The organism is Streptomyces sp. PA03-3a (assembly GCF_033792735.1).
Taxonomy (GTDB): domain Bacteria; phylum Actinomycetota; class Actinomycetes; order Streptomycetales; family Streptomycetaceae; genus Actinacidiphila.
The window spans coordinates 1-55,823 of sequence record NZ_JARAVM010000016.1 but is presented as its reverse complement, the minus strand read 5'-3'; the positions used below and the strand labels follow the sequence as shown (position 1 = coordinate 55,823).

Here is a 55,823-nt window from a genome sequence, read left to right as displayed (position 1 = left end):
CCTGCTGCCGATCGTCTCCGCGCAGGCCGGGCGCTGCATGGACTGCGGCATACCGTTCTGCCACGAGGCCTGCCCGCTGGGGAACATGATCCCCGACTGGAACGACCTGGTGTACCGCGAGGACTGGGCCGCGGCCGCGGAGCGGCTGCACGCCACCAACAACTTCCCAGAGTTCACCGGCCGGCTGTGCCCGGCGCCCTGCGAGAGCGCCTGCGTCCTGACCATCAACGCCGACCCCGTCACGATCAAGAACGTCGAGGTCGCCATCGCCGACCGCGCGTGGGAGGACGGCCTCGCCCGCCCCCGTCCCCCCGAGCGGCACTCCGGCCGCAGGATCGCCGTGGTCGGCTCCGGACCCGCCGGACTCGCCGCCGCCCAGCAGCTCACCCGGGTCGGCCACACGGTGACGGTCTACGAGCGGGCGGACCGGCTCGGCGGGCTCCTGCGCTACGGCATACCGGAGTTCAAGATGGAGAAGCACCATCTGGACCGGCGGCTGGGGCAGATGCGGTCCGAGGGCACGCTTTTCCGCACCGGGGTCGAGGTGGGCGCGGACCTCGACGCGCGGCGGGTCGTCGCCGAGCACGACGCGGTGCTCCTGGCCGTGGGCGCCACGGCCTGGCGCGAGTTGCGGGTGCCCGGACGGGAACTGGCGGGCATCCACCAGGCGATGGAGTACCTGCCGCTGGCGAACCGGGTGCAGGAGGGCGACCTGACGGAGTCCCCGGTCAGCGCCGAGGGCAAGGACGTCGTCATCGTCGGCGGCGGCGACACCGGCGCCGACTGCCTGGGCACCGTGCTGCGGCAGCACGCGGCCTCCGTCGTACAGCTCGACATCAACCCGCTGCCGGGCGAGTGCCGCCCCGAGCACCAGCCGTGGCCGGTGTACCCGCACGTCTACCGGGTCTCCCCCGCCCACGAGGAGGCCCGTGAGCTGGCCCGGCGCGGCGTCTGGGACCCGGCGGAGCACGGCGGCGTGCCGCTGCCGGGCCCGGAGGGCGACATCCGCGTGTTCTCCGCGTCGACCTTCCGCTTCGAGGGCGACGACGAGGGGCACGTACGGTCGCTGCACCTGGTCGGGGTCGAGCCGCGGCACCGGCGCGCGCAGCAGGGCACCGAGCGCGTCATCCCCGCCCAGCTGGTGCTGCTGGCACTGGGGTTCTCGGGGGCCGAGCGCGACTGCGGGCTGGTGACCCAGCTCGGTCTGGAACTCGACCGGCGCGGCCACGTCGTCCGTGACGCCCGCTTCGCCACCGGGGTGGAGAAGGTGTTCGTCGCGGGCGACGCGGGCCGCGGTCAGTCGCTGATCGTCTGGGCGATCGCCGAGGGCCGGTCGGCCGCGGCGGCGGTCGACCGGTGGCTCACCGGCAGTACGTGCCTGCCGGCGCCGATCACGCCGACGGCCCGGCCGCTGGTGGCGTGACGGCGGCGGACCGCGGGCGCGGCTCGAAGCCCGCGGCGCGGTAGCAGGCGTCGATCATGCGCATCGACTCGACGGCGTCGTCGGCGTCCGTGGGCAGCGGGGCGCCGTCGCGCAGGGCCGCCGCGAACGCCTCCAGCTGGTAGGTGTACGACGTCCGCCTGCCGAGCTCCTCGACCCGCTCGCCGTCCGGCGTGCGGACGACGACCCGGTCGTCCGTGTGCGGCAGCACGAAGCAGGGCGCGGTGGCCTCGCCCCGGCTGCCGACGATGCGCCAGCTCATCTCGAGGGCCTCGGAGTCCATGTGGCAGCGGGCCGAGGCGGTGGCGCCGCCGGGGTACTCCAGGTCCGCGTCCAGCCACTCGTCGACGCCGGGCGCCTGGGCGCGCTCGCCGCCGCGCGCGGCCACCAGGCGCGGAGCACCGCCGGCCCACGGGGCCAGGGACGCCGCCGCGTGGAGGGAGTAGCAGCCGAGGTCCATCACGGCGCCGCCGGCCAGCGGCAGCGACCAGCGGGGGTCCTCGTCCGCGGGGGCGGGGATGTTGACCACGGTCTCCACGTGCCGCAGTTCGCCGAGCTCGCCGGACTCCAGCAGCTCGTGCAGGCGGCGGGTCACCGGGTGGTAGAGGTAGTGGAAGGCCTCCATGACGACCACGCCCGCCTTGGCGGCCGCGTCGCGGACCTCGACGGCCTCCTCGAGGTTGCTGGCGGAGGGCTTCTCGCTGAGCACGTGCTTGCCCGCGGCGATGGCGGCCAGGTTCCAGGGGCCGTGCAGGCCGTTGGCGAGCGGGTTGTACACGGCCTCGACCTCGGGGTCGGCGAGGACGTCGGCGTACGTGTCCAGCACGCGCTCGACGCCGTGCTCGGCCGCGAAGGCCGTCGCGCGGGAGCGGTCGCGGGCGGCCACGGCGACGAGCCGGTGGCCGGTCGTGCGGGCGGGGGCGGCGATGGCGGCCCCCGCGATGCGGGCGGCGCCGAGCACGCCGATGCGCAACGGTTCGGTGGTCATGCGGTGCGTACCTCTTCCATACGTACGGGTCGGTGGTCCCCGACGACGTGCAGGCCTCGGCGATCCGTCCGGCCTCGTTCCCGTCGGCGACGGTACACGGCGGAGACGAACGGCCCGTGACGGCCCCGGGGAGGATGGCGGGCCCGGGGAGGGCGGTGCGGCGGCCCGGACGCCGCCCGCGCTTGTGCGCCGTCCCGAATCCGGGATACCGTCCCGGATATGAGAGACCCCGATCTCGCGTCCGTCGACGCCCGCCTGGCGACGCGCCTCGCCGAACTGCGCGACGAACGCGGCTGGTCCCTCGACGAGCTCGCCACGCGCACGGGCGTCAGCCGCTCGACGCTCTCCCGTCTCGAACGCGCCGAGATCAGCCCCACCGCCGCCCTGCTCGGGCGCCTGTGCACCGCGTACGAGCGCACCATGTCCCGGCTGCTGGCCGAGATCGAGAGCGGCGGCGAGCCCGCGCAGCTCGTGCGCGCCGCCGAGCAGGGCGTCTGGACCGACACCGCCTCCGGCTTCGAACGGCGCTCCGTCTCGCCCCCGCACCCCGGGCTGCGCGCCGAGATCGTCGAGGGCGTGCTGCGCCCCGGCGCGGACATCGCGTACGAAGAACCGCCCGTCGCCGGTCTCGAGCACCACGTGTGGCTGCGCGAGGGCGCGCTCGAGGTCACCGTCCAGGGCCGCGCCCACCGCCTCGCCCCCGGCGACTGCCTGCGGTACCGGCTGTGGGGCACCTCCCGCTTCCACTGCCCTGGCCCTGAGGCCGCCCGCTACGCCGTCGTGGTCGTACTGCCGTGAAGGACGCCTCCGCCCCCGTGCACACCATCGCCCCGCTCTCCGCCGAAGCCCTCCTGGACACCGCCGACGACCTCGCCGCCCTCCTCGTGGACGCCGTCGAAGGCGGCGCCTCCCTCGGCTTCGTGGCCCCCTTCGCCCACCCCGAGGCCGCCGCCTGGTGGCGCACCCGCGCCCGCGCAGTCGCGTCCGGCGAACTCACGGTCTGGGCCGCCCGCGACGCCGCCGGCGTCACCGGCACGGTCAGCCTCGCCCACGAGGCCAAGCCCAACGGCCGGCATCGCGCCGAGGTCCTCAAGCTCATGGTCCACCGCCGCGCCCGGGGCCACGGCCTCGGCCGCACCCTGCTCGCCGTAGCCGAACACGCCGCGGCGGCCGCGGGCGCGTCCTTGCTGCTGCTCGACACGGAGACCGACAGCCCCGCCGAACACCTCTACCGTACGGCGGGCTGGACCCCCTACGGCACCGTCCCCGCCCACGCCGCGAACCCGGCGGGCGTGCTCCGGCCGACGACCTTCTACTTCAAGGCACCGGCGTCTGCTTGACTCGTGGCATCGGCCGTCAGGGACGGGCGGCGGACCGTCAGCGTCAGTGCCGTGGTCATGATCCGCTCGGCTTTCCCTGGGCGAGGCGCGCGACGTGGTCCCACTGCTCCAGCCCCGCGAGGCGGCCGGCGTACTCGGTGCGCAGGGCCTCCGGGCGCCGGTGCCGAACAGGACCCGCAAGGGCGGCTCGGGCGCGTCCACGATCGCGAGGAGGGCCTCGGCCGTCGCCGCGGGATCGCCCGGTGTGAAGCCGCCGGCTTCCGCGCCCGCGTACAGCGCCTGCCGGGCGTGGGCGTACGCCGGGTCCTGCGGGACCTGCGGGGACGCCGCCGCCCGACCGGTGGGGTACATGAGCGGCTCGATCAAGGTGACGTGGATGCCGACTGGCCGGCCACCGGCCGCCGGACCGCACACGGTCCGACGAACATGTCGCGCCCGGCCTGCTCGGTGTGCTGGACCGCCTCTCCGACGTCCCGGCCCAGGTGATGACCGACCTCGGTGCCACCCTGGTCCAGAACGACCTGGCACGGTCCGTCTTCGGGGATCTCGTCCGGCTGCCCGGTGCCACGGGCACGATGGTGTACCGCTGGTTCACCGATCCCCGCGTCCGGGCCGGGTATCCGGTCCAGGACCACGCGACGGAGTCCCGGGCGCTCGTCGCCGACCTGCGGGCCGCAGCCGTCCGCCGTGGCGACGCGCAGGCGAAGGACCTGGTCGAACGACTGCTACGGGAGAGTTCCGAGTTCGCGGCCCTGTGGCGTCTGCACTCGGTGGCAGTGATGCGCAGCAGACGCAAGCGAATCCGGCACCCCGAGGTGGGCCTGCTGGAGTTCGACTGCCAGATGCTCGTCGACGAGGAGCGCACACAGATCCTCGCCCTGTTCTCTCCGGTACCGGGCACACCGACGGCGGGGCGTCTCGCACTTCTCGCGTCCCTGGGACCCCTCGCCGCCCAGCACTCGTCCCCGGAGTAGTAGGCGCACCTCGCGGCCCCGGCCGCCGGTGCCGCTCCACCGGCTCACCTGGCGGCCCGGGTCACGCGGGCAGGCAGTCGTGGCGAAACCGAGGTTCCTCCATGGCTGCCGTTCCGGCATGTCTCGCTCTCCGGCTGCGCCGGCATGGTGTCACACGTGTCACACGCCGGGCCTCCCGCTCCGCGAACGCGAAAGCCCTTCCTCGCAGGCCGGGACCCCCCATTATGCTGGCCTGCATGAGCGAGGGACTGCTGGAACGGCGTGAGGGCCCGGCGGGCGACGGGGCTGCCTCCGAGGCGATGGTCGTGGTCGAGGACCTGGTACGCACCTTCGGCACCGGGGACACCGCGGTGCACGCCCTGGGCGGAGTGTCCTTCTCCGTGGCCCGCGGGGAACTGGTGGCCCTCAAGGGCCGCTCCGGCTCGGGCAAGACGACCCTGCTGAACATCATCGGCGGCCTGGACCGCGCCGACGCCGGCACCGTCACCGTCGACGGCACCACACTCAACGACCTCGCCGAACGCGAACTGCTCGCCCTGCGCCGCGACCGCATGGGCTTCGTCTTCCAGTCCTTCGGCCTGCTGCCCATCCTCACCGCCGCCGAGAACGTCGGCGTCCCCCTGCGCCTGCGCAACACCCCCCGCCACGAACGCGAGGAACGCGTCAACCTCCTGCTCTCCCTCGTCGGCCTGCAAGGCCACGCCGGCCAGCGCCCCGGCGAGATGTCCGGCGGCCAGCAGCAACGCGTGGCCATCGCCCGCGCCCTGGCCAACCGGCCCGCCCTGATCATCGCCGACGAACCCACCGGCCAACTCGACGCCGACACCGGCCGCGCCATCATGGAACTCCTGCGCGCCGTCGTCCACAGCGAAGGCGTCACCGCCCTCGTCGCCACCCACGACCCCCAACTCCTGGCCCTGGCCGACCGCGTCCTGGAACTGCGCGACGGCCACATCCTCACCACCGACTGACACCCGGTTTCCTCCGGAGAGTGGGGACATTCCGCCTTTCGGCGCGTAAATTGGGTTGTGAACGGTGCCGATCCGTGTGACCACGGAAGGCGCGGAAGTGAGGGATCGCATGGCTTCGGTGCCCCGGAAGGCGCGGAGCGTCGAGCACACCGCGGAGAGCCTGCAGGACGACCTGGTCCGCCTGGAGGCCCAGCGGCAGGCCCTGGAGCGGGAGCTCGCCGCGGTCATGGCGCACCTCGGCTCGGTGCAGCGGGCCCTCGGCGCGCTCCAGGCCGTCATCCGCCCTCCCGCGTCCGCCGTCCCCGCGGACGTCACAGCGGCCCCCGCGGACACCGGGAGTCCGTACGGGAGACTCACCGAGCAGATCATGGACTTCTTCGAGCGGTCCGGTGACACCGAGGTACGAGCCCGCGACGTCGCCGCGGCCCTCGGCCGTGACGGCGACAGCGGCAGCATCAACGCCGTCCGGAGCACACTGGACCGCCTCGTGGGGACGTCGCGCGTCGACCGCGCGGGCCGCGGACTCTACCGGGCGCGCCGGTCCTGAGACCGCGCCGTCCCGGGCGCCGTCCCGGCCGGCGTGACGGTTCCGCCCTCCCGGTGATCAGCGGTCGCGACGATCCGGGGTTCCACATTGTTCGAACATTCGGGTTATCGTGACCGTATGGCCGACCAGCATTCCCACGAGGCGCGCGAGATGAGCCTGCCCCGCGTCCTCGCCGCGTTGAGCGATCCGACGCGGATCGGGATCGTGCGTGTCCTGGCCGACGGCAGGGAACGCGGGTGGGGCCAGCTGCGGGCGCCGGTCGCGAAGTCCACGTTGAGCCACCATCTGAAGATCCTGCGCGAGGCCGGCATCACCCGGACCCGCCAGGAGGGGACGCGTTGCTACGTCACGCTGCGCCGTGCCGAGCTGGACGAGCGGTTCCCCGACCTGACGCGCGCCCTGCTCGCGGCGGCCGACGCCGAGGACGTCGGCGAGGTCACCGCGGACGAGTCGTAAGCCGGGCACCGCCGTCGGTGTTCAGTGTGGTCACCCCGTGTGTTCGCCGTACTAATCTGTGTGCGCGGACGTTGGCCCCCAGGGGCCGGGAATGAGAGGACACATGGTCTCAGCAGCGCACACGACCGAGGATCTCCAGGTCACGGCCGGAGCCCTGCAGGGAGAACTGCAGCGCCTCGAGTCGCAGAAGCAGGCACTCGAACGGGAGTTGGCGGCGGTCGTCGCCCATCTGGGATCGGTGCGCAGGGCGCTCGGCGCCCTCAGTCACCTTGCGCTCACGGGTCCCGCCGTCGCTGCCGCGGGCATCGACGGCGAGGACGTCCGGACCGAGGAGCGGCAGTCTCCCGTCGTGGAGGACGGCGCGGCCGACGACACCGGACACCCGGACGAGGACGGCGGCGAAGAAGCTATCGGGGCGCAGGCCGCCGCTTCCGCGATGGGCGGCTACGGCAGGCTCACCGAGCAGATCCTGGAGTACCTGGCCACCACGGGCGGATCGGAGGTCCGGGCGCGCGAGGTCGCGGCCGCCCTCGGCCGCGACGAGAACGCCGGCAGCATCAACGCGGTGCGCAGCACACTCGACCGTCTGGTGGGCGCGTCCAGGGTGCAACGGGCCGGTCGGGGCCTGTACCGGGCCGCCGTCTGACGGCCGGGGGGCGCAAGGCCCCCGCGCGTCGTTGTCACGTTCCGGACGGCTGGCCTGTCGAGAGTGTGCTTGACCGGCGCTCCGCGCCGGGAGAGCGGCCGGAGGAATGGGGTTCCCCTGCCCCCGCCTCCGGCCGCTCTCCTCTCGACCGGCCGATCCGCCTGGAGGACGACGATGCTCCCGAACACCGATGACGCCCCCGACGTGCGGGCGATCGTCATGTCACTGGCCTCAGAGGCCGCCTCCCTGGATGCGCACGTGCGCCGGCTGCGCGAGGAGATCTCCGGCGTGGACGCGCGGCTGGACGCCGTGCACGAGTCCCTGCGCGGCCTGCCCGGCCTCGCGCTCCCGGACCCGGGCCCGGGAGCGATCGACGGTGTGAAGGGCGCGGCCTCTCCCTCGATAGACTGACACCGTGACACAGCATGTGGAAAGTGTGAATTCATCCGCCGTGCCCGCCGTCCTCCCCCGCGCCGCCGACAGCGCCGCCGGGCCGCTCGCCCCGGGTACGCACACGATCACCGTCGACCACAGGGGCACCGCCGTCGCGCAGCGGTACCACGTCGCCGGCGCCGGGGGCCCGGTGTGCGTCGCCCTCTCCGGCGGGCCGGGCATCGGCTGGGAGTACCTGCGTATGCCGCTCCTGGAGCGTGCGTTCACGATGGTGTACGTCGAGCCCGTCGGCACCGGCGAGTCCGGGCGCCTGCCCGACCCGCGCGAGTACACCCTGCCGACGTACACGCACCTCCTGAACGGTGTGATCGAGCACCTCGCGCAGCCGCCGGTGACGCTGCTCGGCCATTCGTACGGCGGTTTCGTCGCCCAGCAGTACGCGCTGGAGCACCCGGAGCACCTCGCCTCGCTCGTCCTCTACGACACGTCCCCGGTGACCGGCGAGGAGTTCTGGGCCGACGCCGTGGCCAACATGGAGCGGTTCGCCCGCCGCCATGTCGCGGACCACCCCGAGGTGGCCCGCTACGTGGAGGCCCTGACGGCCCCGCTCGGCCGGCTCGACGACGACGGCGCCACCGAGTGCCTCCGCACGATCATGCCGGCGTACGTCGTCGACTACTGGGGGCGCGAGGACGAGTTCGGGCCCGCGCGCGGCTCCCTGCGCATGTACGCGGAACCCTCGCTCGGCGAGGGGCCTGCCTTCGACGTCCGGGAGCGGCTGTCCGGCGTCACGGCGCCCACGCTGGTGCTGGTCGGCGCCGAGGACTTCATCTGCGGGCCGCGGTGGGCACGGATGCTCCACGAGCGGATCCCCGGCGCGCGGCTCGCCGTCCTCGACGGGACGGGCCACCTGGCGCACGTCGAGCGCCCCGCGGAGTTCACGGAGACGGTGGCCGGCTTCTTGCGGGAACACACCGTTCCGCGCGGACCGGGACACTGACCGGGGGCGCGGAGGGCGCCGACGTCCTCCGCGCCCGGTTCAGCGCCGGGGCAGGTGGTACGGCTCGTGCGACACCCGGGTAACGGGGAGGACCAGGCCCTCCAGGTACTGCCGGACGAGGCGCGGGCACCTCTCGTCGGTGGCCCGCCAGGTGGCTCCGGGGAGCGGGCGGCCCAGCTGCGACACGACGGCGAGGAGGTCCTCGGCGGTCGCGTCCTCGCGCACCCGCCCCGCCCGCTGGGCGCGCGACAGCAGCCGCCACGCCGCGGCGGCCACACGGGCCCGGGGCCCGGAGCCCGCCGCCGGCCCGTCGCCGCCCCCTTCGGGCAGGCAGTACAGCGCGGCCGGCCGCGCGGTCGCCAGGGACTCCAGGAAGCCCCTCAGCGCGACCAGGGGGTCGCACGTGGACAGCCGGGCCTCCGCAGCGGCGGCGACGGCCGCGACCTCCTCGGCGACGTCGGTCAGCAGTTCCTCACGGCTTCCGTAGTGGCGGTAGAGCGTCGCGTTGCTGACCCCGGCCAGGCGGGCTATCCGGTCCAGGGACACGCCAGCGCCCTGTTCGGCGAGCAGGTCGGCGGCGGCGGTACGGATCCTGCGGCGGTTGCGCACCGCGTCGGCCCGCTGTCCGCCGCAGCGCACACCGCACTCCTGCCGTGTTCCGCCGTCCCGCACGGGAGGGGTCACGCGCCGGTCCGCGGTGGGCGAGGGGCGCGCAGGTGGGCGCGCCGGGCCAGTTCCTCGTCCTCGACGAGGGTGAGCATCGGCTGGCCGGGCGCGCACAGCATGGTCACGACGAACCGCGTCCGCGCGTCCGGCAGGGCGTTGCCGTCCTGGTAGTGGATCACGTCCCCGCCCGGCTCCCAGAACGTCTCACCGGCCCTGACGATGCGCTCCGGCTCGCCCTCGAGCTCGAAGCGGACCGCGCCCTCGAGCACGTACCCGAAGGCCGGCCCCGAGTGGCGGTGCGGCGGGGTACCGGGGTCGCCGGGGGGCCACTCGACCGCGATGGTCATCCCCGAGGCACCCTCGGGGAGAAACGGCGGCTTGACCTCCTGCAGCATCGTCACCGCCGTCTTCCAGACCTCCGACCGGGGCTCTTCGCTGCCGCCGCTGCCCTGTGTCCCGTTGTCCGACATTGTGCTGCACCTCCATGACTATGCCCGAATCGGGAGGAAATGATGATATTCCGGCCTCCCGCAGTCCCGATGTACCGACATCGGCGGGCGGTGGCCGCTCTCGTCCTCTGCGGGCAAACGTCGCCGCTCCCTCATACGACCGGACAGCACGCGCTTGTGTGACGTCCGCCTCGTCCCCGCCTTCCCCACCCCCACCGTCCGCGCCGCCGCGGAACGGCCCCCGGTGCTGTCACAACCACGGCCCCGCCGCGGTCACAGCAGGTGGAGCGGCCGGCTGCGCCGTCACGCGGACACCACAGGGGTCGCCGGCCCCGCGGACGAAAGGGACCCGGATGAGAGTCGTTGTCGCAGGGGCCACCGGTCTGGTCGGCTCCCGGACGGTCGTCAGGCTGCGGGACCACGGGGTGGAGGTCGTCCCCCTGTCCCACCGCGACCACTCCGACGCGGCCGCGGAGCGGGACCTGGCCCGGGCTCTGCGCGGCGCCGACATCCTGGTCGACGTCACCGACGCGCCCTCGCCCGCGGAGCCGCTGAGCCTGCAGTTCTTCCGCACCTCCACGACCGCTCTGCTGGCCGCCGCCGAGAGGGCGGGCGCCGAGCACCACGTCGTCCTCTCCTTCGTGGGGGCCGAGCGGCTGCTGTCGGGCTGGTTCCGCGCGAAGCTGCTGCTGGAGGACCAGGTGCGGCGCTCCCCCGTCCCCCACTCGATCGTCCGTGCCGCCCTGTCCTTCGAGTGCGTCGAGGCCATGGCCCGTCAGAACGCGCACCGGGACGGCGAGGTGCGCGTGGCGCCCGCCCTCGTGCGGCCCGCGGCGGCGGACGACGTCGCCGCGGCGGTCGCGCACGTGGCGGTGGGGGTCCCGCTGTTCGGCACCCTGGAGGTCGCCGGGCCGGAGGAGTTCGGGCTCGACGAGCTGACCGCCGAGCTGCTGGCCGCCAGGGGCGACGCGCGGCAGGTCGTCGCCGACGAGCACGCCTGGTTCTTCGGCGCCGAGCTGCAGCGCCGGTCTTTGCTCCCGGCGGCGCACGCCCATGGCGCCCCCACGACGTTCCGCGAGTGGCTCGCGCGACAGTGACGACCTCGGCACCGCTCGCGCCCGCGGCGCACCGTTGCCCACGCGGCGACCACCGTCCGCGAGTCCCCCTCCGCGGCCGCCGCCCTCCCCGCCCCACACCCCGACAGGAAGGCTCCCATGAGCGATCCGGCGCAGTCCGCGCACTCCCACCCGGCCGGCGGGTTCGACCGGCTGCCCGACCCTGACGCCGAGGAGACCGCGGAGTGGCGGGAGTCGCTCGACGCCGTCATCCGGCACGCCGGGCCCGAGCGCGCCGCGTACCTGCTGCGGCGCGTCCACGAGTACGCCTCGGCATCCGGCGTGCCGCTCCCGGGGCTGCTCTCCACGGAACCCGTCAACACCGTCCCCGCCGCCGCCCAGCCGGACTTCCCCGGCGACCTCGCCATGGAGGCCCGGATCACCGCGCTGAACCGGTGGAACGCGGCGGCGATGGTCACCCGTGGCTCCCACCTGGGCCTCGGGGGACACATAGTGACGTACGCGTCGGCGGCCTGGCTCTACGAGGTCGGCTTCAACCACTTCTTCCAGGGCAAGGAGGGTCCCGGAGGAGGTTCCGGCGACCAGCTGTACGTGCAGGGGCACGCGTCGCCCGGCATCTACGCCCGGGCGTTCCTGGAGGGCCGGCTGCACGAGGGGCAGCTGGACGCCTACCGCCGCGAGGCCGACGGCCGCGGTCTGCCGTCCTATCCGCACCCGCGGCGCCTGCCGTGGCTGTGGGAGTTCCCCACGGTCTCCATGGGGCTGGGTCCTCTCGCGGCCGTCTACCAGGCCAGGTTCAACCGCTACCTCCACGCCCGGGGCATCAAGGACACCTCCGGGTCCCGGGTGTGGGCGTTCCTCGGGGACGGCGAGGTGGACGAGCCCGAGTCGCTGGCCGCGCTGGCGCTCGCCGCGCGTGAGGGCCTCGACAACCTGACCTTCGTCGTCAACTGCAACCTGCAGCGGCTGGACGGACCGGTGCGCTCGAACTCCAGCATCGTGCGGGAACTCGAGGGCCGGTTCCGCGGCGCGGGCTGGAACGTGGTGAAGTCGCTGTGGGGCGAGGCCTGGGACCCCGTGCTGGCGCAGGACTCCGACGGGGCGCTGGCGCGGCGGCTCGGCCAGGTGCCCGACGCCCAGATGCAGACGTACGCGGCGCGGGACGCGGCGTACGTACGCGAGCACTTCTTCACCGGCGACGCGCTGTCCCGCATCGCGGCGGGACTGACCGACAGCCGGATCACCGAGCTGTTCACCGAGTCGCGGGGCGGCCACGAACCCCTGAAGGTGTACGCCGCCTACCACGCCGCCGTGGAGCACCGGGGCGCGCCGACGGTCGTCCTCGCCCAGACCGTCAAGGGGCACACCCTGGGGGCGGACTTCGAGTCGCGCAACGCCAACCACCAGATGAAGAAGCTGACGATGGAGCAGTTCCGCCGGATGCGCGACACCTTGGAGCTGCCCATCCCGGACAGCGCGCTCAGCGGCGACCAGGTGCCGTTCTGGCACCCCGGCGAGGACTCCGAGGAGGTCCGCTACCTGCGCGAGCGGCGGGCCGCGCTCGGTGGCCCCGCTCCGGCGCGGAGGGTGCTCGCCCATCCGCTGAAGCAGCCGCCGCAGGCGCCCTTCGAGTCGCTGCGGAAGGGCTTCGGCAAGCAGGAGGTGGCCACCACCATGGCACTCGTGCGGCTGGTCAAGGACCTGATGCGCGACCCGGACACGGGGCGGCGCTGGGTGCCGATCGTCCCCGACGAGGCGCGCACGTTCGGCATGGAGTCGCTCTTCCCGAGCGCCGGGATCTACTCCCCCGACGGCCAGACCTACGAGCCGGTCGACGCCGGCCAGTTGCTGCACTACCGCGAGGCCGAGAACGGGCAGCTGATCGACGAGGGCATCACCGAGGCCGGGTCGCTGGCGGAGTTCACGGCCGCCGCGACCTCGTACGCCACGCACGGCGAGCCCATGATCCCGTTCTACATCTTCTACGCCATGTTCGGGTTCCAGCGCACGGGCGACCAGTTCTGGGCCCTGGCCGACCAGTTGGGTCGCGGCTTCGTGGTCGGCGCGACCGCGGGCCGTACGACGATGACGGGCGAGGGCCTGCAGCACGCCGACGGCCACTCGCACCTGATCGCGTCCACCAACCCGGCGGCCGTCTGCTACGACCCGGCGTTCGCCTTCGAGATCGCGGTGATCGTCAGGGAAGGGCTGCGCCGCATGTACGGCGACCGGCCCGAGGACGTCTTCTACTACCTGACGGTCTACAACGAGTCGAAGCGGCAGCCGGCCATGCCCGAGGGGCCGTCCGTCGAGGAAGGGATCCTGCGGGGCATCTACCGCTTCCGGCAGGCGGACACCGGCGCCGGGCCGCGGATCCAGCTGCTGGCCTCCGGCACCGCGATCCACTGGGCGCTGGAGGCCCAGGAGCTCCTCGCGTCCGAGTGGGGGGTGCGGGCGGACGTCTGGTCGGTGACCTCCTGGACGGAACTGCGCCGCGACGCGCTCGACGCCGACCGGCAGCGGCTGGACGGCGAGGAGCGCGTCCCGTACGTGACGTCGGCGCTGTCGGGGGCGGCCGGGCCCGTCCTGGCGGTCAGCGACTGGATGCGGCAGGTGCCCGACCAGATCAGCCAGTGGGTCGAGCAGGACTACTCGTCCCTCGGCACGGACGGCTTCGGCCTGTCGGACACCCGGGAGGCCGCGCGCCACTACTTCCGGGTCGACGCCGGGTCGATCGTGGTGGCCGCACTGGACCGGTTGGCGCGCACCGGAGCGGTCACCCCGCAGACGGTGGAGCGGGCCCGCGGCCGATACGGCCGGCAGGCCTGACGCGCCCACCGGGGGCACGGGTGCCTCCGTGCCCCGCGGGCCCTCGGCGTGAGGGTCGCCGAGGGCCCGCCCCTGCGCCGGGTGACGGCCCGGCGCGGGGGTCACTCCCGCAGCCCCGCGAGTGCCGCCGCACCGCCGCGCAGGGCCGACCACGCCGGGACGGCCGACGCGGCGACCCCGAACACCGCGCACGCCGCGGTGGCCGCGCCGGCGGCCGCCCACGGCACTTCGACCGGAACGCTCACCGACAGCAGGGCCAGCGCGCACCCCATTCCGGCGAGGTTGAGCACGGCGACGGCCAGGCCCAGGAAGGCGCCGATCGCGACCACCACCAGGGACTCGGCGGCCACCAGCCGCAGTATCTGGCGCCGCGTGGCCCCGGCCAGCCGCAAAACCGCCAGCTCGCGGGCCCGGTCGGAGGTGGCCATCACCATGGTGTTGACCAGGGAGACGGCCGTGTAGAGCAGGGCGATGCCGAGGACGACCAGGAAGCCCAGCCGGGTCGTGCGGTCGTTCGACGGCCGCAGGGCGGCGAGCCACTCGTCCCGGGTGAGCACACGGCCGCCGTCCGGCTGAACCGCCTCGCGCAGCGCGGCGTTCACCGCGCCGGCGTCGGCGCCGTCCGTCAGGGCGACGTCCACCCGGTCGACGGGGGCGTGCGGGGCGTTGGCGGGCGTGACGTAGACGCCGTTGCCGCCCGTACCGGTGGCCATGACCGCCGCGATGCGCAGGGTCCTGCCGGCACCGTTCCCGAGCCACACCCGGACGCTCTGCCCGACGGAGTGCCGTTCCCATTCCTCGTTGACGACGATCGACCCGTCGTCGAGGTCGGTCACATTCCCCGCGACGAGCGGCAACCGCGTGGTGGCGGCGAGTGCCCCGGGGTCGGCGGCGCGCGACTCGGACCTGATCAGTGCCGGGCCGTCCTCCAGCGCGAACACCTCGCTCGCCGCGGTCGGCGACACCTCGGTCCCGGGGATGCCGCGCAGGCGTTCCAGGGTCCGCGCGCCGAAGCCCGTGCCGCCCGGCGCGGTGACCACGAAGGCGGCGGCGGTGCGCTCGCGGGCCTCCTGGGCCTCGGCCCGGTCGAGGGTGGCGGGGGCACCGAGGAGCGAGCCGGTGAGGGCGACGGTCACCAGCACCGGCGCGGCGACCGCGGCGGTACGGCGCACGCCGGCGGCGGCGTTCTCGCCCACGAGCATGCCGGCCGCGCCCGGCAGCCGGCCGAGGACCCGGGCGAGCAGCCGGGTCGGCGGGCGCAGCAGAACGGGGGTGAGCAGCGCGGTCGCGGTGATCAGCAGCATCGGCCGGCTCACGTACGTCTTGCGGTGCAGCAGGTCGCCGGGGTCGCCGGCGAGCGTGACGCAGAGGGTGACGACGGCGGTCAGCAGCAGCCCGGCGCCGACGAGCCGACGGCCCCAGGTCATCGCCCCCGTGTCCACGGAGGCCTCGCGCAGCGCCTGTGCGGGGCCGGTGCGGCCGGCGCGCCAGGAGGCCGCGGCCGCTCCGGCGAGGGCGACGAGCAGACCCGTCCAGAAGGCCGCGTGGTAGGGCCAGGTGTGGTCGCCGACGGTGAACCAGACGGGTGCGAGCCCGCCGTCGACCACGGTCGCGGCCAGCCACGGCGCGGCGTACCCGCCGAGCGCGCACCCCGCCGCCGAGGCGAGCGCTCCCACCAGGAGGGACTCCGCCAGCACCATCCGGCTGAGCTGGCCCGGGGTGGCTCCCGCGGTGCGCAGCAGCCCGAACTCGCGGCGGCGCTGGGCGACCGCGAAGGCGAACGTGGACGCCACGACGAACACCGACACGAAGGCGGTGACGCCGCCCGCGGTGCCGAACAGGGCGTTCAGGGCGGTCACCGCCTCGTCGTCCCGGCCGGGGTCGGCGTCGGCGTAGCGGCGGTCGTTCCCGGTGAGGACCCGGGCGCCGCTGCCGCCGACGGCGTCCCGCACCGCGGCGGCGTCCGCGTCGACCACCGACTGCACGCTGCGGGGGCACAGCCGGGCGGCGCGGGCGTCGGTGTAGAACACGGCGTGCTCGAACCCGAGGTCGGGCACGGTGCCGACGACGCGGACGGTGCCCCGGTCGGTGCGCACGCGCTGCCCCGGTACGGCCCAGCCGCCGGTCACGACGACCTCGTCGGCGGCGCGGGGCGCGCGTCCGGCGCTGAGCCCGTACGGGGCGAAGGCGGCGGTGGACCAGGGGTGTCCGACGAGGTCGCCGGGGCCGCCCCCGGCCCGTACGGGGAAGGACCGGTCCTCGACGACCGTGCCGAGCCGCCGCAGTGCGCCCAGGGTCGCGGCGGGCACGGCGCGCGGCTGCGCGAGCGGCCGCGTCCGCTCGCCCCTCGGCGTGGGCACCCGCAGGGTGTCCTGGCCGCGGACGACGACGGGCGCGGCGGCGAACCGCTCGGGGCGGCGCTCGGGCGCGTCCTGGGAGGAGGCGAGGACCAGGCCCATCACGGCGAGCAGCGTGACCCCCAGCGTCAGCGCAACGAAACTGCCGACGAAGGTGACCCGGCGGGTGCGCAGGGTGTGCAGGGCGACACTCAGCACGGAACGGCCTCCAGCCCGGTCATGCGCGCGGCGATGGCGTCGGCGCCCGCGGCGACCAACTCGCCGTGGACGCGGCCGTCGACGAGGAACACGACACGGTCGGCGTAGGAGGCGGCCACCGGGTCGTGGGTGACCATCACGACGGTCCGGCCCTCGCCGTCGACCATCCGCCGCAGCAGGGTCAGCACCTCGCGGCCGGCCCGCGAGTCCAGGGCGCCGGTCGGTTCGTCGCCGAACAGCACCTCGGGACGGGTGATCAGGGCGCGGGCCAGGGCGACGCGTTGCTGCTGCCCGCCGGACAGCTCCGACGGCCTGTGCCCGGCGCGGTCGCCGAGGCCGACCTGCTCGAGCACTTCGCGCACCCGGGCCCGCGAGGGCCTGCGGCCGGCCAGCCGCAGGGGCAGCGCGGCGTTCTGCGCGGCGGTCAGCGACGGCAGCAGGTTGAACGCCTGGAAGACGAAGCCGATGCGCTCGCGGCGCAGCAGTGTCAGCCGGGTCTCGCCGAGCGCGGTCAGGTCGGTGTCGCCGAGCAGGGCCGACCCCGAGGTGGGCCGGTCCAGGCCCGCGGCGCACTGCAGGAGGGTGGACTTGCCCGAGCCGGAGGGCCCCATGACTGCGGTGAAGGAGCCCTTGGGGAAGCCGAGGGTGACCTCGTCCAGGGCCGTCACGGCACTGTCGCCGCAGCCGTGCCGCCTGCTGACGGAGCGCAATCGGATGGCGTCGTCGTTCATCGGTCCCCACTGGGTCGGTTGCCGGTTCTCCCCCGCGCCCGGCGGGGCGGGGTGCTCCGGGAGGCGGTGTCTCCCGGACGGCTCCACGAAACCGCCCGGGGAGGCCCCGGCGCAGTGCGGCAGGGGCGAGAACCGGGGTGGGGCCAGCCATACCCCCGGTCCTCCCCCTGGGCGGATGGTCCGGGCCGGCGCCCGGGACCTACGGTGATCCGCATGCATCCCAGGAATGTGTGGCAGGCGATGTCCGGACCGGGCTTCCTGCTGTCCACGTGGCCGTGGCGCTCGCTGGCGTACCTGCTGACCGGGGTGGTCGCGGGCGCCGTCACCCTCGTGGGGATCGTGACCGCGGCGGCCGCCGGGGCCGCCCTCGCCGTCCTCCTGGTGGGGCTGCCGCTGCTCGTCCTCACCGCGCTCGCCGGCCTTCCCGTGGCCGTGCTGGAGCGGGCCCGGTTGCGCCTGGTCGACCGTGATCCCGCGCCGGGGCCCCATGTGCCGCCCGCCGCGGGAGGGTTGTGGCCGTGGCTGACGACCCGGCTGCGGGAGCGGGCGACCTGGCGGGAGCTCGGTCACGCCCTGCTGTTCGCGGGTGTGCTGTGGCCGGTGGACGCCCTCGTCGTCACCGTCGGGCTGGTGGCACCGCTCTCCCTGGTCGCCGCCCCGGTGCTCATGGCCACCGTCGGGCAGGGGCACGAGGCGAAGGTGCTCAAGCAGTGGACGGTCACCACCTGGCCGGCCGCGTGCGGCACTGCCGTCCTGGGGCTGCTGCTGCTCGCAATCGGCGCCTATGCGCTGGGCGTCGCCGCGGGCGCCCGGGCCGGCCTCGCCCGGCTCCTCGTCGCCCCGCGCGACCGCGACCTGGGCGCCCGGATCGTCGAACTGACCCGCTCCCGCGTACGCCTGGTGGACGCCTTCGAGGCGGAGCGGCGCAGGATCGAGCGCGACCTGCACGACGGGGCGCAGCAACGCCTGGTCGCACTGTCGATGGCCCTGGGCCTGGCCCGGCTGGACGCGCCACCCGGTCCGCTGGCCGACCGGCTCGCCGAGGCCCACGAGGAGGCGGGCAGGGCCCTGGAGGAACTGCGCGAGCTCATCAACGGCGTCCACCCCCGGGTCCTGACCGACTTCGGCCTGGGGGCGGCCGTCGCCGACGCCGCCGACCGCTCGGCCGTCCCCGTCGACGTGGACCTGGAACTGCCCGGGCGGCTGCCCCGGGCGGTCGAGGCCGCCGCGTACTTCGTGGTCCGCGAGGCCCTCGCCAACGTCGCCCGGCACAGCGCCGCCGACCGCGCGCGGGTCAGCGGCGGGCACCGGGACGGGCGGCTCGTCCTCCAGGTCCGCGACGACGGCCGCGGCGGCGCCGAACCCGGCGCGGGCAGCGGACTGACCGGGCTCGCCGACCGGGTGTCCGTGCTGGATGGCAGACTCTCCCTGTCCAGTCCCCCGGGCGGACCGACCCTGCTGCGTGTGGAGATCCCTTGCGAGTGGACCGAGCGCTCCGCGTAGTGCTGGCCGAGGACAGCGTGCTGCTGCGGGACGGCCTGACGGGGCTGCTGGAGCGCTGCGGGCACCGGGTCGTGGCCGCCGTGGGCGACGCCGACGCGCTGGTCGCGGCCGTCGGTGAGCACTCCCCCGACGTGGTGGTGACGGACGTCCGCATGCCTCCGGGCTTCCAGGACGAGGGCCTGCGGGCGGCGGTGCGGCTGCGGCGGGAGCGGCCCGCCCTGCCCGTCCTCGTCCTCAGCCAGTACGTGCAGCGCTCCTACGCGGGCGAGCTGCTGGACTCGGGCGACGGAAAGGGCCTCGGGTACCTGCTGAAGGACCGGGTCGGGCAGGTCGAGGAGTTCGTCGAGGCGCTGGGCGAGGTCGCGGCCGGCGGCACGGTCGTCGACCCCGAGGTCGTACGGCAGTTGCTGCGCCGCCGCCGCGATCCGCTGGAGCGCCTCACGCCGCGCGAGCGGGAGGTGCTGGCACTGGTCGCCGAGGGGCGGTCGAACGCCGCGATCGCCCGTGCGCTGGTCGTCTCCGAGGCGGCCGTGGGCAAGCACATCGGCAGCATCCTCACCAAGCTCGACCTGCCTCCGGCCGAGGAGACCCACCGCCGCGTCCTGGCCGTCCTCGCCTATCTGCGGGCCTGATCGCTCCCCCGGCGTGCGCCTGGTGTACCGGTGCGGGACCCGCCGCAGGCGCCGCAGGGGTGGTTCAGGCCGTCTTCGCGGCGTCCTGCCGGCGCACCATCTCGGCGATCCACACGGGCGCGAACGGGGACGTGCAGCCCGCGGAGGTCGGGTAGTCCTTCAGCACCTCCAGGCGCTCACCGATGCCGACGGCGCGGGCGCGCAGTCCCGCGTGCTCGATCCCGATCCGGGCCAGGCAGTGGTTCATCGCCCACTGCAGGCGCGGCGGGGCGTCCTTCATCTCCGCCTCGACGACGTCGAGCAGTCCCGCGAGGTCGAGGCCGTCGGGCCTCTTCGCCACGCGTTCGGTGGTCAGTGCCCAGCCGGCGCTCGCCACCACGGGATCGGAGTCCGCGAGCCAGGCCACGCGCAGTTCCTCGGCGTGCGGGTTCTTCTTCACCACGTCGTTCACGAGCCAGTCGTGCACCTTGGGTGCGCGCGCCTCGCGCAGCATGGCGTCCAGTTCGTCCCGTCCGAACGCCTTCGGGCGGCAGACCAGGATCGCCAGGAGTCGGGCCGCGGTGTCGTCCGTCTCCCAGAGGCGGACCGCGAGTTCCTGCTGCGTCCTGAGCCGTTTCGCGATCGCGCGCAGCTTGCCGAGGTTCACGCCGTGGTCGTCGCCGTGCCTCTCGTTCACCGCGCGCGTCTTGGGGTCCTCGAGCGCGGCAAGCTCGGCCATCACCTCCGCCGCCGTCGTTCCGGCCACCTCGGGCTCCTCTCCCTTGTGCGCGGGGTTCAGCGTACGACGGGGCCGGGGTGAAACGGTGCCGTCGCTACGCGCGTGCGGAGGCCAGGTCCAGTTCGGCCCAGACGACCTTGCCGCCGTCCGCAGAGCGTGATCCCCAGCGCCGGGAGAGCTGGCCGACCAGGAAGAGGCCGCGGCCGTTCTCGTCCGTGGCGCGCGCACTGCGCAGGCGCGGAACGCAGACGTCGGTGTCGGACACTTCGCAGGTCAGGGCCTGATGCCGGATCAGGCGCAGGCCGATCGGGCCGGCGCCGTGGCGGACGGCGTTGGTGACCAGCTCGCTGACGAGCAGTTTCGCGGAGTGCTCGATCCCGTCCAGGCCCCAGGCGGTGAGCTGGGCGGCGGCCAGGAGCCGGGCGTGGCGGACGGCGCCCTCGTCGCAGGGCAGGGTCCAGGAGGCGACCTGGGCCGCGCCGAGCGACAGCGTCCTGACCAGGAGCAGGGTGACGTCGTCCGAGGGTGCCTGGGCCGGGAGGCTCGCCGTGGCGAGGGTGCAGAGTTCCTCCAGGGAGCGGTCCGGTTCCGCGAGTGCGGTACCCAGGCGGTGCATCCCTTCCTCGATGTCACCGTCGCGGCTCTCGATCAGGCCGTCGGTGTAGAGGGCGACCAGGCTTCCCTCGGGCAGTTCCAGCTCCACCGCCTCGAAGGGGTCGCCGAGGCCGATGCCCAGGGGCGCCCCGGTGGGAAGGTCGGGAAAGGTGACCCGGCCCTCGCGGTCGACGATCGCGGGCGGCGGATGCCCGGCGCGGGCCATGACGCACACGCGGGTGGCCGGGTCGTAGACGGCGTACAGGCAGGTGGCGCCGACGACGGCGGGAGTCTGGTCCGCGGGGTCGGTGTCCTCCTCGACGAGTCGCTGGACCGTGTCGTCGAGCCGGTGCAGGAGTTCGGCGGGGGGCAGTTCCATGTCGGCCAGCGTGCGGACGGCGGCGCGGAGGGTGCCCATCGTGGCCGCGGCGTGGAGACCGTGGCCGACCACGTCGCCGACGACGAGGGCGACGCGGGCGCCGGACAGCGGGATGACGTCGAACCAGTCCCCGCCGACGCCGTGGTCCATGTCGGCCGGCAGGTAGCGCGAGGCCGCCTCGACGGCCGTGCCGCCCTTCAGCCGGCGTGGGAGCAGGTTGCGTTGCAAGGTGAGGGCCGCGGTGTGCTCCCGTGCGTACTGGCGTGCGTTGTCCAGCGCCACCGCGGCGCGCCCGACGAGTTCCTCGGCCAGCAGGAGGTCGACCTCCTGGAACGGCTCCGGGTCGGCGGTGCGGATGAACAGGACGACGCCCAGCAGCGCGCGCCGGGCACGGATCGGGACGACCATCAGCGAATGGACGCCGTTCGTGCGGATCCGCGCGGCCAGGGCCGGGTCATGGTCGAACCAGATCCCCGGAGCGGTGTCCAGGATCGGCTCCAGGTGGGATCTGCCCGTACTCAGCACGGACGCGAAGGGCGAGCGGGGCGGCACGCTGACCGGCTCGCCGCGCACCCAGACGGATTCCGGCGCCCCCGGGTGGATCGAGGCCAGACCGGCTCGCCGCAGCACGGGCAGGCGCCCGCCCGCCGGGTCGATGCGCGCCGGAGGCCCCTCACTGAACGGCACGGACTGCTCCAGGTCCACGGCCACGTAGTCCGCGAGCAGCGGCACGGCGAGGTCGGCCAGTTCCTGGCTGGTCTGCATCACGTCCAGGGTGCTGCCGAGGCGCGCGCTGGCCTCGCCGACGGCGGCGAGGCGCTCGCGGGCCAGCCGGCTCTCGACGACGTCGGCGCTGATGACGCAGACGCCGAGCGATTCGCCGTCGGCGCCCTGGAGGCAGTGGAACGACGCCGCGAACGGATGCTCCCGGCCCTTGCTCACCGGCAGCCACGTCCGGTACTCGTGCACCTTGGTGGTGCCGCTCTCGAGCACCTGGCGCATCACCGTTTCGAGTGCGCCGGCCTTGGGGCCGGCCAGCACGTCGACGAACCGTCGTCCGAGTCGCCGGGCGGCCGGGATGCCGTCGTGCTCCTCCATCACGTCGTTGGCGAAAGCGCAGCGCAGTTGCGGATCGCGGATGACGACCCCGATGGGCGCGCGGGCGAGGAGCGGCCCCCACACGGAACCGCTCGTCGCGTCCCCGGAGAGGGCGCCGGTGTCGGTCAGGGTCGCGAGCCAGCGCGTCGCCCCGTTCAGGCCCCGCAGCATCGTGATCCGCAGGCTGACGTCGATGATGCGCCCGTCGCGGTGGGTCACCGAGGCCGTGCCCGGCCAGCCGTCCTCGGCGACGCGCTGCCGGGTGAAATCCGACATCGACGGAGCGTCCCCGAAGGACGGCAGCACGCGGGCGGCGGACAGGCCGACCACGTCACCGGCGGCGTATCCGACCAGGCGCTCGGCTGCCGTGGTCCACGCGACCACCGTCCCCCGCTCGTCGAAGATCGCGAACGCCGAGTCGGAAATCCCGGGCGCGTTCACACGATTACCAAGCGTCACCACATCTGTGCAGGTCATCGAAGTCTTGTCCTCAGGCAGGCCGAGTAGGCGGGCAAATGCCCGATTTGCGTCTTCCGGGGGTCAGACCGGGCAGTGTCCCGATCTGTGACAGCGGGCACGTCCGGCGCCGCGCCCGTCACCACACGCCGGCGGGGACCTCCACGGCCGCGATGTCGCCGGTCTCCGCCCGGAGGGTCGTCACGCCCTCCTCGCACACGGTGCGCACCGGGACGGAGGTGTGCGACAGGATGGCGGAGATCTTCGCGTCACCGGGCAGGACGAGCCCGTAGACCTCCTTCCACCCGGCGCCGACCGCACGGTGCCCGAGATGGCGCAGGAGCCAGCTGCCGAGCCCGCTGCTCTGCCAGGCGTCCTCGACGAGCAGCGCCGCCTCCGCGTTCCCGCGGTCCGGCATCAGGTGCCCCACGGCCACGAGGTCCCCGGCCGGCTGCTGGAGGCCCAGGTGCACGGCTCCCGGTCTGGCCAGCAGCGTGCGCAGATAGGACCGGGGATCACCCATCGCCCTGTGGTAGCGGCTCCACAGCGTGCCGGGCGAGCACCTGAGGTGCATGGCCACGGCCCGTTCGAGGTCCTGAGGGCCGAATTCGACGAGGCGGGGCGCGTGCCGCTCGGGCCGTCCGCCCCGCGGCCGGGTACGGGCGAAGGGCTTCACCAGCGGGCCTCGTCCGGATCCCCGCCCACGCCCGTGTCCTCCCGGACCGTCACGACGGGAACCAGAGGTCGGCTTCCTCGGCCTCCTCCTTGCCGATGGCGAAGACGGCGATGTCCTTCTTCCGGGACCCCTGCGGCGGCAGCGCCGCCACGTAGGGGTGGTCCCGGTCTCCGGCCGGCGGTCCGCCGTGTCCACCGGGAGCCGGGAGGGACTCGAAGTACTCGGCGTTGACGTCCCGGTACCGCGCCCACTCCTGCGGCAGGTCGTCCTCGTGGAAGATCGCCTCGACCGGGCACACGGGCTCGCAGGCCCGGCAGTCCACGCATTCGGCGGGGTTGATGTAGAGCGTCCGGCCGCCCTCGTAGATGCAGTCCACCGGGCATTCGGCGACGCAGGCCCGGTCCTTGACGTCGATGCAGGGCTGCGCGACGACGTAGGTCACCCTCTGCTCCCAGGTCGCGGCGGGGACGAGCACCGGTGGGCCGTCCGCCCCGGGCGTCCTTCGATCAGCCCTATGACCGGAACACCCCTGGCGTTGTGACAGACGAACCCGCCGGACGGCCCGGCGACACGACGGCGGTGTCACACAGCGGAGTGCCGAGCGGTCTGGTGGTTGACTCTCCGTACATGATTCGCAGCATGCGACATCCGAGATGAGGTGCATCGTGTCCCCTGAGAACACTTTCGTGATCGTCGGAGGCGGTCTGGCCGCGGGCAAGGCGGCGGAAGCGCTGCGGGAGAACGGCTACGACGGCCGGCTCGTTCTCATCGGCGACGAACCGGACAGGCCCTACGTCCGGCCGCCCCTCTCGAAGGGCTATCTGCTCGGCAAGGAGACCCGCGACTCGATCTTCGTCCACCCCGACGACTGGTACGACAAGCACGACGTCGACCTGCGCCTCGGGACGACCGTCACCGGGCTCGACGCGGGGGCCAAGGAGGTGGAGCTCGACGGCGGGCAGCGCATGCCGTACACAAAGCTGCTCCTGGCCACCGGTTCGACGCCGCGCCGTCTGCCCGTCCCCGGGGCCGACCTGGACAACGTGCTCTACCTGCGCCGTGTGGGCGACAGCGAGCGGCTCAAGGCCGCCTTCACCGCGGGCGCGCGGATCGTCGTCATCGGCGGCGGGTGGATCGGTCTGGAGACCGCCGCGGCCGCCAAGCAGGCCGGGGCGGACGTCACGGTGCTGGAGGCCGAGGAGCTGCCGCTGCTCAGGGTGCTCGGGCGCGAGGCGGCCGAGGTCTTCGCGGCCCTGCACACCGACCACGGCGTGGTCCTGCGGCACGGCGCGCAGGTGGAGCGCATCACCGGCAGCGGCGGACGCGCCGACGGGGTGCAGCTCGCCGACGGCACGCGCCTCCCCGCGGACGCCGTGGTCGTCGGCGTCGGCATCACCCCCAACGTGCAGCTCGCCGAGGCGGCCGGGCTGGAGGTGCGCAACGGCATCGTCACCGACGCCCACCTGCGCACCTCCGCGCCGGACGTCTTCGCCGCGGGCGACGTCGCCAACGCCTACCACCCGTTCCTCGACCGCCACATCCGTGTCGAGCACTGGGCCAACGCGCTGAACCAGCCCGCCACGGCCGCGCAGGGGATGCTCGGCGGCGACGCCGTCTACGACCGGCTGCCGTACTTCTACACCGACCAGTACGACCTCGGCATGGAGTACACCGGTTACGTGGAGCCCGGCGGCTACGACCGCGTCGTCTTCCGCGGCGACAAGGCCGCGCGGGAGTTCGTCGCCTTCTGGATGGCGGGCGACCGCATCCAGGCCGGCATGAACGTCAACGTGTGGGACGTCATCGAGCCGGTCCGCGACCTGATCACCTCGCGCGCCGCGGTCGACGACGCCCGGCTCGCCGACCCGCAGGTGCCGCTGAACCGCGTCACCGCCTGACGGCCCGGCCGCCAGTGGGCGTGGGACGACCGGACGACCCGGCCGCCCCACGCCCTTCCCCGTGCGGGAAGCCGGTGTCACAGATGGCCCGCCCGCCCGGTCGTACCGAGTGACAACCAAGGCGATCGGAGCGGACCGTGGCCCTCACTGAACGACACATTTCCACCATGGTGCTGGTGATCGGCACCGGAGGAGCAGGACTGCGAGCGGCGATCGAACTGGCGGAGGCCGGTGTCGACGTCCTCGCGGTCGGCAAGCGGCCCAAGGACGACGCCCACACCGCGCTCGCGGCCGGGGGCATCAACGCCGCGCTGGCCACCATGGACCCCGAGGACAGCTGGCAGCAGCACGCCGCGGACACGCTCAAGGAGAGCTACCTGCTGGCCGACCCCCGCACCGTGGAGATCGTCACCCAGGGCGCGGCCCGCGGCATCGACGACCTGGAGCGGTACGGCATGGCCTTCGCCCGGGAGGAGGACGGCCGGATCTCGCAGCGCTTCTTCGGCGCGCACCGGTACCGCCGCACCGCCTTCGCGGGCGACTACACCGGCCTGGAGATCCAGCGCACCCTCGTCCGCCGGACGGAGCAGCTCGGCATCCCGGTGCTCGAGGGCGTCTACGTCACCCGCATCCTGGAGCACGACGGCGCCGTGTTCGGGGCGTACGGCTTCGACCTCACGGACGGCACGCGCTACCTCATCCACGCCGACGCCGTGATCCTCGCGGCCGGCGGCCACACCCGGATCTGGCGGCGCACCTCCTCCCGGCGCGACGAGAACACCGGTGACTCCTTCCGCCTGGCCGTGGAGGCCGGCGCCCGGCTGCGCGACGCCGAGCTCGTCCAGTTCCACCCGTCCGGCATCATCGAGCCGGAGAACGCGGCCGGCACGCTCGTCAGCGAGGCGGCCCGCGGTGAGGGCGGCATCCTGCGCAACGCGCTCGGCGAGCGGTTCATGAGCCGCTACGACCCCGAGCGGATGGAGCTGTCCACGCGTGACCGCGTGGCGCTCGCCTCGTACACGGAGATCAAGGAGGGCCGCGGCACCCCCAAGGGCGCCGTGTGGCTGGACGTCTCCCACCTGCCGCGGCAGACCATCATGAACCGGCTCCCCCGGGTCTACCAGACGCTGCTGGACCTGCAGATGCTGGACATCACCCGCGACCCGATCGAGATCGCGCCCACCGCGCACTACTCGATGGGCGGCGTCTGGGTGCGGCCCGAGGACCACAGCACCGACGTCCGCGGCCTGTACGCCATCGGTGAGGCGTCCAGCGGTCTGCACGGCGCCAACCGCCTGGGCGGCAACAGCCTGATCGAGCTGCTCGTCTTCGGCCGCATCACGGGCCAGGCGGCCGCCGCCTACTCGCTGGGGCTGACCTCGCTTCCGCGCTCGGCGGCGGCGATCGCTCAGGCCCGCGCCGAGGTCGACGACCTGCTGGCGGCGGACGGGCCGGAGAACGTCCGCGCCCTGCAGCGCGCGATCCGCAACACGATGACCGAGCACGCGGGCGTCGTACGCGACGAGGAGGGCCTGCGCGCGGGCCTGGCGGAACTCGACGCGATCGAGAAGCGGATGGAGTCGGTCGGGATCCACCCCGACATCGCCGGCTACCAGGACCTCGCACACGCCTTCGACCTCAAGTCCGCGGCCCTGGCGGCGCGCGCCACGCTGGAGTCGGCGCTGGAGCGGCGCGAGACCCGTGGCTGCCACAACCGCAGCGACTACCCGGAGACGGACCCCGCGCTGCGGGTCAACCTCGTCTGGTCCCCGAAGACCGGCGTCACCCGCGAGACCATCCCGGCCGTCCCCGAGGAGATCGCCGCCCTGATGCAGGACGTCTCCACCGAGGGCAAGCTCGTCGAGTAGCGGCGCCGCCAGGCCACTCCGTGTGAGGTACCGGGCCCGCCACGCCGGGCCCCTGTCACAAACCGCTCCGCCACCCGGTCATTACCGGCGAACACGTACCGGCGATCACGTACCGGCCGGGTCACCGCACCATGCGCCCCGCGCACGAGAACACCCGAGAGGACCCCAACATGAAGGTCGTAGTCATCGGCGGAACCGGGCTGATCGGCTCGAAGGTCGTCAGCAAGCTCAACGACCACGGGCACGAGGCCGTCGCGGCCTCCCCCAACACCGGCGTCAACACCCTGACCGGCGAGGGCCTCGCCGAGGTCCTGCAGGGCGCCCAGGTCGTCGTGGACGTCTCCAACTCGCCCTCCTGGGAGGACGAGGCCGTGATGAACTTCTTCCGCACCTGCACCTCCAACCTGCTGAAGGCGAACGCCGAGGCCGGTGTCACCCACCACGTCGCGCTCTCCATCGTCGGCACCGACCGGCTCCCGGAGAACGGCTACTTCCGCGCCAAGCTGGCCCAGGAGGAGCTGATCAAGGCGTCGGGCATGCCCTACTCCCTCGTCCACGCCACGCAGTTCTTCGAGTTCGCGAACGGCATCGCGGACGCGGGGACCGAGGGCGACACGGTGCGCATCCCGCCCGTCAAGTTCCAGCCCATCTACTCCGACGACGTGGCCACGGCAGTCGCCCGCACCGCGGCCGGCACGCCCCTCAACGGGGTGGTGGAGATCGCCGGCCCGGACGTGTTCCGGTTCGACGAGCTGATCCGTGACGTGCTGACCGCCCAGAACGACCCCCGCAAGGTCGTCGCGGACCCGCACGCCCGCTACTACGGCTCCGAGCTGCAGGAAGGCTCCCTCGTCCCCGGCCCCGGCGCGCAGCTGGCAGCGACCCGCTTCGCCGACTGGTTCGCGCAGCAGCAGCGGTAACCCCCGCGGGTGGCCCCCGCCCCCGGCGGGGGCCACCGCAGCCTCCCGAGACCCACCCGTACGAAGAGGTGCCGACCCGCCATGCCCAGGAACTGCGCGGAAACCACCGTCCCCGGCACGCGTCCGCAGGCGGAACCGACCGGCGCGTACGTCATCGACCCGCTCCACAGCGCGGTCGGCTTCTCCGTCCGGCACGCCATGGTCACCCGGGTGCGGGGCGGATTCACGGCCTTCGAGGGCTTCCTGCGGCTCGACGGGCTCCGGCCGGCCCGCTCCGAGGCCCACGTGAGCGTGCAGACCGGCAGCCTGACCACGGGCCTCCCGGCGCGCGACTCCCACATCACCGGCCCCGACTTCCTGGACTCCGCGACCTTCCCCCTCATGGTCTTCCGCTCCACCGCGGTCGCTTCCCCGGGCGGGAACGGTTTCCGCATGGCGGGGAACCTGACGATCAAGGACATCGAGCGGCCCGTGCACCTCGACCTGGCCTACGGCGGCACCGCCCGCGACCCCGGCGGGCAGTGGCGGGTCGGCTTCGAGGGCTCGGCCACCCTCCGGCGTTCCGACTGGGGGCTCGACTGGAACGTCCCCCTGCAGACCGGGGGCGTCCTGCTCAGCGACAAGGTTCGGCTCGAACTCAGCGTCTCCGCGCTGCGACTCGGCCCGGAGGCCCTGTGATGACCGGCTCCCCCGACCACCGTCCCGACGTCTCGGCCACCGCGCTGACCCTCAGCGCCCAGGCCGTCGCCCTGGAACTGCGCGTCATCGAGCTGCGCCGCGAACTCGCCGACGTCGCCGACCGCATGACCGCCGTCGCCGAGGCCCTGAGCGGCCTCCGCGCCTCCGGCCTCCTCCCGGAACAGGACCCGGGCGACCACTGAGCCCGGCGCCGTGGACCCGGGTTCCGGGAGTCGGTGCCCGGGGGAAGGTGCCGTCAGGCGGGCTGCCACAGCTCGATGCGGTTGCCCTCGGGGTCGGTGACCCAGCCGAAGCGGCCGACACCGTCCATGTCCTGGGTCTGCGCGGCCACGTCCGCTCCCCGGGCGCGCAGTTGCGCGAGCATCGCGTCCAGGTCGCGGACCCGGAAGTTGAGCATCGTCTGCTGGGTGCGGGACCCGAAGTAGTCGGTCCCCGAATCGAAGGCCGCGAAGACCGTGGGGCCGGGTTCCTGGGTCCACAGGCCGTTCCGATCGGCGTCCAGCCCCAGGCAGTCGCGATACCAGGCGCTGAGGGCCGCCGGGTCGGCGGCGCGCACGAAGTGCCCGCCGATTCCAAGCACACGTTCCATGCCGCCATCCTGCCAGGGCGGTGACCCGAACTCCCGGACCCGCGCGGACCGACGGCCTCCTCGACGCGTGAGGCGGTCCGCGGGGGCGACTACTCCTGGACGACCGCCGCGGTCTGCAGGCGGGCCGCGTCCCGGCCCGGCGGGGCTCCGAACATGCGGCGGTACTCGCGGCTGAACTGCGAGGCGCTGTCGTACCCGACGGCGTGACCGACCGCGGCGACGTCGTCCGGTGCCGCGATCAGTTGCAGACGGGCCTTCTGCAACCGGATCTGCTTCTGGAACTGCAGCGGGCTCATCGCGGTCACGGCACGGAAGTGCCGGTTCAGCGAGGAGACGCTCATGCCCACCTCGCGGGCGACCTCGTCGATCCGGATGACCTCGTCGTAGTGGGCCTTGATCCACTCGATCGCCCGGGCCACGAGCGACATGCGGCTGTCGGCGCGCCCGATCTGCCGGATCAACGCTCCCTGCGGCCCGTTCAGCAGCCGCCAGTGGATCTCGCGTCGCACCCCGGGGGCCAGTACGGGCAGGTCACGGGGCTCGTCCAGCAGGCGCAGCAGCCGCAGGACCGCGTCCAGCAGCCGGTCGTCGGCGTCGCTGGTGGCCAGGCCCGGCCCCTCGTACGGGAGGGCCGGGACGGGGGCGGCCTCCAGCAGCAGCTGTGCGATGAGCGCCGGCCGCAGCGGAAGCCCGAACCCGATGAACGGCTCCGCCGGCGTGGCCCGGCTGATCTGCGAGATCAGCGGCAGCTCGACGGTCGCGACCAGGTACTGCCCGGCCCGGTAGTCGAAGATCCGGTCGCCGAGGACGGAACGCTTCGCCCCTTGGACGGTCAGCGCCATCATCGGCGCGTTGACCGTACCCATCGGTTCGGTGACGCGACCGCAGGCGAAGACCACCATGTCCTCGATCCAGCGCGGCCGCGGGCTCCCCGAGGACAGGCGCGTGATCCGTTCGCCGATCTCATCCAGGTGACGCATGCCCCCAGTGGACCACGAGACGGTGACAGGGGCGCTCATGGTCGGGGCGAGGGTGAGCGGATCGTGCAACGATGCGCGCCGATCGGTCTAGGGGAACGGCGGGCGGCGGGTTCGAATGGAGGAGCAGCGGGGGACGGCCGACCCGGCGTCCCCGATCTCTCTCCCCGTGAGGAAGCCCCGCCATGTCGCTCGATTCCTATGTCACGCTCGGCCGCTCAGGACTGCGCGTCAGCCCGTTCACCCTGGGCACGATGACCTTCGGTGAGGATCACGGATGGGGCTGCGGTCCCGAGGAGTCCGCGAACATCCTGGCCGCGTACCTCGATCGCGGCGGCAACTCGATCGACACCGCGAACATCTACACCAACGGGCACTCAGAGAAGATCGTCGGCGACTACTTCGCCGGCCGGTCCGCACTGCGCGACCGGGTCGTGATCGGCACCAAGTTCTTCGGCAACCTCTACGAGAACGACCCCAACGGGGGCGGACCCGGCCGCAAGGCGATCGTGCAACAGCTGGAGAACTCGCTGCGGCGTCTGCGCACCGACTACGTCGACATCTACTGGCTCCACAACTTCGACCCGGCCACGCCCGTCGAGGAGACCCTGCGCGCGCTCGACGACATGGTCCGCGACGGCAAGGTCCGCTACGTCGGGTTCTCCGACGTTCCGGCGTGGGCGACGGCCGAGGCCGCCACCATCGCGCGCTTCCGCGGATGGGCCCCGGTCGTCGCGCTGCAGCTGGAGTACTCCCTGCTCGAACGCACCTCGGAGGGCGAGCTGATCCCGATGGCCCAGGCCCTCGGCATGGCCGTGATGCCCTGGGGGCCGCTGCGCAGCGGGTTCCTGTCCGGCAAGTACTCGAGCGCCTCCACCGGGCCGGTGGACACCACGCGCACGCACCTCGTCGGCGTTCCCGGCGAGGCCGACTACAAGGTCATCGACGCGCTCCACGCCGTCGCCGCCGACGCGGGCGCCGACCCCGCCGCCGTCGCCCTGGCGTGGGTGCGGGGGCGCCCCGGGGTCACGTCCACGCTCATCGGCGCGCGGCGCATGGACCAGTTCGAGGCCAATCTGCGGGCCCTCGACGTCACTCTCACAGCGGCCCAGCGCGGTGTGCTCGACGAGGTGTCCACACCCGCGCTGAACTTCCCCGCCCACAACAACGCGACGCTGGCGCCGATGCTCCAGTTCGCCGGGGCGCGCGTCGACGGCCGCCCGTCGGCGCCCTCTCCGCTGCTGCGGGCACACAGCGCCCGCTACTGAGGGCCGCGGGGGCCGGGGCGTGATCGCCCCGGCCCCCGCGTCGTCGTACGGAAGCCGCGCCTCAGGCGCCGACGTAGGCGGCCAGGTGCCGGCCGGTGAGGGTGGAGCGGTCGGCGACGAGGTCCGCCGGGGTGCCCTCGAACACGATCTGCCCGCCGTCGTGGCCGGCGCCGGGGCCGAGGTCGATGATCCAGTCGGCGTGCGCCATGACCGCCTGGTGGTGCTCGACGACGATGACGGACTTGCCGGAGTCGACGAGGCGGTCCAGCAGGCCGAGCAGCTGCTCGACGTCGGCGAGGTGCAGGCCGGCGGTGGGCTCGTCGAGGACGTAGACGCCGCCCTTGTCCGCCATGTGCGTGGCCAGCTTCAGCCGCTGCCGCTCACCGCCGGAGAGCGTGGTGAGGGGCTGGCCGAGGCTGAGGTAGCCGAGTCCGACCTCGGCGAGCCGGCCGAGGATGCGGTGCGCGGCGGGGGTGTGCGCGTCGCCGTCGCCGAAGAACTCCTCGGCGTCGGTGACCGACATGGCGAGCACCTCGCTGATGTCGCGCCCGCCGAGGTGGTACTCCAGCACGGAGGCCTGGAACCGCTTGCCCTCGCACTCCTCGCAGGTGCTGGCGACGCCGGCCATCATCGCCAGGTCCGTGTAGACGACGCCGGCGCCGTTGCAGGTGGGGCAGGCACCTTCGGAGTTGGCGCTGAACAGCGCGGGCTTGACGTCGTTGGCCTTGGCGAACGCCTTGCGGATCGGGTCGAGCAGCCCGGTGTACGTCGCCGGGTTGCTGCGGCGGGAGCCCCGGATGGGGCTCTGGTCGACGGACACGACGCCGGCACCGGCGGGGATGGACCCGTGCACGAGGGAGCTCTTGCCGGAGCCCGCGACTCCGGTGATGACGGTGAGCACCCCGAGCGGGACGTCGACGTCGACGTCGCGCAGGTTGTGCGCCGTGGCGCCGCGTACCTCCAGGTTGCCGGTGGGCTTGCGCACCGTCTCCTTCAGGGAGGCGCGGTCGTCGAAGTGCCGGCCGGTGATGGTGCCGCTGGCGCGCAGCCCCTCGATGTCGCCCTCGAAGCAGACGGTGCCGCCGGCCGTACCGGCGCCGGGGCCGAGATCGACGACATGGTCGGCGATCGCGATGGTCTCCGGCTTGTGCTCCACGACGAGCACCGTGTTGCCCTTGTCGCGCAGCCTCAGCAGCAAGCCGTTCATCCGCTGGATGTCGTGCGGGTGCAGACCGGTGGTGGGCTCGTCGAAGACGTACGTGGTGTCGGTGAGCGAGGAGCCGAGGTGGCGGATCATCTTGACGCGCTGCGCCTCGCCGCCCGAGAGGGTGCCCGACGGCCGCTCGAGCGAGAGGTAGCCGAGGCCGATCTCCACGAACGACTCGAGGGTGTGCTGCAGCTTGGTGAGCAGCGGCGCCACCGAGGGCTCGTCGAGGCCGCGCACCCACTCCGCCAGGTCGCTGATCTGCATCGCGCACGCGTCGGCGATGCTCGTCCCGGCGATCTTCGACGCGCGGGCGCCCTCGCTGAGCCGGGTCCCCTCGCACTCGGGGCAGGTGGTGAAGGCGACGGCACGGTCCACGAACTCGCGGATGTGCGGCTGCATCGCCTCCTTGTCCTTGGACAGCATCGACTTCTGGACCCGCGGGATGAGCCCCTCGTAGGTCATGTTGATGCCGGCGATCTTCATCCGGGTCGGCTCGCGGTGCAGGAAGTCGTGCAGCTCCTGCTGGGTGAACTTGCTGATCGGCTTGTCGGGGTCGAAGAAGCCGGACTCGGCGTAGAGCCGGGAGTTCCAGCCGCCGCCCTTGTAACCGGGGACCGTGATGGCGCCCTCGTTGATCGACTTGGAGTCGTCGAAGAGCCGGCTGAGGTCGATGTCGGAGACCGTGCCCCGGCCCTCGCAGCGCGGGCACATGCCGCCGGTGCGGGTGAAGGAGACCTTCTCGGCCTTGCTCGCGCCGCGCTCCACGGTGATCGCCCCGCTGGCGCGGACGGAGGGGACGTTGAAGGCGTACGCGCTGGGCGGGCCGATGTGCGGGGCGCCGAGCCGGCTGAAGAGGATGCGCAGCATGGCGTTGGCGTCGGTGACGGTGCCGACGGTGGAGCGGGGGTCGGCCCCCAGCCGCTGCTGGTCGACGGTGATCGCGGTGGTCAGCCCGTCGAGGACGTCCACCTCGGGACGGGCCAGCGTCGGCATGAAGCCCTGCACGAAGGCGCTGTAGGTCTCGTTGATCAGCCGCTGCGACTCCGCGGCGATGGTGTTGAAGACGAGGGAGCTCTTGCCCGAGCCGGAGACACCGGTGAACACCGTCAGCCGGCGCTTCGGGATCTCGATGCTGACGTCCTTCAGGTTGTTCTCGCGCGCGCCGTGCACGCGGATCAGATCGTGGCTGTCGGCAACGTGCGGCGCAGGCGACTGCGCGTCCGCCTTCTTGGCCATGCTTATCGTCTCTCCATCTGTCTGGTGCGTACGGGGCCGCCCACGCGGTCTCCGTCGGCGTCGCCTGACTCGATCTGACCGGCTTCGGACACGTAGGTCCGGCGTCCCCTCGTCGGCGCGGTCGCGGCCACGGTAGCCGTCCGCCCGGCCGCCCCGCTCCCGGTTCGGACCGGTCCCCGTCGAACGGGCCGGGCGGCGGACGGGTTCCCGGCCCTGGCGGACGTCCGTGCGGGGAGCGGGGTTCGGCGGGGCGGCGTCAGCGGACCTCGTTGAACCGGATCGTGTTGCCCGCCGGGTCGCGGAAGGCGCAGTCGCGGATCCCGTACGGCTGCTCGGTCGGCTCCTGGACGACCTCGGCGCCGCCCGCGACCAGCCGCTCGAAGACGCCGTCGAGGTCGGGCGTGGCGAGGACGACACGGGCGTAGGTGCCCTTCGCCATCATCGCGGTGACGGCGCGGCGCTCGTCCTCGGTGATGGCCGGGTCGCCGGCGGGCGGCTCCAGGACGATCGAGGTGCCGGGCTGGTCGGCGGGGCCGACGGTGATCCAGCGCATGTCGCCGTAGCCGACGTCGTTGCGGACCTTGAAGCCGAGGGTGTCGCGGTAGAAGGCGAGCGAGGCCTCGGGGTCGGTGTGCGGGAGGAAGGTCCAGTGAATGGTGATGTCCATGGCCGTCACGCTAGCCGCGGGCCGCCGGCGGCGGCTTCTCCATTCCTGACCGATCCCGCGGTCGCCACTGGTCGGCGGTCAGCCGCCGGACGACCTCGATCCCCACCTCGCCCGGAGTGGAGGGCCCCTCCGGTTCGGGGACGCGAGCGGCCTCGGCGAAGCCGAGGCGCCGTGCCACGGCTGCGCTGGCGGCGTTGGCGGCGTCGTGGTGGATCTCCAGCCGCTCGATGCCGGGCAGCGTGAAGCCCTCGTCGACGAGGGCGGCCACGGCCCCCGTGGCGAGGCCGCGTCCGGTCCACCGGGGGTGGAGCCAGTAGCCGATCTCCAGGCCTCCGGCGCCGATGCGGCGGTGGAGGCCGCAGCCGCCGATCACGGTGCCGTCCGTCGTGATCGCGTAGGCGAACGCCTCTCCGGTCGCCCACTCCTCGTGGCTGCGGGCGAGAAAGCCGGCGGTGCGGTGCCTGCCGTGATCGGCGGCCCACGGCATCCAGGGCATCAGGTGTTCCAGGGACTCGGTGATCGCGCGGTCCAGGGCGTCGAGGTCGCCGGTGCGCCAGCGGCGCAGTACGGCCTGGTCGGAGCGGAGGATTGCGGCGGGCTCGGCCATGCACGGATGCTCTCGCGGCGGCGCGGGGGCCGACAACGCGATTTCGGCGGCCGGGCGGCCGGTGCCGGGGGGGTGCCGTGCTGCCGGGCGGATCCGCTCTGATATCCCTGCGGGTATGCGTACGGATACCGCCGCCCTGGACGTCGCCGAGTGGGCCGCCGCGTGCCGCGGCCGCACCAGGGACCTCCTGGCCGGTCTGGGGCACGCTCCCGGTCTCCTGCGGACCGATCCCGGAGCCGCGGTCCGCGTCCTCGACGACAGGCTGGCACGCGAGGTCCCCGCCCTCCTGGACGGCGAGGAGTGGACGCGGCTGCACACGTTGCTGACGGCCTGCCTCGGGGAGTTCCTGATCAGTGTGCACGGTGCGCGCTGGGCGTGGGTCGACGACTCGGCCTCGCCCGTGGGCGGCCGCTGGGTGGTGACCGGGTTCACGCGGCCGCCGGCCCGGCGGACCGCGGCGGTCGACGTGGGAGCGCTCGTGGGTGACGCGCTGGCGACCGAGCCGTCCGTAGGCCTCACGGCACTGGCCGACCGCGCGGAGCGGGCGGCCGGCGTCCGCGTCGTGCGCGGCCCGCGGCCGGACGTCGCGACGAGGGACGGGCGGGGCGGCGCGTGACGCGCCGCCCCGCCCGCCGGTTCTCCGCGGCGGCGGTCAGCGGACGGAACGCGCCGCTTCCTCGATGATGCGGGCGCTCTCCTTCGCGTGGGAGACGCTCACCGCGTGGGAGGAACGGACCTCCTCCACGTGGGACTTGGCGCGCTCGGCCATGAAGACCTGGAGCTCGCGGGGGATGTTGCGGTCCTTGGAGGCCACCAGGACCCAGGACGGGATGGTCTTCCACGCGGGCTCGCCGGAGGGCTCGTAGAGCGCGCCGCCGGACACGGGGCGCTGGGTGGCCCCCATGATCTCCGCGGTGTGTTCAGGGACGTCCGCGGCGAACTGGTCGTGGAACTTGGGCTGGTCGATGTAGAGGTCGACGCCCTTGGAGCCGTCGGGCAGCGTGACCGGCACCTGCTTCAGCGCGTCGCCGAGCGTGCTGCCCTCGAACTTCAGCGACAGGTCGAAGGCGTTCTCGCCCTTGTCGGGCATGAAGGCGGCCAGGTAGACCAGGGCCTTGACCTTGTCGGAGCCGTAGGCGGCGTTGGAGATCACGGCGCCGCCGTAGGAGTGGCCGGCGAGGACCACGGGGCCCTTGATGCTGTCCACCAGTTCCCTGACGTAGGCGGCGTCGCTGCTGAGCCCGCGCAGCGGGTTGGACGCGGCCACCACGGGGTAGCCGTCGTGCTTCAGCTTCTTGACGACGTCGTTCCAGCTGGAGGAGTCGGCGAACGCGCCGTGGACGAGGACCACGGTCGGCTTGCGGTGCTGCGCGGGGGCGTGGCCGCCGCCCTTGGTGGCACCGGCGGGACCGATGGTGGCGGCGAGCAGACCGGCGGCGGCGGTCACCGTCGCCATGACGGTGAGCGGGGTGCGGAGGGTCCGGTAGCGGGCATGACGGTTCACGGGTTGGCCCTTTCGAGGCAGGTGTTGGTTGTGTCCCCACCCGGCCCCGGGACGGAGGCCGGCGGTGGGTGGGCACGGCAGTCTCTGCCGTACGTCTGGAAGGGGTGGCCCGTCGGCCGCGGGACGGCGGTGTACGGGTCCGGGCCACCCGGGATCACCGGTGCGGGAGGCGCGTCACGCGGCCGCCCTCCGGTTGCGGGGAGGTCAGTTGCCGTGCAGCGCGGTGTGCAGCGCGCGGGTCGCCTGCTCCATCGCGGCGCGGGTGGCCTGCGTGGAACGGACGGGGTTGAGCATCATGAAGTCGTGCAGCGTGCCGTTGTAGCGGACGCTGACGGTGGGGACGCCGGCCTGGGTCAGCTTGCGGGCGTAGGCCTCGCCCTCGTCGCGCAGCACGTCGTTCTCGTCGGTGATGACCAGCGCCGGCGGCAGGCCCTCGAGGTCCCGCAGGCTCGCACGCAGCGGCGAGGCGGTGATCTCAGCCCGCTCCGCCGGGTCGGTGGTGTAGCAGTCCCAGAACCAGGCCATGGCCTTGGCGGTCAGGTGCGGGCCGTCCGCGAACTCCCGGTAGCTGCCGGTGTCCTGGGCCGCGTCGGTCACGGGGTAGTAGAGCGACTGGTGGACGAAGGTCACGTCGCCGCGCCGCTTGGCCATGATCGTCAGGGCCGCGGTCATGTTGCCGCCGACGGAGTCGCCGGCGACGGCCATGCGGGAGGCGTCCAGACCCTCGTCCGCGCCCTGCGCGGTGATCCAGCGGGCCGTGGCGTAGGCCTGCTCGATCGCGACGGGGTAGCGGGCCTCGGGCGAGCGGTCGTACTCCACGAACACCACCGCGGCGTGCGCCAGCACGGCCAGTTCCCGCACGAGGCGGTCGTGCGTACCCGCGTTGCCGAGCACCCAGCCGCCGCCGTGCACGTACAGCACGACGGGCAGGACCTCGTCCGCGCCCACGGGCCTGACGATGCGCACCCGTACGTCTCCGGCCTCCGCGGGCACGGTGAGCCACTTCTCACGGACCTCGTACTTCTGGACCGGCGCCGCCTGGATGTCGTCGAGGACCTTGCGGGCGCCCTCCGCACCGAGCTCGTGGAGGAACGGCGGCTTTGCCGTGGCGTCCGCTATTCCCTGGGCCGCGGGCTCGAGAACAGGCTTGCTCATCTGTGGGACTCCCAATTTCGGAACTGTCGTGCGCTTTCCTTCACCCTTTTCGACAAGGGAACGGGTGAATCTGTGACAGCTCAGTGGATAACGGTGCCGTCACCCTCGCCATGGGCGATCTCCTCGTATTCCCGCACGGTGGGTTTGGGAATCTGCGTCCCCTTTCCGTACAGGCCGCGGCTGAGCAGCGCGCGCAGCCGCTCGGCACGGGCGGCGCTGCCGTGCGCGGAGATGCGGATGGGCGCGTACTGCTCGTGCTGGGTGAGGAGATGGAGCTTCTCCCGGGCGAGCGGACGGTGGACCTCGATGTACTCGCCGTCCGGCATCCGCTTGATGATCCCGGTCTCGCGGCCGTGCAACACCTCCTCGCGGTCGCCGCGCTGGAGGGCGAGGGCCCATCGCTTCGTCACGGCGAAGACGACGAACGGCACGACGAACAGGCCGATCCGGACGGCCCAGGTCACGGCGTTGACCGACATGTGCAGACGGAGCGCGATCAGGTCGTTGGCGGCTCCCAGCAGCGCCACCGCGTACACGCTGACCCACGCCGCGCCCAGGGCCGTGCGCACCGGCCGGTTGCGCGGCCTGTCGAGGAGGTGGTGGTCGCGCTTGCCGTCCTTGGTCACCCAGGCCTCGACGAACGGGTAGGCGCCCAGGGCGAGGAAGAGCCCCGCGCCCGCCAGCAGCGGCACGAGGTTGTCCAGGGCCAGGGTGTGGCCCCAGAAGGCGACCTCCCAGCCCGGCATCACGCGCAGCAGCCCGTCGAGGACGCCCATGTACCAGTCGGGTTGTGATCCCGCGGTGACCTGGTCGGGCCGGTAGGGACCGTACAGCCAGATGGGGTTGATCTGCACGAGCGAGGCGATGATGAAGACGACCCCGGTGACCAGCAGGAAGTACGCCCCCGACTTCACGGCGTACACGCGGAAGGGCAGACCGACGGTGTTCCTCTCGGTACGCCCCGGGCCCGGGTACTGGGTGTGCCTGTGACGGCGTGCCAGGACCAGGTGCGCGACGAGGATGCCGGCCATGAGGGCCGGGATCACCACGACGTGCAGGGTGTTGAAGTGCGCGATCAGGTCCTTGCCCGGGTACTCGCCGCCGAAGAGGAACATCGACAGATAGGTCCCGACGAGCGGGATGGAGAGGATGGTCCCGTTCACGACCATCAGCCCGGTCCCGGACAGCAGGTCGTCCGGGAGGTCGTAGCCCGTCAGGCCCTCGAACATGCCCAGGACCAGCAGCGAGAAGCCGAGCACCCAGTTGAGTTCGCGCGGCTTGCGGAAGGCTCCGGTGAAGAAGACCCGCAGCATGTGGACGAACATGCTGGCGACGAAGACCAGCGCCGCCCAGTGGTGGGCCTGGCGGATCAGCAGGCCGCCGCGCACCTCGAAGGAGATGCGCATGGTCGAGTCGAAGGCCTCGGAGACCGTCAGGCCCCGCAGCGGCGCGTAACTGCCCTGGTACTCCACCGGCGTCATGGACGGGTGGAAGTAGAGCGACAGGTAGATTCCCGTGAGGACGAGAATGAAGAAACTGTAGAGGGATATCTCCCCCAGCATGAAGGACCAGTGGCTGGGAAACGCTTTCCGTCTGACGGATGATCCGGAACGGGTGTCGACGCCCAGTCGCCCGCCGAACCATTCGGCGACCTTCGCGCCTCCGCCGGCCTGCTGCGATTTCGCGGACCGGCTGACGCTTCCCATGTTCCTGTCACCATTCATGTTCCACCCATGGCGGGTCGCAGGTCGGCACTCTCGTGCACCTTCCACGTATATGACCGATCCCGAGGCGAAAGTGTGACGTGCACCGTCCGCGCGGCATCGCCGGTGCGGTGGCGAAGGAGCGCAATGTCACAAGGTCCCCGCCCGGTCGGTCTCACCAGCAGGACAGGAAAACGGTTCCCTGTCGGTATCGCGGACGAGGGAGGTCAACGCCATGGATTTCTCCGATGCCGCGGTGCCGATCGCGGAGTTGCTGGACGAGCGCCGGCACCTGCTGGACGTGGCCCTGTGGATGGTGGGCGGGTCGGCGCAGGCCGAGTCGGTCGTCGACGAGGCCTACCGGCAGTGGTTCGAGTTGCCGGAGGCGGCGCGCAGGGGGATCGAGTCGCCCGGGGCGTGGCTGGTGAAGACGGTGGGCGGGATCTGTCTGGCCCGCCTGGCCACGTCTGCCGGGTACGCGGGACCGGCCGCGGCCGACACGGCGCGTCCGCAGGTGGGGGTCGAGCTGCAGCACGAGATCGGTGAGGTCCTGCTGACCGCGCTGGACGCGCTGGCGCCCGCGGAGCGGGCGGCGTTCGTGCTCAACGGCTGCTTCGGGATGGCGCTGGGCACGGTGGCGGACGTCCTGGGGCGGCCGGAGCCGGAGTGCGCCGAGCTCGCCGAGCGCGCGCGGCGTGCGATCCGCGCCCGCAGGTCGCACACCGTGACGCCGCAGGTGCACGATGCCGTGGCGCGCGCGGTGCGCGCGGCGTGCCTGAGTGACGACGCGGTGCGGTTGTCGGCGTTGATGTGCCCGGACGCCACGGCGTTCTTCGACGGGGGCGGGAAGCTGAGGGCACTGGTCCGGCCGGTGCACGGTGCCGAACCGGTCGCACGCAGTCTGCTGACCCTGCTCGCCCACCGTCAGCGGGTGACCCTGGCCGCCCACGCCGTCAACGGCCGCACCGGTCTGGTGGCCCGCTACGAGGGCCAGGTGGTGGCGGTCGTCAGCCTGGACGTCGCCGACGACCGTGTCTCGCAGGCCTGGATCGTCCTCAACCCCGACAAGCTCCGGCCCTGGAACCACCCGGCCCGCTCCGTCCGCCCCGTCATCGGCTCCTGACGGCGCTTGGCACCGCGCGGGCCGTTCCCGCGCCCCGCGGACCGCCGCGTTCCCGCACCCGGTCCGCGACGTCGGGGGCGAGCAGCGCCTCCAGGGGGGCCAGCTCCCCCGTCCGCGCCGCGGAGACGAAGGCCTCACGCAGACGCCGGTGCTCCGCGGCGTCCACCGTCTCGCGACGCCCGGCCATCACGTGCTTGCGGGCCCGGCTGACTATCTTGCGTGCGTTGACGAGGCTGACCTGCAGTATCCCGGCGATCTCCGGATAGGAGTAGTCGAACGCCTCGCGCAGGACATAGGCCGCGCGCTCCGTCGGGGCCAGTCGCTCCAGCACCAGGAGCAGGGCGAGTTCCACGGCCTCGGCCCGCTGGGCACCCACTTCGGGATCCGCACTCGTGTCGACGGGTTCGGGCAGCCAGGGCCCGATGTAGGTCTCGCGGCGCACCCGGGCGGACTGGGCGACGTTGATGGCCAGGCGGGTCGTGGTGGTGGAGAGGAACGCGGGCGGGCTGAGCACCGCGGAGCGGTCGGTCTTCTGCCAGCGCAGCCAGACCTCCTGCACGACGTCCTCGGCCTCGACAGCGCTTCCGAGCACGCGATACGCGATGCCGAACAGACGCGGCTGCAGTTCCATGAAGACGCCGGCGGCCTCGTCGAGACCCTGTGCGGAGGGGGACGGCTCGGCCTCCGCCTTCCCCCGGGCTTCGTCCACTCGCACGGCGTCACCGTCACCGGGTGGCCGGCAGGCGCACACGTCACCCATCCGTTCAGAGGTCATTTACGGGCAGCCCCGAGCCGCGCGACACAAAGGTGTCACACGATGTTCCACATGGGTGGCTACTGCACGGGCTGCGGTCACCAAGCGTCACTGACTTCTCCCATCACTTCCGCTGAATAGACCGGTAAAGACCCGATCGTGTGACAGAAATGGCGAGAGAAGATCGTCACCGGCCACCGAAACAAAGGGTCTCGGGCGAGTGAACGGTGTGTGTCAAAGCCTCACAACCCACCGTCGGCTCACATCATACGCTGGACAAATGCCGCGAACCGGACGCTACTTCCGGCAGTTCACCAAGAGCCGCGCAGAATCGATCCCATGGTGTTTCAAAAAGCAGTGACACGTTATTCATCCGTGGCTGAAGTTCCGCCCACGGAAATGCGGTGTCACGGAGTGTGACGGGTGGAGGGTGCGAGGAAGCCCCGCAGAGCTGATCCGCCGCATCCGGGAGCCGGGCGGGCCCCTGGAAGCGGCGGATCAGGTCTGCGTCGGGCGTCCCCGGCACGGAGGGCGTTCAGGAGGTGAGTGCGCCCCACCGCCCGGCCGGCGTCGTCTTCGCGGCGCTCACACCGCCGCGCGGTCGCCCGCCTGCCGCTCCGCGGGGCGCCGGGGTGCGGCGCTGGTGACGAACGCGTCCCGCGGGTGCTGCACGGAGGCGAGGGAGACGAGGTCCCGGCCGAACAGGGCCGCGGTGAGCCAGACGGTGAGCACCCGGACCTTCCGCTCCCAGGTGGGCACGGCGAGCACGTGGTAGCCGCGGTGCATCAGCCAGGCCGGGAAGCCCTTGACGACGATGCCCTTGTACTGGAAGATGCCGCGGCCCAGGCCCAGCGTGGCCACCACGCCGAGGCTGCTGTGGCGGTAGTCCCGGACCCTGCCGCCGCGCAGGCTCGCGAGGATGTTCTTGGCCAGCCGCTTGCCCTGCCGGACCGCGTGCTGCGCGTTGGGCACCGTGCGCGCGCCCGGCACGGGCGAGGCCAGGTCGGGCACGGCCGCGTCGTCCCCGGCCGCCCACACGTCCGGCACGGGGTCGCCGTCCGTGCCCACCCGGAGGTCGGGGCGCACGACGAGCAGTCCGCGCTCGTCCACCGGCAGGTCGGTGTGGTTGTGCACGACCGGGTTCGAGGCGTTGCCCGCGGTCCAGACGATGAGTTCCGAGTCGAACTCCTCCCCGTCGGACAGCACCACGTGTCCGTCCTCGGCGGAGACCAGCTGGGTGTTCAGGTGCACATGGGCGCCGCGCCGCTCCAGGTGGCGCACGACCCAGGCGCCGGGCTTGTCGCTCACCTCCGGCAGGATGCGGCCCCGGGCCTCGATCAGGTGGAACGACAGCTCGCCCGGACTCAGTTCGGGATAGGACTTGAGCATCGCGGTCGCGAGCGCGAGCAGTTCGCCGAAGCCCTCGACACCGGAGAAGCCGCCGCCCACGAAGGTGACGGTGAGCAGCTTCCGCCGCTCGGGCCCCGGCGGCAGCGAGGCCGCCTGGTCGAACGCCGTCAGCAGCCGGTCGCGGACGGCGACCGCCTCCTCGACGTGCTTGAGGCCGATGGCGCTCTGGGCCAGTCCCGGGATGGGGAAGGTGCGGGTCACGGCACCCGCGGTGACGACCAGCGTGTCGTAGCGGAGTTCGTACTCCTCACCGTTCGGGGGCCGGACGGTCACCGTCCGGTCGGCGTGGCGGATCTCGGTCACACTTCCCGCGACCAGGCGGGTCTTGTGCAGGTGGCGCCGCAGCGACACGGCGGCGTGGCGTGCCTCCACCGAACCCGCGGTCACTTCCGGCAGGAACGGCTGGTAGGTCATGTAGGGACGCGGGTCGACGACGGTGACCCGCGCTTCCCCGGGCCGCAACGTCTTCTCCAGGCCCCAGGCCGTGTAGAAGCCCGCGTAGCCGCCGCCGACGATCAGGATCTCGCGCATGGTTCCCTCTGTTTCTCTCCGTCACCAGTAAGACAGCGCAGCCCCTGCCGGTGTGACAGAGCATGCCCGCTCAGTCGCGAACGTTGTGATCGCATAGCGCCCATACATGGTGCTTTCCACAGGAAACGGCCGCGCCGAAGAGCGTGTGCACCCCCACCGCCCGCCCGACGGTTCAACACTGTCTGCTACGTTCCCGAGGACTCGACTTCAGGCCGGCACGGGCCGACCGACGTCCGCGGCGACTCCGCGCCCGCACCGCCCAGGCCCGCCCGCACCGACCGGTGCGGCACCCGGCTGTTCCCGTCTTCCCCCTGGAGCCCTCGTGCGCACCGCGCTCCTGTCCGCCGTACTCGTCAGCACCGTCACGCTCGTGCCGTTCGCCGCGGCATGCGCGGACGGCCCGCCCCGAAAGGAGGAGCAGGCCTCGCCGCCGCCCGCGACGGATCTGCGCGTGGGGGCGGTCTGCTCGGTGCGCTTCAGCTTCGCCACCGATGTCTCCTGCGGGCTGGACGACTTCGGCGACGTGCGCTTCCACTGCACCGACGCGCTCGGCGAAACGTGTCCGAGGACCCGTTCCGTTACGCTGGAGAACATCGGCAGAACGTCGGTCAGGCTGGTGGCCGTCAGCGGGTCGGAGCCCGGCGAGAGGCACGAGGCCGTGTCCCGCACCCTGCCCCCGGGGGCCCGGCAGGTCGTGACCCCCCGCGCGGGCGACACCTACCTCTACGACATCCTCCTGCGCGCGGACGACGGCATGGCGGCGGTCGGCGTCGTCGCGGTCGCCTGACCCTCCTGGGCTGTCACATCCGCCCGGGGGCCTCGGTCTTACCTCGGAGGGGTGTGGTCACGGACGGTCGCGACGGCCGGCACCCGCCCCGCCCGGTGCGCTCGGCGCACGCGACGCGAACAAGGGATGGTAGGCATGTCGTACCCACAGCAGGTGTACTTCGGGGACACCGGAGAGATCAACGCGAACTTCCGCCCGGCGAGCACCCCTCCGAACGTCGGCCAGGCCGGGGACGGCATCCACTACCTGGCCACCACGGACATGACGCGGGGCGAGTACGGGCTCTACCGCGTCATGATGAGGGCGAACGCGGGCGGTCCCAGCACGCACTTCCACCGGACCATCTCGGAGTCCTTCTTCATCCTGCGCGGAACCGTCCGCCTCTACAACGGCGAGAAGTGGGTCGACGCGGAGGAGGGCGACTTCCTGCACGTCCCGCAGGGCGGACTGCACGCCTTCCGCAACGACTCCGACGCCCCGGCCGAGATGCTGCTGCTCTTCACGCCGGGAGCGCCGCGCGAGGAGTACTTCGAGCAGATCTCGCAGATGGGCAACGCCACGGCGGAGGAGCGCGCCGCGTTCCTGGACAAGCACGACTCGTACTTCGTCGACTGACCGGGCCGCTCCCCGGCGCCGCGCCCCCTGGGCGGTGCCGGGGTCCGTGCGCGCCTACTTGTCCAGGACGGCGAGTTTCGTCGGGCTCATCATCCACATCACGCGGTCGATGCCCTCCGCCGTGACGCTCAGCGTCAGGAGGGCGAAGACCGTGCCGTCCCGGGACAGCTTCATGGCGGGCCGGCCGTTCACCTGGACGGGCTCCACGGTGGCGTCCACCCAGAACCGGTCGGCGAAGGCATGGTGGTACTTGGCCACCCGGTGACGGCCCACGACGGGGAACTTCGACGCCCGCACCTCGCCTCCGCCGTCGGAGTACGAGACGACGTCCTCGGCGAACATGTCCTCCAGCACGCCCACTTCACCGGCCTTGGCGGCCGCGACGAACGCGGTCAGGAACCGCTGGTGGTCGGTGGACACGACACTGGACCTCTTCTCCGCCGCCAGGTGCTTGCGCGCCCGGCTGACCAGTTGGCGCGCGTTGGCGTTGGACTGGCCGATGATCTCCGCGATCTGCGCGTACGGGTACTCGAACGCCTCCCGGAGCACGTACGCGGCGCGTTCGGCGGGCGTGAGCTTCTCCAGGAGCATCAGCACCGCGACTTCCAGCGCCTCGCCGTTCACCGCGCCGAGGGCGGGGTCGCTCTCGGTGTCCACCGGCTCGGGCAGCCAGGGCCCGACATAGGTCTCGCGGCGGGTCCTGGCCGACTTGAGCACGTTGATCGCGAGCCTCGTCACCGTCGTCGCGAGGAACGCCCGGGGGTTCTCCACCTTGGAGCGGTCGTAGGTCTGCCAGCGGATCCAGGCGTCCTGAAGGATGTCCTCGGCCTCGCTCACGCTGCCGAGCATCCGGTAGGCGATGCCGAACAGGCTGCCACGGGCGGCCTGGAACTCCTCCTGTGCTTCGCGGAGGTCCAGGTCCTCGGCTTCATCCACTGCTTCGTCCTCGGTCGGCGTCCTCCGCGTCCGGGACGCCCCGGTCGTCAGGACAGCCAGTCCCTGTAGTGGGTGGGGGCGATGCGGGCGTCGCTGCCGCCGGTCAGAACGTCGCCCCGGGCGACGGCGAACATGCCCGCGGTGTCGTCGACGACGACCGTACGTCCGTCACCCTTGGCCGCGATGGTGATCCGTCCGATCTCCTCCAGGGGAAAGACGTCGGGCCCGGCGATGTCGACGGTCCCGTTGAGCGGGGGGCCCGAGGCGACCTCGGCGACCATCCGCGCGACGTCGGCGGCGGCGATCGGCCGGAGCGGGGTCCGCGGCAGCCGTACGGTGTCACCGTCGGTGGTCCAGGACATCGTCGCTTCCATGAACTCCATGAACTGGGTGGCGCGGACGATGGAGTAGGGGATCGAACCGGCCTTGAGGATGTCCTCCTGGAGCGTCTTCGCCCGGTAGTAGTCCAGTTCCGGCACCTGGTCGACGCCGACGATCGAGAGGATGACCATGTGGCCGACGCCGCCCTTCTCGCTCGCGGCGACCAGGTTGTCCATGGACGTCTGGAAGAAGGCGGGCGAGGCCTCGTCGAAGGTCGGCGAGTTCGTGAGGTTGACGACGACGTCGGCGCCCGCGACGGCCTCCACGACGCCCTCGCCGCTCAGCAGGTCCACGCCGGTCGACAGGGAGTGCGGCACGGCTTCGTGACCCGCCGCGTCGAGGTCCTTCACGACCTGTGAGCCGATGAGCCCGGTTCCGCCGATGACTGCGATTTTCATGGCTTTGCCCATCTCCCGATGCCGATGCCCGGTGAATGCCTCTACATGTTCAACGTACCTTCGCGGCAGTCGACGCGCCTGGGCTGCTGCGGGGCGGCCGGCCGGGGCCCGGGCGGCACCGGCACCGGTGTGCGGGGCCGTCTGAGCGGGCGGCGCAGGCCGCGGTCCCCTCGGCCTCGGGGCTGCCCGCCTGCGCGGGAACGGGAGTCCGCTGCAGGGCCACGATGGCGACGTCGTCGTGCAGCGGGCCGCACAGGTGCCGGCACAGGTCGTCCCGGACGTGCCGCACGAGGCCGCCCGGGTCGGTGCCCGTCCAGCGGGCGAGGCGGTCCCGGAGGGGGAGAAGGCGCCGGCCGGGTCGCGGGCCTCGGTGACACCGTCGGTGTGGAGGAGGAGGACCTCCCCCGAGGCGAAAGGGAAGGTGTCCTGGTGGTGCTCGTGGGGGGCGAGGCCGCCCAGGCCGAGGGGGGCCGCTCCGGTGGGGTGTCAGCGGGGTGACCCGGCCGCCGCCGGTGACCAGGGGCGCGGGGTGGCCGCAGTTGACCGCGTGGACGACACGCCGGTCGTCCGGGATCTCCAGCACCAGGGCGGTGACGAACCTCTCGGCGGCCTCGTCGTCGCTCCGCTCGGCCTCCGCGAGATGGCTGCGCATGCTGCCCTCCAGGTGGGCGGCCACTTCGGGCAGGGTGGCGCAACGGGGAGCGGCCTCCCTGAACGCGCCGACCGCGGCCGCCACTTCGGGGATGCCCTGCAGGCCCTTGCCCCGCACGTCGCCGATCAGGATCCGCGTCGCTCCGGTGATCCGCGCGGCCGCGTAGAGATCGCCGCCGACGGTGGCGTGGGCGTCCGACGCCTGGTAGGAGGCGGCGACGCACAGCGGGCCGATCCTTTCGGGGAGCGGGCGCAGGACGACGCGCTGCGCCATCTCCGAGACGGCGCGGACGGCGGCCAGTTCCAGTTTGTGGTGCTCCTGGCGGACGAAGAAGACGACGACGACCACGGACAGGACGAGCACGGCGGCCGCCTGCGAGGTCGTGACGGGCGGGACTCCGCCGGGGCTGACGGCGAGGCCGACGCCGGCCGCGGCCACAACAAGGACGGCTTCCCCGGCCGGTTCTGCCGACCGGCGCTCGTCCGGGCGCGCGGCGATCGTCACCGGCGCCGGCTCGGCCATCGGCCGGGCCACCGCCATCGCCCTGGCGGAGTCAGGGGCCCGGGTCCTGGGCGCGGGACGCCGCAAGGACGCGCTGGTCTGCGCGGACGGCGCCTCGACGTGCTGGTGAACAACCGGCGCCACGGCCGTCATGCGCTGGAGGGAACGGACCGCGGGGTGATCGAGAGGCTGTTCGCGCTCAATGTGACCGCGCCCAGCCTGCTCGCCCATGCGGCCCTTCCGTACCTGCGGGAGTCCTCGGGTTCCATCGTCAACGTCTCCAGCACGCCGCGACCAAGTGCGCACCGGAGCAGCTGACGCGCCCCTGGGCCCTGGAGCCGGCGCCCGAGGGAGTCCGGGTGAACGCGATCGCCCCCGGCCCGACCGACACGGACGTCATGGTCGCCGCAGGGCTCTCCCCCGAGGAGATCGAGTCGGTGCTCGACCGGGAACGCGACCGCATCCCGATGGGCCGTCTCGCCGGTCCCCGGGACGTGGCGGAGTGGAGCCTGCGGGTCGCCGAGCCCGTGCGGACGCACATGAACGGCCAGGTCGTGACGGTCGACGGCGGGCTGGAACTCGCCTGATCCGGATCAGGCGGTGGCCCGGCCCTTCCGCCAGCGTTCGACGTAGTCGCGCCGCCGGATCCTGCGCCGTTCCTCCTCCGTGGTCCCGCCCCAGATCCCGTCCAGGCGGCGGGCCGCCAGTGCCCACTCCAGGCAGTGGGCGGTGACCGGGCAGCGCAGGCACACGGCCTTGGCCTCCCCGGTCTGGGCCCTTCCCAGGCCGCTGCTGCTGATGGGGAAGAACAGCTCCGGATCCTCCTCGCGGCAGGCCGCCTCATATCGCCAGTTCACGAAAACCTCCTCGTACGGACAGCCGAGCTCCCCGGCACACCCGCGGGCCGTGGCGGGCGGGACCCGTCGGCCGTCCGTGGCGGGGACTCCCCAGGGAGACCAGTGGATCGAGCGGTGTGTGACGCCCGATATGCCGGGTCCGGGCACCCGGCGGGCCCCTCCCGGGCCAAGCCCCCGCTTCGCCACGAGAGTTCACCGGAAATTCCCCGCCCGGAGCGTCACACGCGGATCGGCTGGCCGGTCAAGTCGATGATCAGGTCCGGGCCTCTCGCCGGGACGACGAAGGACAGAGCATGCAGACCACTGTCACGAGCGGCAGGCGGGCACCCGCACGGGGCGCAAGACCCACGGCCGCCCGGAGCTTGCACCATGGAGAGGCACCGCGATGAGCGAACCGACCGATCGGCCCGGCCGGTCCACCGCCATGGACTTCGACGGCCCGGCCTCCTTCTCCCCGCTCTACACGACGACCGTGACCGTCGACGGCGGCGCGGTCAGCCACGGACGGGCCTCGGGCCGGGCCCGGTCGGCCGACGGCGCGCTGGACCTCACGCTGCGGCTCCCCGCCGAGCTGGGCGGGGACGGCGGTGGCACGAATCCGGAGCAGCTGTTCGCCGCGGCCCTCGCCGCCTGCTTCCACGGCGCCCTCAGCCTGGTCGCCCGGCAGGCCGGGCGGAATCCCGCGACGATCGCGGTGGCAGCCACGGTCTCCTTCGGCCGCGACCCCGGGGACGGCGGCTACCTGCTGCGAGCGGATCTGGTGATCACCTGGCCGGGGACTGACGCGGCGACCGCCGCTCCGTTGCTGAGGCGGGCGGACACCTTGTGCCCCTACACGAAAATGCTGGCACTGGGGACGCCTGCCACGCTGACGCTCGCTCCCTGAGCCTCAGACGTAGCGCACGTCGCCTCGCGCCGCGGGCACGTCGCGGTGACGGTGACCCCAGCGGGGCCCGCAGGAACGGGGTCGTCGGATGGGTCCACAGGGCGTAACCGTTGAGGCAGGGCGCGTCCAGCGCGTCCCACGGCGTGGTCATCGTGCGCCCGGCGGGTTGGGGCCCGGTGGTCGGCGCGCTCGGCGACGACCGTGCCGTCGGGCTTTCTCGACCGCGACGGGGCCGAACGTGAATTCGGTCCGCTGGTCGGGCGCGCCGTAGGGACACAGGGAGCCCTGCTCCTCGTGGAGCCGCGTGCGCCGCACCGCGCGTGGCGCCCGCCGCCGCCGCGCGCCCGGAGGACCTCCGCCACGAATTCTTCGGTGACGTGGGGTCCGGGGAGGGGCAGAATACTCATGGGCCGGAAGTCGTTCACTCTCCGGCCCGGCGGAAGTTGCGCTGCCGTCACCACGGCAGCGGCGCACTCACTCATGGGGGATCGACATGCTCTACCTTCTGGCAGCCCTGGCCGTCGCGGCGGTCATCGCGGCGATGGTGGTCGTCCTGAACCGCCGGAACAACTCCGGCGCCCGGGTGATCCCGGGCGAGTCCGGCACGCCCGAGAGGTTCGGTCTGGGCCACCCGCACCAGGACCGGAACCTGTGAGTGGCACGCCGGTTCACCCCGGCTGAGGGCCCGGACGCTCGGAGAGCACCGGGGCGGATGCACGGTCGCGGCCGCCCGCGCGGCCGAGGCCGGTGCCCTGCCTGCAGGATGCGCGGAACCACGGCCCCGGCGGGCGCCCCAGCGGAGTAGAGTGGAGTGACCAGGAGCACTTCGTACACGGGCCCCCATGCCGGTGTCGTTCCCGGCGAACGGCCATCTCGGGCAGGCGGGAACGCACCCGGAGTCAGGTCCGTGTCATGAACATCATCCTCGATCGCCCACGTATCGCTGATGGGCAGGATTACTCACCACCCGCACCGCCGCCTCGGCTGGCACTGAGGCCTGCCAATGCTGCCCCGGGTCTGCTGGACGGAGCCTGGTGGCCTCGTTCTCGCGATCTCACCCGTGAACTCCCGGCCCTGATCGACACACTGGACCGCAGCTGGGCGCGGGTGACCAGGGTCGCGGTGCACCCCTCGCTCTGGCCCGTGATCCCTCACAAGGTGCCCGCCTCCGGACATGTCGTCCACGTCGGCTGGTTCAACGAGCAGGACGCGAACAAACTGCTGCTGCTCTCCTACACCACCGGCCGCCTCGATCTGTTGGTCATACCGCCGGAATGTGATCTGGCCGCAGCGACCCGGCTGATGGCAGCCGCGGCCGACCCACGGTGCCGGCGCACCGCGAGCGGCATCATGGCGGACGACGAATGCCTCACCGTTCGCAGGGGCGAAGCGGACTGGGAGGCGGAAGGCGGAGCCCCGTCCGCGGCCGGTACGGCCGCGATGGCGGTCCGCGCGGGAGGGATGTGGGCATGATGACGATCCTCGTCGGCGTGGCCGTGCTCCTCGCGATGATCGCCGTGGGCACCTTCCTGATCCGTGCGCTCAACGAGCGCCACGACCAGCGGATCGCTGCTTTCCACTACGGCGATCTCCTTCCGTACCGCCGCCGTACCGCCGCCGTCCCGGAAGGAAGGGCAGGCGACTTGGCGAACCCGCCGGCCGCGACGGTGCCGGATGAACCGCGGCGCGACAGCGGTCGTCCGATGCGAACCTCAGGTTCGACGGCAGTGAGTGCGCGGCGACCCGCACGGCTGCTCGCCTCGCCTCGCCGGGTCACCGTTGCGGACCGCCCGCCGTACGTGGCGCCCAGCGTGCCAACGGCGCCCCGGACCGCGCTCGCCGAGGTCCGCATCGTCGCAGCGTCCCCCGAGGCCGCCCGCCAAGTCGCCGAAACGCTTCGGCGGCACTTCGCGGGTACGGAACAGCGCAGCTACCCGGCGGCTCCCGAAGGCGGCACCCGCCTGCACCTCACGGTCGACACCGCCCGGGCCCCCGGAGCCGTGGAGTCGTTCCAGTCCGGAGCGGGCACGGGCCACCCGTCTCCCACCGGCCGTCCGCACGAGGGAGAGATTCCGCCTCGGCCGGTGTCTGCGAGCCTCGATGATACGGGTGATGCGGCGGATATCCGCAAGCGAGCGGGCACCGCCCGGGCCCGCCGGGCCGACTGGCCGCCGGCAACCGCCTGGGGGTGATGTACGGCCCGCGTCCCGGGCCGACAGGCGGCTGCGGCGGGCGAACCCGGCCCGCCCGGCTTCATCGCGGGGCCCCGACCGGTGACGGACCGCCGGTCCGGGCCCTGTCGGGGTTTCCCGCCCGGCGATCCGCGACGGCGCAGTCGTCCGCGGGTGTCTCCGCATCGGGGCTTCGGCAGCAGTAGCCTGGAAAGTGAACTGGTGCACTCTCACGTGCGGCAGTTCGGAAGGGGCGGCCCTGGCGTGTGAACGCGCCGGGGCCGTTTGCGTTCGGGCAGGGCTCCCGCACCCCGGGGTGGGTCATCGTCCCTTCACTCGCCGTGGAGGATCCGGATCGGTGCCCGTGTCGATGAGGATCTGTTCGGCCCCTCTGACGTTGCCGGCCTCCACCGCCTTGGCCATCGCGGCGCGCGCCGCATCGGGGGTTGTCTGCGGCGGGACCACCAGCAGCGAGAAGTGGTCCCGCTCGCCGCGGGTGATCAGGACCGTGTCGTCACCGACGGCGAAGGAGTCGATGTGCACGACCCGGTCATCGATGGTCAGGCGCGTGGGGAGTTCGTCCCAGGCGCTCGCGTCCAGGCCGACACGCGAGATCGGGCCCAGATAACGGACAAGCTCGGTGATCAGGCTGGGAAGCTCCGCGACGATGTCGCGGGAACGCGGCCACCACGCACCGTCGAGGATGCCCTGGCGGTCGTGGGTCGTCTCCAGCCTCAGCAGGGCCGTGCCGGGCCTCACTTCTCGCCGGATCTCATCCGGGAGGAGTTCGGGAGGGTTCGGGGTGTCGGAGTCGGCCATGGTGTCTCGCTCGTCGCAGGCGGCCCGCCCAGCACGCCCGTTCCCCGAAGCCCGATCGGGTCGGCTGTCCGCAGGCGTTGCCCCCTGTCGTCTTCACGGTACTCCCACACCGGCAGGCCGACCCGATGCGTCAGCCCGCCGTGCCGCGGCGGCGGGCCCTGCCGCCTAAGCCTCGTGGACGCCCGGTCACCGTGCGGCGTCCTCGGCGATGTCGTCCCGCCGCTCCACGGCGCCCATCGCGTGGCGGGCCCGCCAGGCGACCAGGCCGGGCAGGAGGGTGCGCACCGCTTGGACGCCGCGCAGCCAGGACTGTACGTAGACGGCGGGCGCGCGGTGCTCGATGCCCCGGACGAGCCGTTCCGCCGTGGACTCGGCGGGGTACGTGCGGCTCGCCGGCCAGGGCATGAGTGCCCTCAGCTCGCGCAGGTCCGCACGGTACCGGGGGTCGTGGATCATCTCGGTGTCCGTCCAGCTCAAGTAGGCGATGCCGACGCCGACGCCGCGGTGGGCCACCTCGGCGCGCAGCGAGTGTGTGAAGGCCTCGACCCCTGACTTGGAGGCGCAGTAGGCGGACATCAACGGGGCGGCGCCGATCGCCGCGAGCGAGGAGACCTGCAGGTAGTAGCCGCGGGTGGCCAGCAACTGCGGGAGGAAGGCCCGGGCGGTCAGAGCGCTTCCGACGAGGTTCACCTCGACGATCCTGCGCCAGGTCGCCATGGACGACTCGCAGAAGGGGCCGGCGGTGGCGATACCGGCGTTCGCGACGACCACGGAGGCCGGCCCGAACTGCTCCCTCACCTCGTCGGCGGTGCGGCCCAGCGCGGTCTCGTCCGTGACGTCGAGGCACCACGCCCGCGCCGCACCGGGCACAGCGGCGGCCGCCGACTCCAGTTCCCCCGGTTCCGGTCCGAGCAGGGCGACGCGGGCACCTCGGGCCGCGAGGTGGTGCGCCACCGCCCGCCCGATGCCCCGGGAAGCGCCGGTGACCACGGCCGTACGTCCCAGCAATGGCGAGCCGGTCACCTTGGTCCTCCACATAGATGAGGCAACTCCGCATAAACGCCCATAACGACCGTAGCTGAGGGCAGGAGAGAAGGCGTGCGGGGAACGCGACGGTCCACCGGAGGTTGTCATGGCAGTACGGCACAGGCTGGTCGGTGGCGCTCCGGAGGAGGTGTGGGCCGTCCTGGCCGACGGCACGCGCTACGGGGACTGGGTCGTGGGTCCGTCGTCGTCCCGGCACGGTGAAGGCGACTGGCCGGCGGTCGGTTCCAGCCTCGAGTACACGGTGCCGCTGGGCCCGGTGAAGCTCACCGGCGAGACAATCGTACGGATCTGCCGGCCCCCGCTGCAGCTGGAACTGGAGGCTTTCAGCGGATGGCTCGGCTCCGCGCGGATCGCCATCGAACTGCGCCCATGGGGTGCGGGCACGCTGGTCATCGTGGACGAGCATCCGCTGCGCGGCCCCGGCGGCCTGTTCCACAACGCCGCATTCGACGCCCTGCTCCAGGTACGGCACCGCAGCATGCTCAGCCGGCTGGCGGAGGCCGTGGAGTCGCACGGGGCCCGCAAGGGCGAGGAAGGCTGAACGGGGCCGACGACGGGAGGCGGCATGGCGGACGCGGTGGTGATCGGCGCGGGCCCCAACGGCCTTGTCGCCGCGAATCTGCTGGCCGACGCGGGGTGGAGCGTCGAGGTCCTCGAGGCGCAGGACGAGCCCGGCGGCGGTGTCCGCTCGGCGCGGGACGTCCACCCCGCGTTCGTGCACGACCTGTTCAGCTCCTTTTATCCCCTCGCGGCCGCCTCGCCGGTCATCCGCGGGCTCGGACTGCAGCGCGAAGGGCTGCGCTGGAGCCACGCGCCGGCGGTGGTCGCCCACCCGCTGCTCGACGGCCGCTGCGCTGTGCTGCACCGGCGCGCCATCGACACCGCCGCGGTCCTCGACGCGGACACCGCGGGCGACGGCGCGGCCTGGTTGCGGCTGTGCACGGCCTGGGAGCGCCTCGGCGACGACCTCGTGGCCGCGCTGTTCACGCCGTTCCCCCCTGTGCGTCCGGGGCTGCGGCTGGCGGCACGGCTACGCGCGGGCGGTGGGCTACGGATGGCCCGCACCCTGGTGCTCCCGGTGCGGCGTCTGGGCGAGGAGGAGTTCCGGGGCGAGCTGGGCTCCCTCCTGCTGGCCGGCAACGCGCTCCACGCCGATCTGGCACCCGAGGCCGCGGGAAGCGGGGGGTTCGGGTGGCTGATGGCCATGCTGGGGCAGACCTACGGCTTCCCTGTGCCCGTCGGCGGCGCCGGATCGCTGACCGCCGCCCTCGTCAGCCGCCTCCGCAGACATGGAGGAACGCTCCGGTGCGGGGCGCGGGTGACCTCGGTCGTCGTGCGCTCCGGGCGGGCGGTGGGCGTACGTACGGCCGACGGCGACGCGGTTCCGGCCCGCCGCGCCGTGCTGGCCGATGTGTCAGTCCCCGCCCTGTACGGCGAGCTGGTGAGCCGCGACGATCTCCCCGCGCGGGTTCTGGAGGACGTGCGCCGTTTCCAGTGGGACTTCGCGACCTTCAAGGTTGACTGGGCCCTGGACGGCGCGGTGCCTTGGTCGGCGCCCGCGGCGGCGCAGGCGGGCACGGTGCACCTGGCCGAGGGGGTCGACGCGCTGACCCGGTTCGCGGCGCAGATCGCCATGGGGCAGGTGCCCGAGCGGCCCTTCCTCCTGTTCGGGCAGATGACCACGGCGGACGGTTCGCGTTCGCCGGCCGGGACGCAGTCGGCGTGGGCCTATACCCATCTCCCCCACCGTGTCCGCGGCGACGCGGGTGGCGCGGGGATCACCGGCACCTGGGACCGGAACGACCAGGAGTTGATGGCCGACCGGGTGGAAGCTCAGGTCGAGCGGTACGCCCCGGGCTTCCGCTCGCTCGTCGCGGCCCGCCGCGTCCTCGCCCCGCCCCATCTGGAGGAGCACGACGCCAATCTCCACGGAGGTGCCATCAACGGCGGCACCGCGGCCATGCACCAGCAGTTGGTCTTCCGTCCCCTTCCGGGCACCGGACGCCCCGAGACGCCGATCGCGGGACTCTTTCTGGCGTCGGCGGGGGCCCACCCGGGCGGCGGGGTCCATGGCGCGCCGGGCGCCAACGCGGCGCACGCCGCTCTGCGCTCCCGCTCCCCCAGTCGTCTGCTGAGCGGCGCGCAGCGTGCGCTGACCCGCCGAGGCCGTCTCGGCCGGCGCGATTGAACTGCGGCGGCTCTCAGTTCTGGGTGCGGCGGACGCAGGCGGCGGCCATGTCGCGGAGGCTTCCGGTGCGCCGGAGCAGGTCGCGCTGGATCTGGGCGCCGTTGCCGGTCTTGAGGAGTCCGGCGAGGGCGTCCTGCGCGGGGACCAGGTCGCCGTTGTCCTCCAGGGCGTCGCGCACGTGGTCGAACAGGGCGCGGACCACCGCCTCGGCCGGAGCGGGTTCCATGGACACCGGATGGATCAGACCGCCCTCGATCCCTTCCCGGGCCGCCCGCCAGGTGGCCAGCCGCAGCAGGGCCACACTGTGCGGGGACGGCGGTTCGCCGGCTCGCCAGGCGCGGGCCGCGGTCT

At 73.0% G+C, this 55,823-nt stretch carries 54 protein-coding genes and 4 pseudogenes (1 of these 58 running past the window's edge); 32 read left to right on the top strand and 26 right to left on the bottom strand.

Annotated elements, in window-relative coordinates:
• Positions 1-1,423 carry the 3' portion of a glutamate synthase subunit beta gene (locus PV342_RS20505; protein WP_026251316.1) on the top strand. The gene continues 104 nt to the left of window position 1, outside the view, so the window shows 1,423 of its 1,527 coding nt (coding positions 105-1,527); its start codon lies off the left edge, out of view; the stop codon is at positions 1,421-1,423.
• Here PV342_RS20505 and PV342_RS20500 read toward each other — a convergent pair.
• On the bottom strand, positions 1,392-2,429 hold the full coding sequence (locus tag PV342_RS20500; RefSeq protein ID WP_386996429.1) for a Gfo/Idh/MocA family protein: 1,038 nt from the start codon (positions 2,427-2,429) through the stop codon (positions 1,392-1,394). The two genes, PV342_RS20505 and PV342_RS20500, sit on opposite strands and share 32 nt — an antisense overlap.
• 219 nt (positions 2,430-2,648) lie before the next feature.
• Between PV342_RS20500 and PV342_RS20495 the strand changes: the two genes are divergently transcribed.
• From PV342_RS20495 to PV342_RS20455, 9 genes are all read left to right on the top strand, one after another.
• Complete coding sequence (locus PV342_RS20495; protein WP_400803367.1) at positions 2,649-3,227, top strand: helix-turn-helix domain-containing protein; 579 nt, start codon at positions 2,649-2,651, stop codon at positions 3,225-3,227.
• Positions 3,228-3,244: 17 nt separating this feature from the next.
• Complete coding sequence (locus tag PV342_RS20490; protein WP_400803797.1) at positions 3,245-3,769, top strand: GNAT family N-acetyltransferase; 525 nt, start codon at positions 3,245-3,247, stop codon at positions 3,767-3,769.
• 383 nt (positions 3,770-4,152) lie between these two features.
• Positions 4,153-4,743, top strand: a complete 591-nt coding sequence (locus PV342_RS20485) for an MmyB family transcriptional regulator (protein WP_500318345.1) — start codon at positions 4,153-4,155, stop codon at positions 4,741-4,743.
• Between the two features lie 299 nt (positions 4,744-5,042).
• Positions 5,043-5,714 (top strand): ABC transporter ATP-binding protein, encoded by a 672-nt coding sequence (locus tag PV342_RS20480; RefSeq protein ID WP_500318342.1) that lies wholly within the window; start codon positions 5,043-5,045, stop codon positions 5,712-5,714.
• Between the two features lie 109 nt (positions 5,715-5,823).
• Entirely contained in the window at positions 5,824-6,261 is a 438-nt protein-coding gene (locus PV342_RS20475) for a hypothetical protein (protein ID WP_400808825.1), read from the top strand.
• A gap of 117 nt (positions 6,262-6,378) precedes the next feature.
• Positions 6,379-6,717 (top strand): ArsR/SmtB family transcription factor, encoded by a 339-nt coding sequence (locus PV342_RS20470; protein WP_329189786.1) that lies wholly within the window; start codon positions 6,379-6,381, stop codon positions 6,715-6,717.
• A 103-nt stretch (positions 6,718-6,820) separates the two neighbouring features.
• On the top strand, positions 6,821-7,363 hold the full coding sequence (locus PV342_RS20465; protein WP_433416083.1) for a hypothetical protein: 543 nt from the start codon (positions 6,821-6,823) through the stop codon (positions 7,361-7,363).
• A gap of 174 nt (positions 7,364-7,537) precedes the next feature.
• The gene (locus tag PV342_RS20460; RefSeq protein ID WP_386997692.1) at positions 7,538-7,774 is read left to right on the top strand and encodes a hypothetical protein; all 237 of its coding nucleotides are present in this window, start codon (positions 7,538-7,540) and stop codon (positions 7,772-7,774) included.
• Positions 7,775-7,799: 25 nt separating this feature from the next.
• Positions 7,800-8,756, top strand: coding sequence for an alpha/beta fold hydrolase (locus tag PV342_RS20455; protein ID WP_500318213.1), 957 nt, complete (start codon positions 7,800-7,802; stop codon positions 8,754-8,756).
• A 39-nt stretch (positions 8,757-8,795) separates the two neighbouring features.
• On the opposite strand, the gene PV342_RS20450 is transcribed toward PV342_RS20455, so the two are convergent.
• Together PV342_RS20450 and PV342_RS20445 are read right to left on the bottom strand one after the other, a co-directional pair.
• Positions 8,796-9,440 (bottom strand): TetR/AcrR family transcriptional regulator, encoded by a 645-nt coding sequence (locus tag PV342_RS20450; RefSeq protein ID WP_500318211.1) that lies wholly within the window; start codon positions 9,438-9,440, stop codon positions 8,796-8,798.
• Positions 9,437-9,892: a cupin domain-containing protein gene (locus PV342_RS20445; RefSeq protein WP_386997688.1), complete on the bottom strand. Its 456-nt coding sequence runs from the start codon at positions 9,890-9,892 to the stop codon at positions 9,437-9,439. Before PV342_RS20445 ends, PV342_RS20450 begins: the two co-directional genes overlap by 4 nt.
• Positions 9,893-10,224: 332 nt before the next feature.
• Here PV342_RS20445 and PV342_RS20440 point away from each other — a divergent pair, with 332 nt between their 5' ends.
• Together PV342_RS20440 and aceE are read left to right on the top strand one after the other, a co-directional pair.
• A complete protein-coding gene (locus PV342_RS20440; protein ID WP_500318209.1) occupies positions 10,225-10,968 on the top strand; it encodes an SDR family oxidoreductase in 744 nt (247 codons plus the stop codon).
• A gap of 117 nt (positions 10,969-11,085) precedes the next feature.
• Positions 11,086-13,776, top strand: coding sequence for a pyruvate dehydrogenase (acetyl-transferring), homodimeric type (aceE, locus tag PV342_RS20435; protein WP_500318208.1), 2,691 nt, complete (start codon positions 11,086-11,088; stop codon positions 13,774-13,776).
• Positions 13,777-13,877: 101 nt separating this feature from the next.
• On the opposite strand, the gene PV342_RS20430 is transcribed toward aceE, so the two are convergent.
• Together PV342_RS20430 and PV342_RS20425 are read right to left on the bottom strand one after the other, a co-directional pair.
• Positions 13,878-16,331 carry an ABC transporter permease gene (locus tag PV342_RS20430; RefSeq protein WP_500318206.1) on the bottom strand — a complete coding sequence of 818 codons (2,454 nt, stop codon included), beginning with the start codon at positions 16,329-16,331 and terminating at the stop codon, positions 13,878-13,880.
• On the bottom strand, positions 16,325-17,062 hold the full coding sequence (locus PV342_RS20425) for an ABC transporter ATP-binding protein (protein WP_500318205.1): 738 nt from the start codon (positions 17,060-17,062) through the stop codon (positions 16,325-16,327). The genes PV342_RS20430 and PV342_RS20425 overlap by 7 nt, the downstream gene beginning before the upstream one ends.
• A 213-nt stretch (positions 17,063-17,275) precedes the next feature.
• Between PV342_RS20425 and PV342_RS20420 the strand changes: the two genes are divergently transcribed.
• Both PV342_RS20420 and PV342_RS20415 read left to right on the top strand, forming a co-directional pair.
• Positions 17,276-18,565 carry a sensor histidine kinase gene (locus tag PV342_RS20420; protein WP_400808846.1) on the top strand — a complete coding sequence of 430 codons (1,290 nt, stop codon included), beginning with the start codon at positions 17,276-17,278 and terminating at the stop codon, positions 18,563-18,565.
• Complete coding sequence (locus tag PV342_RS20415; RefSeq protein ID WP_018562715.1) at positions 18,565-19,197, top strand: response regulator; 633 nt, start codon at positions 18,565-18,567, stop codon at positions 19,195-19,197. The genes PV342_RS20420 and PV342_RS20415 overlap by 1 nt, the downstream gene beginning before the upstream one ends.
• Before the next feature lie 64 nt (positions 19,198-19,261).
• On the opposite strand, the gene PV342_RS20410 is transcribed toward PV342_RS20415, so the two are convergent.
• The 4 genes and pseudogenes from PV342_RS20410 to fdxA form a co-directional block, all read right to left on the bottom strand.
• Positions 19,262-19,915, bottom strand: a complete 654-nt coding sequence (locus PV342_RS20410; protein WP_500318340.1) for a DNA alkylation repair protein — start codon at positions 19,913-19,915, stop codon at positions 19,262-19,264.
• Positions 19,916-20,009: 94 nt separating this feature from the next.
• Positions 20,010-22,463, bottom strand: a complete 2,454-nt coding sequence (locus PV342_RS20405) for a SpoIIE family protein phosphatase (RefSeq protein ID WP_400808848.1) — start codon at positions 22,461-22,463, stop codon at positions 20,010-20,012.
• Positions 22,464-22,581: 118 nt separating this feature from the next.
• Positions 22,582-22,965 (bottom strand): GNAT family N-acetyltransferase, encoded by a 384-nt coding sequence (locus PV342_RS20400; protein ID WP_500318203.1) that lies wholly within the window; start codon positions 22,963-22,965, stop codon positions 22,582-22,584.
• Positions 22,966-23,248: 283 nt separating this feature from the next.
• Positions 23,249-23,560: pseudogene (gene fdxA, locus PV342_RS20395) on the bottom strand (ferredoxin); the annotation flags it as partial.
• Between the two features lie 223 nt (positions 23,561-23,783).
• On the opposite strand from fdxA, the gene PV342_RS20390 reads away from it, so the two are divergent.
• From PV342_RS20390 to PV342_RS20370, 5 genes are all read left to right on the top strand, one after another.
• Entirely contained in the window at positions 23,784-25,016 is a 1,233-nt protein-coding gene (locus PV342_RS20390) for an NAD(P)/FAD-dependent oxidoreductase (protein ID WP_500318201.1), read from the top strand.
• Positions 25,017-25,183: 167 nt separating this feature from the next.
• Positions 25,184-26,884 carry an L-aspartate oxidase gene (locus PV342_RS20385; protein WP_400808857.1) on the top strand — a complete coding sequence of 567 codons (1,701 nt, stop codon included), beginning with the start codon at positions 25,184-25,186 and terminating at the stop codon, positions 26,882-26,884.
• Positions 26,885-27,054: 170 nt separating this feature from the next.
• Positions 27,055-27,804, top strand: coding sequence for an SDR family oxidoreductase (locus tag PV342_RS20380; protein ID WP_361010870.1), 750 nt, complete (start codon positions 27,055-27,057; stop codon positions 27,802-27,804).
• 81 nt (positions 27,805-27,885) lie between these two features.
• Positions 27,886-28,482, top strand: coding sequence for a YceI family protein (locus PV342_RS20375; protein WP_500318198.1), 597 nt, complete (start codon positions 27,886-27,888; stop codon positions 28,480-28,482).
• On the top strand, positions 28,482-28,685 hold the full coding sequence (locus PV342_RS20370; RefSeq protein WP_386997675.1) for a hypothetical protein: 204 nt from the start codon (positions 28,482-28,484) through the stop codon (positions 28,683-28,685). Before PV342_RS20375 ends, PV342_RS20370 begins: the two co-directional genes overlap by 1 nt.
• A gap of 53 nt (positions 28,686-28,738) precedes the next feature.
• On the opposite strand, the gene PV342_RS20365 is transcribed toward PV342_RS20370, so the two are convergent.
• Both PV342_RS20365 and PV342_RS20360 read right to left on the bottom strand, forming a co-directional pair.
• Complete coding sequence (locus PV342_RS20365; protein ID WP_386997674.1) at positions 28,739-29,092, bottom strand: VOC family protein; 354 nt, start codon at positions 29,090-29,092, stop codon at positions 28,739-28,741.
• 89 nt (positions 29,093-29,181) lie between these two features.
• Entirely contained in the window at positions 29,182-30,072 is an 891-nt protein-coding gene (locus PV342_RS20360; protein ID WP_396347752.1) for an AraC family transcriptional regulator, read from the bottom strand.
• 182 nt (positions 30,073-30,254) lie between these two features.
• Between PV342_RS20360 and PV342_RS20355 the strand changes: the two genes are divergently transcribed.
• Positions 30,255-31,337, top strand: a complete 1,083-nt coding sequence (locus PV342_RS20355; protein ID WP_386997671.1) for an aldo/keto reductase — start codon at positions 30,255-30,257, stop codon at positions 31,335-31,337.
• Between the two features lie 61 nt (positions 31,338-31,398).
• On the opposite strand, the gene PV342_RS20350 is transcribed toward PV342_RS20355, so the two are convergent.
• The 3 genes from PV342_RS20350 to PV342_RS20340 form a co-directional block, all read right to left on the bottom strand.
• Positions 31,399-33,780 (bottom strand): ATP-binding cassette domain-containing protein, encoded by a 2,382-nt coding sequence (locus tag PV342_RS20350; protein ID WP_500318195.1) that lies wholly within the window; start codon positions 33,778-33,780, stop codon positions 31,399-31,401.
• A 256-nt stretch (positions 33,781-34,036) separates the two neighbouring features.
• Positions 34,037-34,447: a VOC family protein gene (locus PV342_RS20345; protein WP_026251675.1), complete on the bottom strand. Its 411-nt coding sequence runs from the start codon at positions 34,445-34,447 to the stop codon at positions 34,037-34,039.
• A 10-nt stretch (positions 34,448-34,457) separates the two neighbouring features.
• Entirely contained in the window at positions 34,458-35,054 is a 597-nt protein-coding gene (locus PV342_RS20340; RefSeq protein ID WP_500318192.1) for a GNAT family N-acetyltransferase, read from the bottom strand.
• A gap of 115 nt (positions 35,055-35,169) precedes the next feature.
• Between PV342_RS20340 and PV342_RS20335 the strand changes: the two genes are divergently transcribed.
• Positions 35,170-35,670: a hypothetical protein gene (locus PV342_RS20335; RefSeq protein ID WP_500318190.1), complete on the top strand. Its 501-nt coding sequence runs from the start codon at positions 35,170-35,172 to the stop codon at positions 35,668-35,670.
• A gap of 36 nt (positions 35,671-35,706) precedes the next feature.
• Here the strand turns inward: PV342_RS20335 and PV342_RS20330 are convergent, their stop codons facing one another.
• The 3 genes from PV342_RS20330 to qcrB form a co-directional block, all read right to left on the bottom strand.
• The gene (locus PV342_RS20330) at positions 35,707-36,558 is read right to left on the bottom strand and encodes an alpha/beta fold hydrolase (RefSeq protein WP_400808875.1); all 852 of its coding nucleotides are present in this window, start codon (positions 36,556-36,558) and stop codon (positions 35,707-35,709) included.
• A gap of 204 nt (positions 36,559-36,762) precedes the next feature.
• Positions 36,763-37,713 carry an alpha/beta hydrolase gene (locus tag PV342_RS20325; RefSeq protein ID WP_500318188.1) on the bottom strand — a complete coding sequence of 317 codons (951 nt, stop codon included), beginning with the start codon at positions 37,711-37,713 and terminating at the stop codon, positions 36,763-36,765.
• Positions 37,714-37,793: 80 nt separating this feature from the next.
• Positions 37,794-39,419 (bottom strand): cytochrome bc1 complex cytochrome b subunit, encoded by a 1,626-nt coding sequence (gene qcrB / locus PV342_RS20320; protein WP_500318187.1) that lies wholly within the window; start codon positions 39,417-39,419, stop codon positions 37,794-37,796.
• 232 nt (positions 39,420-39,651) lie between these two features.
• Between qcrB and PV342_RS20315 the strand changes: the two genes are divergently transcribed.
• Positions 39,652-40,539, top strand: a complete 888-nt coding sequence (locus PV342_RS20315) for a sigma-70 family RNA polymerase sigma factor family protein (RefSeq protein WP_500318185.1) — start codon at positions 39,652-39,654, stop codon at positions 40,537-40,539.
• On the opposite strand, the pseudogene PV342_RS20310 reads toward PV342_RS20315, so the two are convergent.
• Positions 40,529-41,170, bottom strand: a pseudogene (locus PV342_RS20310) (sigma-70 family RNA polymerase sigma factor); the annotation flags it as partial. The gene PV342_RS20315 and the pseudogene PV342_RS20310 sit on opposite strands and share 11 nt — an antisense overlap.
• Before the next feature lie 708 nt (positions 41,171-41,878).
• Positions 41,879-43,234 (bottom strand): NAD(P)/FAD-dependent oxidoreductase, encoded by a 1,356-nt coding sequence (locus PV342_RS20305; RefSeq protein WP_400808883.1) that lies wholly within the window; start codon positions 43,232-43,234, stop codon positions 41,879-41,881.
• 322 nt (positions 43,235-43,556) lie between these two features.
• Here PV342_RS20305 and PV342_RS20300 point away from each other — a divergent pair, with 322 nt between their 5' ends.
• Both PV342_RS20300 and PV342_RS20295 read left to right on the top strand, forming a co-directional pair.
• Positions 43,557-44,021, top strand: a complete 465-nt coding sequence (locus PV342_RS20300; protein WP_500318183.1) for a hypothetical protein — start codon at positions 43,557-43,559, stop codon at positions 44,019-44,021.
• 135 nt (positions 44,022-44,156) lie between these two features.
• Positions 44,157-44,636: a cupin domain-containing protein gene (locus PV342_RS20295; RefSeq protein WP_018562737.1), complete on the top strand. Its 480-nt coding sequence runs from the start codon at positions 44,157-44,159 to the stop codon at positions 44,634-44,636.
• Between the two features lie 54 nt (positions 44,637-44,690).
• On the opposite strand, the gene PV342_RS20290 is transcribed toward PV342_RS20295, so the two are convergent.
• From PV342_RS20290 to PV342_RS20280, 3 genes and pseudogenes are all read right to left on the bottom strand, one after another.
• A complete protein-coding gene (locus PV342_RS20290) occupies positions 44,691-45,572 on the bottom strand; it encodes an RNA polymerase sigma-70 factor (RefSeq protein ID WP_500318181.1) in 882 nt (293 codons plus the stop codon).
• Positions 45,573-45,619: 47 nt separating this feature from the next.
• Entirely contained in the window at positions 45,620-46,351 is a 732-nt protein-coding gene (locus tag PV342_RS20285; RefSeq protein WP_326579056.1) for an SDR family oxidoreductase, read from the bottom strand.
• A gap of 402 nt (positions 46,352-46,753) precedes the next feature.
• A pseudogene (locus tag PV342_RS20280) lies at positions 46,754-47,087 on the bottom strand (SpoIIE family protein phosphatase); the annotation flags it as partial.
• Here PV342_RS20280 and PV342_RS20275 point away from each other — a divergent pair.
• Both PV342_RS20275 and PV342_RS20270 read left to right on the top strand, forming a co-directional pair.
• Positions 46,992-47,845 (top strand): annotated as a pseudogene (locus PV342_RS20275) (SDR family oxidoreductase); the annotation flags it as partial. The pseudogenes PV342_RS20280 and PV342_RS20275 overlap by 96 nt on opposite strands.
• A complete protein-coding gene (locus PV342_RS20270) occupies positions 47,819-48,091 on the top strand; it encodes an SDR family oxidoreductase (protein WP_500318338.1) in 273 nt (90 codons plus the stop codon). The pseudogene PV342_RS20275 and the gene PV342_RS20270, both read left to right, overlap by 27 nt.
• A 6-nt stretch (positions 48,092-48,097) precedes the next feature.
• Here PV342_RS20270 and PV342_RS20265 read toward each other — a convergent pair whose 3' ends face one another.
• Complete coding sequence (locus tag PV342_RS20265; protein WP_400808890.1) at positions 48,098-48,361, bottom strand: WhiB family transcriptional regulator; 264 nt, start codon at positions 48,359-48,361, stop codon at positions 48,098-48,100.
• A gap of 385 nt (positions 48,362-48,746) precedes the next feature.
• Here PV342_RS20265 and PV342_RS20260 point away from each other — a divergent pair, with 385 nt between their 5' ends.
• The 4 genes from PV342_RS20260 (at position 48,747) to PV342_RS20245 (ending at position 51,439) form a co-directional block, all read left to right on the top strand.
• On the top strand, positions 48,747-49,247 hold the full coding sequence (locus PV342_RS20260; RefSeq protein ID WP_500318180.1) for an Ohr family peroxiredoxin: 501 nt from the start codon (positions 48,747-48,749) through the stop codon (positions 49,245-49,247).
• A 493-nt stretch (positions 49,248-49,740) separates the two neighbouring features.
• A complete protein-coding gene (locus tag PV342_RS20255; RefSeq protein ID WP_386997655.1) occupies positions 49,741-49,902 on the top strand; it encodes a hypothetical protein in 162 nt (53 codons plus the stop codon).
• A gap of 257 nt (positions 49,903-50,159) precedes the next feature.
• On the top strand, positions 50,160-50,720 hold the full coding sequence (locus PV342_RS20250) for a DUF5994 family protein (protein WP_400808894.1): 561 nt from the start codon (positions 50,160-50,162) through the stop codon (positions 50,718-50,720).
• The gene (locus tag PV342_RS20245) at positions 50,717-51,439 is read left to right on the top strand and encodes a hypothetical protein (RefSeq protein WP_500318178.1); all 723 of its coding nucleotides are present in this window, start codon (positions 50,717-50,719) and stop codon (positions 51,437-51,439) included. The genes PV342_RS20250 and PV342_RS20245 overlap by 4 nt, the downstream gene beginning before the upstream one ends.
• Positions 51,440-51,739: 300 nt before the next feature.
• Here the strand turns inward: PV342_RS20245 and PV342_RS20240 are convergent, their stop codons facing one another.
• Both PV342_RS20240 and PV342_RS20235 read right to left on the bottom strand, forming a co-directional pair.
• Entirely contained in the window at positions 51,740-52,237 is a 498-nt protein-coding gene (locus PV342_RS20240) for a DUF5994 family protein (protein WP_400808899.1), read from the bottom strand.
• A 186-nt stretch (positions 52,238-52,423) separates the two neighbouring features.
• Positions 52,424-53,260: an SDR family oxidoreductase gene (locus PV342_RS20235; RefSeq protein WP_500318176.1), complete on the bottom strand. Its 837-nt coding sequence runs from the start codon at positions 53,258-53,260 to the stop codon at positions 52,424-52,426.
• A gap of 109 nt (positions 53,261-53,369) precedes the next feature.
• Here PV342_RS20235 and PV342_RS20230 point away from each other — a divergent pair, with 109 nt between their 5' ends.
• The gene (locus PV342_RS20230) at positions 53,370-53,825 is read left to right on the top strand and encodes an SRPBCC family protein (RefSeq protein WP_433416191.1); all 456 of its coding nucleotides are present in this window, start codon (positions 53,370-53,372) and stop codon (positions 53,823-53,825) included.
• 24 nt (positions 53,826-53,849) lie between these two features.
• On the top strand, positions 53,850-55,472 hold the full coding sequence (locus PV342_RS20225; protein WP_500318174.1) for a phytoene desaturase family protein: 1,623 nt from the start codon (positions 53,850-53,852) through the stop codon (positions 55,470-55,472).
• A 13-nt stretch (positions 55,473-55,485) separates the two neighbouring features.
• On the opposite strand, the gene PV342_RS20220 is transcribed toward PV342_RS20225, so the two are convergent.
• Positions 55,486-55,823: glutamate-cysteine ligase family protein (locus PV342_RS20220; RefSeq protein WP_500318172.1), on the bottom strand; the 338-nt coding region annotated here is incomplete at its 5' end.

Coding starts and splice junctions, on each gene's coding strand:
- PV342_RS20500 (WP_386996429.1), bottom strand. CDS start 2,429: ATGACCACCGAACCGTTGCGCATCGGCGTGCTCGGCGCCGCCCGCATC.
- PV342_RS20495 (WP_400803367.1), top strand. CDS start 2,649: ATGAGAGACCCCGATCTCGCGTCCGTCGACGCCCGCCTGGCGACGCGC.
- PV342_RS20480 (WP_500318342.1), top strand. CDS start 5,043: ATGGTCGTGGTCGAGGACCTGGTACGCACCTTCGGCACCGGGGACACC.
- PV342_RS20475 (WP_400808825.1), top strand. CDS start 5,824: ATGGCTTCGGTGCCCCGGAAGGCGCGGAGCGTCGAGCACACCGCGGAG.
- PV342_RS20470 (WP_329189786.1), top strand. CDS start 6,379: ATGGCCGACCAGCATTCCCACGAGGCGCGCGAGATGAGCCTGCCCCGC.
- PV342_RS20465 (WP_433416083.1), top strand. CDS start 6,821: ATGGTCTCAGCAGCGCACACGACCGAGGATCTCCAGGTCACGGCCGGA.
- PV342_RS20460 (WP_386997692.1), top strand. CDS start 7,538: ATGCTCCCGAACACCGATGACGCCCCCGACGTGCGGGCGATCGTCATG.
- PV342_RS20445 (WP_386997688.1), bottom strand. CDS start 9,892: ATGTCGGACAACGGGACACAGGGCAGCGGCGGCAGCGAAGAGCCCCGG.
- PV342_RS20440 (WP_500318209.1), top strand. CDS start 10,225: ATGAGAGTCGTTGTCGCAGGGGCCACCGGTCTGGTCGGCTCCCGGACG.
- aceE (WP_500318208.1), top strand. CDS start 11,086: ATGAGCGATCCGGCGCAGTCCGCGCACTCCCACCCGGCCGGCGGGTTC.
- PV342_RS20425 (WP_500318205.1), bottom strand. CDS start 17,062: ATGAACGACGACGCCATCCGATTGCGCTCCGTCAGCAGGCGGCACGGC.
- PV342_RS20420 (WP_400808846.1), top strand. CDS start 17,276: ATGCATCCCAGGAATGTGTGGCAGGCGATGTCCGGACCGGGCTTCCTG.
- PV342_RS20410 (WP_500318340.1), bottom strand. CDS start 19,915: ATGGCCGAGCTTGCCGCGCTCGAGGACCCCAAGACGCGCGCGGTGAAC.
- PV342_RS20405 (WP_400808848.1), bottom strand. CDS start 22,463: ATGACCTGCACAGATGTGGTGACGCTTGGTAATCGTGTGAACGCGCCC.
- PV342_RS20400 (WP_500318203.1), bottom strand. CDS start 22,965: ATGGGTGATCCCCGGTCCTATCTGCGCACGCTGCTGGCCAGACCGGGA.
- PV342_RS20385 (WP_400808857.1), top strand. CDS start 25,184: ATGGTGCTGGTGATCGGCACCGGAGGAGCAGGACTGCGAGCGGCGATC.
- PV342_RS20380 (WP_361010870.1), top strand. CDS start 27,055: ATGAAGGTCGTAGTCATCGGCGGAACCGGGCTGATCGGCTCGAAGGTC.
- PV342_RS20375 (WP_500318198.1), top strand. CDS start 27,886: ATGCCCAGGAACTGCGCGGAAACCACCGTCCCCGGCACGCGTCCGCAG.
- PV342_RS20370 (WP_386997675.1), top strand. CDS start 28,482: ATGACCGGCTCCCCCGACCACCGTCCCGACGTCTCGGCCACCGCGCTG.
- PV342_RS20365 (WP_386997674.1), bottom strand. CDS start 29,092: ATGGAACGTGTGCTTGGAATCGGCGGGCACTTCGTGCGCGCCGCCGAC.
- PV342_RS20360 (WP_396347752.1), bottom strand. CDS start 30,072: ATGCGTCACCTGGATGAGATCGGCGAACGGATCACGCGCCTGTCCTCG.
- PV342_RS20355 (WP_386997671.1), top strand. CDS start 30,255: ATGTCGCTCGATTCCTATGTCACGCTCGGCCGCTCAGGACTGCGCGTC.
- PV342_RS20350 (WP_500318195.1), bottom strand. CDS start 33,780: ATGGCCAAGAAGGCGGACGCGCAGTCGCCTGCGCCGCACGTTGCCGAC.
- PV342_RS20345 (WP_026251675.1), bottom strand. CDS start 34,447: ATGGACATCACCATTCACTGGACCTTCCTCCCGCACACCGACCCCGAG.
- PV342_RS20340 (WP_500318192.1), bottom strand. CDS start 35,054: ATGGCCGAGCCCGCCGCAATCCTCCGCTCCGACCAGGCCGTACTGCGC.
- PV342_RS20335 (WP_500318190.1), top strand. CDS start 35,170: ATGCGTACGGATACCGCCGCCCTGGACGTCGCCGAGTGGGCCGCCGCG.
- PV342_RS20325 (WP_500318188.1), bottom strand. CDS start 37,713: ATGAGCAAGCCTGTTCTCGAGCCCGCGGCCCAGGGAATAGCGGACGCC.
- qcrB (WP_500318187.1), bottom strand. CDS start 39,419: ATGGGAAGCGTCAGCCGGTCCGCGAAATCGCAGCAGGCCGGCGGAGGC.
- PV342_RS20315 (WP_500318185.1), top strand. CDS start 39,652: ATGGATTTCTCCGATGCCGCGGTGCCGATCGCGGAGTTGCTGGACGAG.
- PV342_RS20305 (WP_400808883.1), bottom strand. CDS start 43,234: ATGCGCGAGATCCTGATCGTCGGCGGCGGCTACGCGGGCTTCTACACG.
- PV342_RS20295 (WP_018562737.1), top strand. CDS start 44,157: ATGTCGTACCCACAGCAGGTGTACTTCGGGGACACCGGAGAGATCAAC.
- PV342_RS20285 (WP_326579056.1), bottom strand. CDS start 46,351: ATGAAAATCGCAGTCATCGGCGGAACCGGGCTCATCGGCTCACAGGTC.
- PV342_RS20260 (WP_500318180.1), top strand. CDS start 48,747: ATGAGCGAACCGACCGATCGGCCCGGCCGGTCCACCGCCATGGACTTC.
- PV342_RS20255 (WP_386997655.1), top strand. CDS start 49,741: ATGCTCTACCTTCTGGCAGCCCTGGCCGTCGCGGCGGTCATCGCGGCG.
- PV342_RS20250 (WP_400808894.1), top strand. CDS start 50,160: ATGAACATCATCCTCGATCGCCCACGTATCGCTGATGGGCAGGATTAC.
- PV342_RS20245 (WP_500318178.1), top strand. CDS start 50,717: ATGATGACGATCCTCGTCGGCGTGGCCGTGCTCCTCGCGATGATCGCC.
- PV342_RS20240 (WP_400808899.1), bottom strand. CDS start 52,237: ATGGCCGACTCCGACACCCCGAACCCTCCCGAACTCCTCCCGGATGAG.
- PV342_RS20230 (WP_433416191.1), top strand. CDS start 53,370: ATGGCAGTACGGCACAGGCTGGTCGGTGGCGCTCCGGAGGAGGTGTGG.
- PV342_RS20225 (WP_500318174.1), top strand. CDS start 53,850: ATGGCGGACGCGGTGGTGATCGGCGCGGGCCCCAACGGCCTTGTCGCC.